The organism is Flavobacterium sp. ZB4R12, assembly GCF_048276375.1.
Taxonomy (GTDB): domain Bacteria; phylum Bacteroidota; class Bacteroidia; order Flavobacteriales; family Flavobacteriaceae; genus Flavobacterium; species Flavobacterium gawalongense.
The window spans coordinates 173,015-230,685 of record NZ_JBLNKS010000001.1; the positions used below are offsets into that span (position 1 = coordinate 173,015).

Sequence of the window (57,671 nt, forward strand, 5' to 3'; positions counted from 1 at the left end):
GAGTTAGCTACTGAAGGACATCGTTGGGGTGATTTAAAACGTTGGGGGGTATTGGATTCTCAAACAGGTGTTGACGAATTGAAGAATAGAGATTCAGATTTTAATAATTTTGTTATTGGAAAACATAATTGTTTACCAATACCAACAACAGAAAAAGGAAATAATCCGAATCAAGCCCAAAATCCTAATTATTAGTTTTAATAAAGATTATTATCAATAACTGAAACCCTTTTTTGTCAATGATAAGACAAGGAGGGTTTCTAAATATGGATTGCAATAAAGGATTGAACGGAAAATTATTAATAAAACAAATTGAAAAAACAAAGAAATTACAAAATGAAAAAATAATATACAGCTATAAATCTCATTTTAGCAAGTTATCAATTTGATGCTACAAAACAGTTAAATTATAAAAAAATAAATTATGAAAACAAAATCTTTATTTTACGGTATTCTATTTGGTACTTTACTTTTAGTGTCAAATGTTTTTGGTCAAAACAATAAGCAGGCAAATACTGTTTGGACGAAAGAAAAAGCTTCCAATTGGCAGGCTCAATATCCTTGGCTTAGAGGGTGTAATTTTCAACCAAGTACAGCGGTTAATCAAATTGAAATGTGGTCAGGAGACACTTTTGATGCTGCGACCATCGACAAAGAACTCGGATGGGCAGAAGAACTCGGTTTTAATCTTATGCGAGTGTATTTAAGTAGTGAAGTTTATAAAAAAGATCCTCAAGGATTTAAAAAACGCATGAATGAATATCTTGCAATTTCTACTAAACACGGTATCTATACTTTGTTTGTGTTTTTTGACGATTGTTGGGGAAAGGAAACCCAAGCAGGCAAACAACCTGCTCCAAGACCAGGAGTACATAACTCAGGTTGGGTACAAGATCCCGCAGTAAGCTTGCGTGCCGATACGGTTAAATTATTCCCAGTACTCGAAAAATATGTTAAAGACATATTAACGACTTTTAAGGATGACAAACGCGTGATTCTTTGGGATTTGTATAATGAACCAGGAAACGAAAAGCATGGTTTGGAGTCTTTACCATTGTTAGAAAATGTGTTTAAGTGGGCTCGAACAGTAAATCCATCTCAACCACTTAGTTCTGGAATATGGAATTTTGAAAGCTCGTTTATTAAGTTAAATACTTTTCAAATAAGCCATTCAGATGTTATTACTTATCACAACTATTCAAATAAGGATCAGCATCAAACAATGATTAATATGTTGAAATTCTATGAACGCCCTTTAGTGTGTACGGAGTATATGGCGCGTAGAAACAAAAGTACATTTGAGGAGATAATGCCTTTACTTAAGGATAGTAACGTTGGAGCTATTAATTGGGGGTTTGTGTCAGGTAAAACGAATACCATTTTTGCATGGGACGAGCCAAAGCCTACTGAAAAAGAACCAGTTTTATGGTTTCATGATATTCTTAGGCAAGACAAAACACCTTTTGATGTAAAAGAAATTGAATTGATTAAAAGGTTAACCGGAAAATAACTAAGGATAAGGAGTTTAATTTTTTTTAAAAAGTATGAAATGAAAAATAAATATAAAGTATTTCTTTTCTTTCCACTGCTTGCTTTATCAAGTTGCGGAAATAATTCGAGTACGCCTTCAGTAACACCTCCAGTTGTTTCAGGGGATACTTATTCTAATCCTGTTTACTCTTCAAGCATGCCAGACCCTTCGGTAATTAAAGCGGAAGATGGTTATTTTTATTTATATGCAACAGAGGATAAGCGAAATCTTCCGATACTAAGATCAAAAAATCTGTTGGATTGGTCGTTAGTGGGGACAGCTTTTACAGATAAAACGCGACCTGATTTTGAACCCAATGGCGGGTTATGGGCACCCGATATTAATAAAATTGAGGACAAATATGTGTTGTATTATTCTATGTCGGTTTGGGGTGGCGAGCAAACTTGTGGTATTGGTGTTGCAATAGCTGATAGACCTGAGGGTCCTTTTACGGACAAAGGGAAGCTATTTAGGAGTAATGAAATAGGGGTAACAAACTCGATTGATCCTTTTTATATTGAAGAAAATGGCAGAAAATATTTGTTTTGGGGAAGTTTTAGAGGGATTTATGCGATAGAGTTATCGACAGATGGACTTTCAATTAAACCAGATGTAAGCAAAATACAAATTGCTGGAACAGCTTATGAAGGAACTTATATTTACAAGAAGAATGATTTTTATTATTTATTGGCTTCAACAGGAACTTGTTGTGAGGGGATTAACAGTACTTATCAAACGGTCGTAGGCAGGTCGAAAACATTATTAGGGGGCTATGTAGATAAAAAAGGAAAATCGATGTTGGAAAATTCACATGAAATTTTAGTTTCTAAAAGTAACCGCTTTGTAGGAAATGGTCATAACTCAGAAATTATTGAAGATAATGAAGGGAAAACTTGGTTTTTATATCATGGAGTTGATGTAAATAAACCAGATGGAAGAATTTTGTTGTTAGATGAAGTGAATTGGGATGAGAGTGGATGGCCTTATGTTAGAGGAAATAGTCCGTCTTTGACATCTGAAAAACCAACTTTTTAAGGTGCTTATTTATGCAAATTAACAGAAAAATAATATAGAAATCGTTGGGGTTTTTGTATCATTTAAACTCCAACACATTTGAAAATTGTGAGTATAAAAGAGTACTACAAATAGAAATATTAAGAGGGTATTAAAAGAATATCGTGTCGGGAGGCATCATTAGTGATATAGCAAAATTAGAAATTCCTTCCAAATGTTTTTTTTATTAAACGATATAGAATTTAAAATTATGAAAAAAATCCAAATTTACACTGCTATTATCCTTACTGTATTTCAAGTTTCATGTAAAGAAAGCAAAGACAAAAATTTAGATAAAAAAGGAATAAACCAAGAAAGAACTGAGAATTTGACACAAAATATTTTGGAAGCTAAAAATTTTGAAGCAGTAATAGACAATAAGAACACTCACTTATACTGGATAGAAAATAATGGTTTAAAAGCTGCATTCACAAATTACGGAGGAAGATTAGTCGGATTATGGGTGGCCGATAAAAACGGAAAACTAACCGATGTTGTAGTCGGAATGAATAGTGTTACCGGATTCCAAAAATCGACAGAGCCCTATTTTGGAGCTACTATTGGAAGGGTTGGAAATCGAATTGCAAAGGGAAAATTTACTTTGGAAGGAAAAAAATACAATGTCCCTTTGAATAACGGCGAAAATGCCTTGCATGGGGGTAAAAAAGGCTTTCAGGATGTGGTGTGGAATGCAGAAAAAAAAGATGCCCATACTTTAGTTTTGACTTATACTTCTCCCGACATGGAACAAGGATTTCCTGGGAAATTAGAAGTAAAAGTAACCTACTCCATTATGACTGACAAGACCTTGAAAATAGAATATGAAGCCTCCACAGATAAAACTACTATCGTCAATTTGACAAATCATGCCTTTTTTAATTTAAATGGAGAAGGGAGCGGAAACATTTTGAATCACAAATTACAATTATTTGCCGATAAATACACTCCTGTTGATAGTGGTTTGATTCCAACAGGGGAGCTAAAGGATATTGCAAAAACTCCATTTGATTTTCTTGAAGAACACACCATCGGAGAACGTATAGAGTCTAATGATGAGCAATTAAATTTCGGAAAAGGATACGATCATAATTATGTACTTAACAAGACCATTAAAAAAGGAATGAACCATGCCGCAATCATTAACGGCGACCAATCGGGAATTTTGATGGATATTTATACTACCGAACCTGGGATTCAGTTTTATAGTGGGAATTTTATGCAGGGCAAAAACACATTCAAATCAGGAGCAAAAGATGATTTTAGAACTGCTTTCGCTTTAGAAACACAACACTTCCCGGATTCCCCTAATCAACCCAACTTTCCGTCTATTATTTTGAAACCAGGAAAAAAATATCAAACCGTTTCTTATTACCAATTTTCAGTTCGTAAATAAAACGAATGCTAAATCAACTCAAATTCAAAAAAATATAATTCTATTTACGTTAACAATTTCAAAACAATAATAATTTTAAAGTAATGAACGATTTATTAATTAACAAAACGACCGCTTTTTTTCAGGAGACCTTTGGCAGAGCTCCCGAAAAAATTGTTCTTTCTCCGGGAAGAATTAACATCATTGGTGAACATGTCGATTATAACGACGGTTATGTTTTGCCTGCAGCGATTGACAAAATCATTTGTTTTGCTTTCGAAAAAAACTATACCAATAAATCAAAAATAATCGCTATAGATTTGGATGATTCTTTTGAAGTTGATCTTACCACTGACATGGAGTTAACCGATAATGTTTGGACAAACTATTTACGCGGTGTCATCAACCAATTGAAAAGTAAGGGTTTTAAATTTGACGGATTCAATTGTGTTTTCAGCAGTAATATTCCTGTTGGTTCCGGATTGTCTTCCTCGGCAGCATTGGAATGTGGATTTTTGTTCGGAATCAATGAGCTTTTTGACCTGAAAATAAAACCGGTTGATATTGCCTTAATGGGTCAAAGCGCCGAACATTGGGTAGGAATCAATTGCGGAATTATGGATCAGTTTTCGAGCGTTATGGGTTTAGAAAATAAAGTTATAAAAATTGATTGTAAAACGTTGGAATTCGAATACCATGATGCTAATTTCAGTGATTATTCTTTGATTTTATTTGATTCTAATGTAAAACATTCTTTGATGACATCGGCCTATAATGAAAGAAGACAACAATGTGAAGAAGGTATCGCCATTATAAAAAATAATTTTCCTGAGATAACTAGTTTTAGAGATTGTAATGAACAACAGGTTTTAGGATTGCAAAATTTAATGAGTGCCAATGTTTTCAAAAGGTGTCTTTTTGTAGTAAAAGAAATCAATCGCGTAAAACAGGCATGTGAGGCCTTAGATAGTGGGAAGATTGAAGTTTTAGGGCAATTAATGTTCGAAACCCACGAAGGGTTGTCCAAGGATTATGAAGTAAGTTGCGCTGAATTAGACATGATAGTTGACACTCTTAAAAAAGAAGAAGCCGTAGTTGGTTCTCGATTGATGGGTGGTGGTTTTGGAGGTTGTACAATCAACTTAATAAAAAAAGGGCATGAAGAGGCTATTAAAAAGAAACTTTCGGCACTTTATTTTGATACTTTTGGAATAGAATTAAAAATTTATGATGTTAAAATCGGAAACGGAACATCACTTTATAAAAATAACTAAAATGAAAAATTTCGATATCAACGAAGATCCGCACAGACGGTATAATCCGTTAATCAACGAATGGGTTTTGGTTTCTCCACATCGTTCAAAAAGACCTTGGCAGGGACAAAATGAAACAGTTACATCAGACGCATTGCCAGAATATGACCCGACTTGTTATTTATGTCCGGGCAATGTTCGAGCGAATGGTGAGGTAAATCCAGCGTATGAAAACGCTTTTGTTTTTGAAAATGATTTTGCCGCTTTAAAGCAAGAAGAAATTGCATTTGAAGAGAATAAAAATGAAACTTTTTTCAAAGCACAACCAGAAAGAGGAATTTCAAGAGTGGTTTGTTTTTCACCAAAACACAATTTGACGTTGCCGGAAATGGCTGTAGCCGCTATTGAAAACATCATTCATACTTGGCAAAAAGAATATACGGATTTGGGCAAAATAGATTACATCAATCACGTTCAGATTTTTGAAAACAAAGGAAGTGTTATGGGATGTAGTAATCCGCATCCGCACGGGCAAATCTGGGCACAATCGTCTTTGCCAACAGAAGTGGAGAAAACACAAAACAATCTGAAATCCTATTATGATAAACATCAAAGCAATCTTTTGCAGGATTATTTGCAAGAAGAGTTGAAGTTGCAAGAAAGAATTGTCATAGAAAATGAACATTTTGTGGCGCTTGTTCCTTTTTGGGCAATTTGGCCTTATGAAACCATGATAATCAGCAAGCGTCATTTTGGAAAAATTACTGATTTTACGGAAGCGGAAACAACTGCTTTTGCGACGATTTTAAAACAATTGACTACAAAATATGATAATCTTTTTGAAACGTCATTTCCGTATTCGTCAGGAATTCATCAGTCGCCAACTGATGGAGAATCGCATCCGGAATGGCAATTTCACATGCATTTTTATCCGCCATTGTTGCGCTCTGCAACTGTGAAGAAATTTATGGTAGGATACGAAATGATGGGCGAATCACAAAGAGATATTACTCCTGAAAAAAGTGCTGAAATTTTAAAAAACTTGTCAGAACTTCATTATAAGCATTCCCTGTAATTAAAATAAAGATGATGACATTTAGAACAAGAATTATGAAAGAAAAACTAGAATCCTATTTTAATAAAAAATATATGTTCACTTTATATTTTATGATTAGTGTCATCAATTTATCGGCACAAACAGTAACCATTCCTATTGCTACTTCAAACAATGTGTTATTGTTGCAAACCGACAGTAGCAACAGGTTGAGAACTGTTTATTTTGGAAAGCCTCTTGAAAACGAAAGTGAATATGCGGCTGTTTCGGCAGGATTTAATTATGATGAAGCTAATGCAGGTATTTATAATTCGTCCTATACGCCTTCGGGGACCTGGAATCTTTCTGAACCCGCCATTCAGGTCAAACATGCAGATGGGAATCCTTCTTTGGAACTGAAATATGTGAGCCATAAAATCGAAAAAATTGATGCTGATACTTCCATTACAAGCATCCTTCTGAAAGATCCCATTTATCCGTTTGAGGTTACTTTGTTTTATAAAGTTTGGGCAAAAGAAAATATAATCGAGCAATGGACAGAAATAAAACACAGGGAGAAAAAGCCTGTTTTATTGCAAAAGTACGCTTCTGCTAATTTATATTTTTCCAATAAAGATTTTTATCTTACGAGTTTCCAGGGAGAATATTTAAAGGAGATGCAACCTGTAGAAACTAAGCTTTTACAAGGTATAAGAACAGTAGATTCTAAACTGGGAACAAGAGCGATGCTTTTACAAACGCCTAATTTTATGGTGTCTTTTGGCAAGCCTGCTTCAGAAAATGAAGGAACTGTTATGATAGGTCAGTTGGCTTGGAGTAGCAATTTCAAACTTGATTTTGAAATCGACTCTCATAAAAATCTTCGACTAATTGCAGGAATCAATCCGTTTGCTTCGGAATATTCATTGGCTCCAAATGAAATTTTCAAAACACCTTCTTTAATCTATGCTTTATCAAATCATGGTACAGGCGAAGCCAGTAGAAATTTACACGATTGGGCAAGAAAATACAGACTTCTTGATGGTCAAGGCGAACGACTTACTTTGTTGAACAATTGGGAAGCTACTTTTTTTGATTTTGATGAAAACAAAATAAAAGGATTGTTTAAAGATGCAAAAGATTTGGGTGTTGATCTATTTTTATTGGACGATGGTTGGTTTGGTAATAAATACCCAAGAAATAATGATGATGCAGGGCTTGGCGACTGGCAGGAGAATAAAAAGAAACTCCCAAGCGGCTTGGGTTATTTGGTAAAAGAAGCCAAAAAAGAAGGCGTAAAATTTGGTATTTGGATAGAGCCTGAAATGGTAAACCCAAAGAGTGAGTTGTACGAAAAACACCTTGATTGGGTTATAAAACAACCGGAAAGACCTGAAATTTATTATAGAAATCAACTGGTATTGGACTTGTCGAATCCCGAAGTACAAGATTTTGTTTTTGGAATTGTAGATAACTTATTTGTAAAAAATCCGGAATTGGCGTTTATAAAATGGGATTGTAATGCGGTTATTTATAACGCTTATTCTGCTTATCTTAACAAAAAAGGATTGCCACAATCTAATTTGTATATAGATTATACGAAAGGATTGTATAAAGTGCTGCAACGAATTCGCGCCAAATATCCAAAAGTCCCAATGATGCTGTGTTCTGGTGGTGGGGGTCGTGGCGATTATGAATTGCTGAAATATTTTACAGAATTTTGGCCAACTGATGACACCGAACCTTTGGAAAGAATTTTTGTACAATGGGATTACTCTTATTTCTTCCCTTCTATTGCTACTGACAACCATGTTACTGACTGGGGGAAACAACCACTGAAATTTAGAGTTGATGTGGCTAGTATGGGCAAATTGGGTTTTGATATTGTAGCAGGAAAGCTAAACGCTGATGACAAATTATTTTGCAAACAAGCCATAACAAATTACAACTCATTTAAAGAGATAGTGTGGCATGGCGATATGTTTCGTTTAGTCAATCCCCATGAAAATGATATTGCCGCATTGATGTATGTAAATCCAGACAAGAGCAAAGCGATTGTTTTTAACTACTTAGTGAATAATAGATTTAATATAACTGCAACGGAGCGACCAGTTGTATTAAACGGATTAAATCCAAAGAAAAAATATACCGTAAAAGAAATTAACTTGTATCCGGGTGTTACTTCATCAATTGCTTCTGACAAAGTTTACACAGGTGATTTCTTGATGAAAGCAGGAATTAATCCAAATGTTACTTTGAAAAGAACGAGTGTGTTACTGGAAATAAATGAAGTGAAATAAGACAGCAAAAACACAAAAGATAAAAATATTTATACTAAATATCTTAGAATTTTTAAACTAATAGATTTTAAAAATTAGTTCATAATAACTAAGATTGGAAGTTCAAATGTATTATAAAAAATAAATTATGAAAATACTAGTTACGGGCGGTTTAGGTTTTATTGGTTCGCATACTGTAGTCGAATTGCAAAATGAAGGTTTTGAAGTTGTAATTATCGATGATCTTTCAAATTCATCTGAAGAAGTTTTAAAAGGAATAGTTGCTATAACAGGTAAAATGCCTGTTTTTGAAAAGTTGGATTTGAGAGAGAAAGTTTCGGTGCAGGATTTTTTCAAAAGACATTCTGATGTTGCTGGCGTAATCCATTTTGCAGCTTCTAAAGCAGTTGGTGAAAGTGTGGGGAATCCGCTATTGTATTATGAAAACAATATTAATACTTTAATCTATTTGCTTCAGGAATTGCAACAAAAACAAGAAGCTCATTTTATTTTTAGTTCGTCTTGTACCGTTTATGGTCAAGCCGAAACAATGCCTATTAACGAAAATGCATCGGTTAAACCAGCCATGTCACCTTATGGGAATACCAAACAAATTGGCGAAGAAATCATTGCCGATGTTACAAAAGTAAGTGGTATAAACGCTATTTTGTTGCGTTATTTTAATCCTATTGGTGCTCATCCATCGACAGAAATAGGGGAATTACCTATTGGAGTGCCACAAAATTTAGTGCCGTTTATTACCCAAACTGGAATGGGTTTGCGAAAAGAATTATCCGTTTACGGGGATGATTACCCAACACCTGATGGGACTTGTGTGCGGGATTATATTCATGTTGTAGACTTAGCAAGAGCGCATGTTATTGCTTTGCAACGATTAGTAAATAAAAAGAATTTAGATAAGATAGAAACTTTTAATTTGGGAACCGGTACGGGAAGTTCTGTTTTGGAAGTGATTACAGCTTTCGAAAAAGCCAGTGGGCAAAAATTACCATACAAAATTGTTGATAGAAGAGAAGGTGACGTTATTTCGGCTTATGCCAATACAGAGAAAGCGAATGATATTCTTGGTTGGAAAACAGAGTCAACTTTGGAAGAAGGGATAGTAAGTGCTTGGAAATGGGAGCAGAAAGTTAGAGGGAAATAACAAAAAGTAGGTGATTTAAAGTGGATTAGTGAATCAGAAAGGGATATTATTTCCTGATAAAGTGTTTTGATAGTAAAATAACGCCCTACATCTTAAATCTTAAGATAAATAAAGAGTATTGGCTGATCATTGCATTTTCTGTAATAATTAGTCCCGTTTTTCGAGATGAGATGAACTATATTTAAATTAAGCAATGGAATGTAAAGAAAAACATATAGCAATTGAAACTGCTTTTTTTATAGCATTCATTAAAATAATGAACAATAAAAAATAATCTAATAAAATAATTGTCAATTTAACAAATAATAATATATTTGAAAAAAATTAAAGATTAATCAAGTATTATTAATGTATAATAATTGATTCTGTAATTAGAATCTTTTTACTTCATAAATAATATATACCAATGCAATCTATTTTTAATACTATTAATAAACTATTTACTCATGAACCAGAACCTTGCTTTCGCAGATTACGCAGTATTTATTATCTATTTTATCGTGGTGTCCACTTATGGATATACCGTTTATCGCAAACGCGAAAAAAACGAACACGATGCCAAAGCTTATTTTCTGGCAGAAGGAACACTGACATGGTGGGCTATTGGCGCCTCATTGATTGCCTCTAATATTTCTGCAGAACAGTTTATTGGAATGAGTGGAGAAGGATTCTTTTTAGGAATTGCAGTTGCTGCTTATGAGTGGATTGCTGCCATTGCTTTGATTATTGTAGCCGTTTGGTTTATTCCTGTTTATTTAAAAAACAAGATTTACACGATGCCTCAATTTTTGAAAACAAGGTATAACGAATCAACTGCTTTAATTATGGCCGTTTTCTGGTTGTTCTTATATGTATTTGTTAACCTGACTTCTATTTTATATTTAGGTGCTGTAGCCATTAATGGATTGGCTGGTGGTGAATACTTACATGCTATTATGATCGGGCTTGCCGTTTTTGCTTTAGTGATCTCTTTAGGAGGTATGAAAGTGGTTGCTTATACGGATGTAATTCAGGTTGCTGTTTTAATAATTGGTGGACTGGTTACGTCTTACATTGCTTTGACTACTGTTGGACAATATTTTGGTGTTGGCGAAAATGCTATAGCAGGTTTCAAAGTATTGATGAGAGAAGCTCCGGAGCATTTCAAAATGATTATCCCGGAACCCACTGCGACTTCTTCTCAAAATGATATTAATAAGTATCTTACTTTTCCAGGAATGATGTCTTACTTGGCTGGTATTTGGATTATTAATCTTAATTATTGGGGTTGTAACCAATACATTACCCAAAGAGCATTAGGAGCGGATTTACAAACTGCCCGTACCGGTATTTTGTTTGCGGGGATTTTAAAATTATTAATGCCACTTATTGTTATGTTACCTGGTATTGCTGCTTATGTTTTATATGAGAATGGGCATTTACCTCAATTGGTAGGTGGTAAAGATGGTGCTTATTCTGCAGTGTTAACTTTCCTTCCAACAGGTTTAAAAGGATTGTCAGTTGCAGCTTTAACTGCTGCGATTGTTGCATCGTTAGCGGGTAAAGTAAATAGTATTTCTACTATTTATACTCTGGATGTGCACAAAAAATACATCCAAAAAGACGCTACTGATAGAGGTCAGGTGAACATAGGAAGATATGCTGTTTTTGCAGCCATGCTCCTTGCTGTTTTATTTACTTGGAATGATGTACTTGGAATTGGTGGTGTGGGTGGTTTTACCTATATTCAAAAATATACAGGTTTTATTAGTCCGGGTGTATTTGCCATGTTTTTCCTTGGAATGTTCTGGAAAAGAACTACAGGAACTGCTGCAATAATAGGGGTAATCTCCGGTTTCTTATTGTCGGTTTTGTTTAACGAATTTGCACCAGCACTATTTGGAAATGAAACATTATTATACACAGCTTATACGAATGGAAAAGGCGGATATGAAATACCATTTCACATCTGTATGGGGTTGTCATTTATGTTTACCATGCTTATTATGATTGCAGTGAGTTTTGCTGGGCCAAAAGTGAATCCAAAAGCCTTTGAGTTAGATACTGAAATGTTCAAGGTAAAACCTCAAACAACAGTATTGATAGTAATAACACTACTGATTATTTTTGCTTTGTATGCTAAATTTTGGTAGCATTATTTTTTAACATCAAGTTTTGGAGACCTTAAAATAATCTGAATCAATGCCGTTTAGTTAGAAGTAGTCAGCAATTATTTAGCTGGAAAAACTTAACTAAAGGGCATTTGATTTTAATACACCTTTCGTAAGTATGTCGCATTATTCTCAACAAAAACGATTTTTATTTGCAGTCGATTGTATCATCTTTGGATATGATGGACAAGAGTTAAAATTGTTGGTTATAAAAAGAAATTTTGAATCTTTTAAAGGAAATTGGAGTTTAGTAGGAGGGTTTGTAAGTGATGACGAAAGTGCTGACGATGCTGCGGTTCGAGTTCTTAAAGATCTTACAGGTCTGGATGGGGTGTATATGGAACAGTTGCATTGTTTTACAGAGCCAAATAGAGATAGCGTTGAAAGAACCATATCCATTGCCTATTTTGCATTAATAGATATTCATAAATACAATCAGCAGATTAGTGAGGATTATCATCCGGCTTGGTTTCCTATTAATCAGTTACCCGAATTAATTTTTGACCATTCTGCTATTGTTGAATTAGCCAAAGAAAAGCTACGGTACAGAGCGGCGCTACATCCGCTTTTATTCGAATTGTTGCCGGATAAGTTTACCATGCCGCAATTGCAAAGCCTTTATGAGGCTGTTTATAATATGGAATTTGACAAAGGGAATTTCAACCGAAAGTTGTTGTCTACTAAATTGTTAGAAAAGTTGGAAGATAAGGACAAGCTCAGTTCAAAAAAAGGAGCCTTTTATTACACCGTAAATTTAAAAAAATATAGCGCTGGTTTTAAAACCTTTTTGAATTTTGTTCCCAGTCAATATATTAACGAATAATGTCTTGTGCTATTTGTAATTATGAAATAAATGACTGTCTATTTTACAACTGGTTTTATGGCTGCTTTGCCTGTAACCGGTTTTGTAATTTGGGATGGTTGAAAAAACAAAAAGGACTATAATAAAAAAAGCTTTCGTTTTAGGCGAAAGCTTTTTAATATTAATGGATTAATCCTTAGTCTCTGTCGACCAATGCGTCTTGTTTCCAGTTTTTAATGGAAGCTATTCTATTATTGGAATAATCAACTTCACTTAGATTATTAATGCCAGTGTCATTGTTTTGAGACCAAAAAAACCATTTTCCGGTTTTAAGACCATTTTCATATTCACCGGACGAAGTTTTGTTTCCTTTCTCATCAAAAGAAACCCAAACTCCTTCTAATTTTCCATTTTCAAAAAAACCTTCTTGCTGCACTTGACCGTTTTCAAAAAAGTAAGTCGCTTTAATCTTTTTGCCAAAAGGTTCTAATACTGGTTTTGCTTCTTGTGCAAAAATCATCCCTGAGAACAGTATTGCTACTAAAATCATACACTTTTTCATATCTTGAGTTGTTAATGTTTTGTATTTATATGTCAAATTTACTTATTAATTTACATTAAAAAAACTTTTACATAACAATTTAGTAACATTAGGCAAAAGCTTAACATTGGAAAATAAATTGAGATAAAAAACAATAGTGTAAAAATTCACTATTCTCAATTCATTATTCATAATTAGTCCTAAATTTGCACCCGAGCCCAAAGGGCGAAATAATCTAAAATTTGGATCATGTATAGAAGTCATAATTGTGGCGAATTGAACGCCTCACATATTAATACTGAAGTTACACTTGCTGGTTGGGTTCAGAAATCAAGGGATAAAGGATTTATGAATTGGGTTGATTTACGTGATCGTTATGGAATTACGCAATTGATTTTTGACGAAGGTCGTTCTCAAAAAGAAGTATTTGAAGCGGCTAAAACTTTGGGTCGTGAATTCGTAATTCAAATAAAAGGAACTGTTATCGAGCGGGAAGCAAAAAATAAAAATATTCCTACAGGCGAAATAGAAATTTTAGTTTCAGAATTGAATATTCTTAATGCTTCGCTTACACCTCCTTTCACTATTGAAGATGAAACAGATGGAGGAGAAGACATCCGAATGAAATATCGTTACCTTGACATTAGAAGAAATCCTGTGAAAAACAGTTTGCTTTTTCGTCATAAAGTAGCCATGGAAGTGCGCAAGTATCTTTCAGATTTAGATTTTTGCGAGGTAGAAACACCTTATTTGATTAAGTCTACTCCAGAAGGAGCCAGAGATTTTGTTGTTCCTTCTCGAATGAATGAAGGACAGTTTTACGCTTTGCCACAATCGCCTCAGACTTTTAAACAGTTGTTGATGGTGGGTGGAATGGATAAATATTTCCAAATTGTGAAATGTTTCCGTGATGAAGATTTACGTGCAGACAGACAGCCGGAATTTACACAAATAGATTGCGAAATGGCTTTCGTGGAGCAGGAGGATATTTTGAATGTTTTCGAAGGATTGACAAGACATTTATTGAAAGAAATAAAAGGTATCGAAGTAGAGAAATTTCCAAGAATGACCTACGAGCATGCTATGAAAACATACGGAAATGACAAACCGGACATTCGTTTTGGGATGGAATTCGGCGAGTTAAACGAAGTAGCTAAAAGCAAAGAATTTCCGGTTTTTAATGCTGCGGAATTAGTAGTGGGTATTGCTGCTCCCGGAGTTGGAAATTATACTCGTAAAGAAATTGACGCTTTGATTGATTGGGTAAAACGGCCTCAGGTTGGTGCGTCGGGAATGGTGTATGTAAAATGCAACGAAGATGGAACCTATAAATCATCCGTAGATAAATTCTATGATCAAAATGATTTGCGCCATTGGGCAAAAACTACAGGAGCGCAGCCGGGTGATATGATTTTTGTGCTTTCTGGACCTGCGGATAAAACGCGCGGACAGTTAAGCGCTTTGCGTATGGAATTGGCAAGTCGTTTGGGATTAAGAAAACCAACAGAATTTGCACCACTTTGGGTTGTTGATTTTCCATTATTGGAATTTGATGAAGAAAGCGGTCGTTACCATGCGATGCATCATCCTTTTACGTCTCCTAAGCCGGAAGATATGCATTTATTGGAGACAAATCCAGGGAAAGTTCGTGCCAATGCCTATGATATGGTTTTGAATGGTAATGAAATTGGCGGTGGATCGATCCGTATTCACGATAAAGCTACGCAACAATTGATGTTTAAATATTTAGGTTTCACTGAGGAGGAAGCTAAAGCACAATTCGGATTTCTGATGGATGCTTTCCAGTTTGGTGCGCCGCCACACGGAGGTTTAGCTTTTGGATTGGATCGATTAGTGGCGATTCTTGGTGGGCAGGAAACGATTCGGGACTTCATTGCTTTTCCCAAAAATAATTCAGGTAGAGATGTTATGATTGACGCACCATCTACAATTGATGAATCGCAATTAAAAGAGTTGCATATTAAAATTGACTAAATGCAGTTTGTCGTTTAAATTTGTTTGAAAACGTTGAATATCAATATTTTTACAAAATAAAAACAGAAGATAGTATTTCGTATTATATTAAATATTACATTTGCTCCATTATAAATTATTATTACTATTACAATGCGTACAGGTACAGTTAAATTTTTCAATGAATCTAAAGGTTACGGATTCATTACAGACGAAGAAACAGGAAAAGACATTTTTGTTCATGCATCAGGAATCAACGCGGAAGAATTGCGCGAAGGTGACAGAGTTAGCTATGAAGAAGAAGAAGGAAGAAAAGGAAAAGTTGCTGCGAAAGTAGCAGTGATCTAAGCATAAAAATTTATTTTTTTGCCTACGAATGTTTAAAACGTTCCGATACATGTCGGAACGTTTTTTTTTGCAGTATAATGAAAAAACGACGTCTTAAATACGAAATTATTTATAATCGTTAAAAATAACAAGAAAATCGTATTTTCATAGAAACTAAATTTTGCTTTAAACTTGTGTTTTAAATCCTTGAAACCTATCTTTGTGGCTTATTTTTATTCAAAAACAACGATAATATGCAATCCGATCAATTAAATTATATCCCAATTTTAATGCAGTTCATTTTGGCTGTAGGATTTGTTGTAGGTACTATATTGGTTTCAGGAAAATTAGGTCCTAAAAGATCATCTGAAATCAAAGATAAAAATTTCGAATGCGGTATCGAATCTGTGGGTAACGCAAGAATTCCATTTTCAGTAAAATATTTTCTTGTAGCTATACTATTTGTTTTGTTTGATGTTGAGGTAATTTTTCTTTACCCATGGGCAATCAATTTCAAAGAATTGGGAATGGAAGGTATGGTTAAGATGGTGATTTTTATGTTTTTACTTTTGGTAGGTTTTTTCTACATTATCAAAAAGAAAGCGCTAGAGTGGGAATAAAAATTAATTACGAATTAGAAATTACGAATTACAAGAATTCCGGTTTCTAAAGTGTTTATAAGAATATTTTTAAATTTAAATTATGAACTCATAATTCATAATTCGTAATTCATAATTTTACAAAGATGAGCGATTCTAAAATAAATATGGTTGAGCCACCAGAAGGTGTTGTTGGTGAAGGTTTCTTCGCCACAAAACTGAATGATGTTGTGGGATTGGCTCGTGCTAATTCATTGTGGCCTTTACCTTTTGCAACGTCTTGTTGCGGAATTGAATTTATGGCAACGATGGCTTCGCATTATGATTTAGCGCGTTTTGGTTCTGAGCGGGTGAGTTTTTCTCCTCGTCAAGCGGATATGCTAATGGTAATGGGGACAATTTCAAAAAAAATGGCACCAATCTTACGTCAGGTTTACGAACAAATGTCTGAGCCTCGTTGGGTTATTGCTGTTGGTGCTTGTGCTTGTTCAGGTGGGATTTTTGACACCTATTCTGTTTTGCAAGGGATTGACAAAGTAATTCCGGTAGATGTTTATGTTCCAGGTTGCCCACCAAGACCAGAGCAAATTGTTGATGGTGTTATGAAATTGCAAGAATTAGTAAGAAATGAATCTGTAAGAAGAAGAAGTTCTCCGGAATACCAAGAATTATTAGCTTCTTATAATATCAAATAAAATAATGGCGCTAGAAACGATACAAATCCAAGAAAAATTAGTCGAAACATTTGATTCGGCTGTTTTTGAATTCAAGCAGGAAAAAGATATATTTTCATTTGAAGTCGCTGCTGATAAAATTACGGCGGTGATTCTTTTTTTGAAAAATGATCCAACATTACGGTTTCATTTTTTAACTGATTTGTGTGGGATTCACTATCCTGACAATGATGTTGATCATCAATTTGCGGTAGTCTATCATTTGCACAATTGGTACGAAAACAAAAGAATTAAAATCAAGGCATTTATCAACGGTGAAAACCCGGAAATAAAAACGATATCTAATATTTTCTTAAGTTCAAATTGGATGGAAAGAGAAACATTTGATTTTTATGGGATAAACTTCATTGGTCATCCACAATTGAAACGTATTTTGAATATGGATGAAATGATTTCTTTTCCAATGCGAAAAGAATTTCCAATGGAAGATAGCGGAAGAACGGATAAAGATGACCGTTTCTTTGGAAGAACGACAGACAATTATTAAAAATACTCACTATTATAATTTTTCACATTAACTAAATGTCAGAACTATTATTACCACCAGAGCATCGCTATGCTAAAAGAATACAAGAGCAACTAAACGAAGACGGAAGCGAGCTTTCGATTCTGAATTTAGGGCCTACTCACCCAGCGACACACGGTATTTTTCAAAATATTTTGTTGATGGATGGGGAGAGAATTTTGGAAGCAGAACCAACTATTGGTTATATTCACAGAGCTTTCGAAAAAATTGCTGAAAACCGTCCTTTTTACCAAATCACACCTCTTACTGATAGATTGAACTATTGTTCCTCACCTATAAACAATATGGGTTGGTGGATGACATTAGAGAAATTATTAGATATTGAAGTTCCTAAAAGAGCACAATATTTAAGGGTAATTGTAATGGAGTTGGCAAGAATCACGGATCATATTATCTGTAATTCCATTCTTGGTGTCGATACAGGAGCTTATACCGGATTTTTGTATGTTTTCCAATTTAGAGAAAAAGTATATGAAATCTACGAAGAAATTTGCGGGGCTCGTTTGACTACAAATATGGGGAGAATTGGTGGTTTCGAAAGAGATTGGTCACCAGAAGCTTTTAGAAAATTAGATGTGTTTTTAGAAGAATTTCCAGCAGCTTGGAAAGAATTTGAAAACTTATTCGAAAGAAATAGAATTTTTATTGACAGAACTGTAAATGTTGGAGCTATAACAGCTGAACAAGCTATGGCTTACGGATTTACAGGTCCAAATTTACGTGCTGCAGGTGTTGATTATGATGTTCGTGTAGCGCAACCATATTCTTCTTACGAAGATTTCGATTTTATTATTCCTGTTGGAAAATCTGGAGATACTTACGATCGTTTTTGTGTTCGTAATGCCGAAGTTTGGGAAAGTTTGAGTATTATTCGTCAAGCTTTAGCCAAAATGCCTGAAGGAAATGAATTCCATGCCGATGTTCCGGATTATTATCTTCCTCCGAAAGAAGCTGTTTACACGAATATGGAATCGTTGATTTATCATTTCAAAATTGTAATGGGAGAAGTTCCTGTTCCAGTTGCTGAGATTTATCATGCTGTAGAAGGAGGGAACGGGGAGTTAGGATTTTATTTAGTTACTGACGGAAGCAGAACGCCTTATAGATTGCATTTCCGTAGGCCTTGTTTTATTTACTATCAAGCGTATCCAGAAATGATTAAAGGTTCATTACTGTCGGATGCAATTGTTATTTTGTCAAGTTTAAATGTTATTGCCGGAGAATTAGACGCATAATGATTTCAGATTATTGATTAACGATTTCAGATTTTAAAATAAAACTTTGTGACTTTGTGCCTTCGTGGCAAAAAAAATAAAAATGGAAAGAACGTATCACAAACAAGAAATAAATATGACCGAAGCATTGATGAATCGCATCAATGAATTGATAAGTCATTATCCTGAAGATAAAAGAAAATCGGCATTATTGCCTGTTTTGCATGAAGTTCAAGATGCTCACGAGAATTGGTTGAGTATTGAATTAATGAATAAAGTAGCTGAAATCCTTTTGATTAAACCAATCGAAGTTTATGAAGTAGTTTCGTTTTATACGATGTACAACCAAAGACCAATTGGAAAATACATGTTCGAATTTTGCCAAACTTCTCCTTGTTGTTTGAATGGGGTGGAGGATTTAATGGATTATACCTGCGAGAAATTAGGAGTGAAAGTGGGTGAGCCAACACCAGACGGTCTATTTGAAGTTAGAGGTGTTGAATGTTTAGGCGCTTGTGGTTATGCTCCAATGATGCAATTAGGCGATTTTTACAGAGAACATTTGAACGAAGAGAAAATCGACCAATTAATTGCTGATTGCAAAAACGATAAAATAATAGTACACGATAAATAATATGTCACAAAAAATATTATTAGACAAAATAAACGTTCCAGGAATTAAAACTTACGAAGTGTACCGTCAAAACGGGGGTTATGCTTCAGTAGAAAAAGCCTTAAAAACATTAACACCAGACGAAGTTGTCGAAGAAGTAAAAACTTCTGGATTGCGTGGTCGTGGCGGAGCAGGATTTCCGGCAGGAATGAAATGGAGTTTTATTGATAAAAAATCAGGAAAACCAAGGCATTTAGTTTGTAATGCGGATGAATCGGAGCCAGGAACTTTCAAGGATCGTTATTTGATGGAATTTATTCCTCATTTATTGATTGAGGGAATGATTACTTCAAGTTATGCTTTGGGTGCAAACCTATCTTATATCTACATTCGTGGAGAATATATGTGGGTTTATAAAATATTGGAAAAAGCCATCAATGAAGCAAAAGCTGCTGGATTTTTGGGTAAAAATATATTGGGCTCGGGATACGATTTAGAACTTTATGTTCATTGTGGTGCCGGAGCTTACATTTGTGGTGAAGAAACTGCATTGATTGAATCCTTGGAAGGAAAAAGAGGGAATCCTCGTATCAAACCGCCATTTCCTGCTATTTCAGGACTTTGGGCAAACCCAACGGTTGTAAATAACGTAGAAACTATAGCCGCAGTGCCGTGGATTGTGAACAATTCGGGTGCGGAATATGCCAAAATTGGTATTGGACGTTCTACTGGAACCAAATTAATTTCGGCTTCAGGACATATTAAAAACCCTGGTGTTTATGAAATTGAATTGGGTCTAAGTGTTTACGAATTCATGAATTCTAATGAATATTTAGGCGGAATGAGTTCTGACAGACCTCTAAAAGCTTTTGTGCCGGGAGGAAGTTCTGTTCCCGTTTTACCAGCGCATTTAATTTACAAAACTGCAAACGGTGAAGATCGTTTGATGTCCTACGAATCGTTAAGTGACGGTGGATTTGCTACAGGATCAATGTTGGGATCAGGTGGATTTATCGTTTACAATGATACGTCATGTATTGTTCGTAATACTTGGAATTTCTCTCGTTTTTACCACCATGAAAGCTGTGGGCAATGTTCGCCTTGTCGTGAAGGTACAGGCTGGATGGAAAAAGTTTTGCATAGAATAGAAAACGGTCACGGCCGTGAAGAAGATATCGATTTGCTTTTGAGCATTCAAAGTAAAATTGAAGGAAATACAATTTGTCCATTAGGTGATGCGGCAGCTTGGCCAGTGGCAGCAGCAATTCGTCACTTTAGAGATGAATTTGAATACCATATTCGTTTCCCCGAAAAAATTAAAAATAGGGATCATTTTGTCGCTGAACCTTTTGAAAAAGTAAAGCATTTAGTTTCTAAAGTAATCGTATAAAGCCAAGAATTTCAGAAAATGAAAGTAACCATAGACGGTCAAAGCATAGAAGTAGAACCAGGAACAACAATCCTGCAGGCGGCACGTATGATAGGTGGGGAAGTAGTTCCGCCAGCGATGTGTTATTATTCTAAACTAAAAGGAAGCGGTGGAAAATGCCGTTGTTGTTTAGTGGAAGTTGCTAAAGGAAGTGAAGCCGATCCAAGACCAATGCCAAAATTAATGGCCTCTTGTGTAACCGGTTGTATGGACGGAATGGAAGTGAACAGCAAATCTTCTGATAGAGTAACCGAAGCAAGAAAATCGGTGACAGAGTTTTTATTGATTAATCACCCATTAGATTGTCCAGTTTGTGATCAGGCAGGAGAATGTGATTTGCAAAATTTAAGCTTTGAACACGGTAAATCAGAAACTCGTTTTATTGAAGAAAAGAGAACTTTTGAGCCAGAAAATATTGGTCCACATATTCAATTACACATGAATCGTTGTATTCTTTGCTACCGTTGTGTAATGGTTGCGGATCAATTGACAGACAATCGTGTTCACGGTGTGATGGATCGGGGGGATCACTCTAATATATCGACTTGTATTTCTAAAGCGATTGACAATGAGTTCTCAGGGAATATGATTGATGTTTGTCCAGTAGGAGCATTGACTGATAAAACGTTCCGATTCAAATCAAGAGTTTGGTTTAACAAACCGTACAATGCACACAGAGATTGTGATAAATGTTGTGGAAAAACTACGCTTTGGATGTTTGGTGACGAAATCCAACGTGTTACCGGAAGAAAAGATGAATACCATGAAGTAGAAGAATTTATTTGTAATGGTTGTCGTTTTGATCACAAAGACATAAAAGATTGGATTATTGAAGGACCGAGAGCATTTGAAAAAGATTCGGTTATCAATCAAAATAAATACTATAGAAAATTGCATAAAGTGGAAATCGCTACCGAAGAGAACATTCTTTTAGGTAGAGAAGAAGATCGCAAGAAAATAAGCATGGTCGAAATTCCATTGACTGAAGAAGACATTATGAATCAAAAAAGCTTGGGTAATAATGGATAGTACTATTATCATAGAAAAAAGTGTCATTATTGTTGCAGTTTTTGCTTTGACAATGTTGATGGCAATGTATTCCACATGGGCTGAACGAAAAGTTGCCGCTTGGCTTCAGGATCGTGTTGGGCCAAACAGAGCAGGACCTTTTGGATTATTTCAACCGCTTGCCGATGGTTTAAAATTATTCTCGAAAGAAGAATTTGAGCCAAATACACCGAACAGATTTTTGTTTTTTGTAGGTCCGGCAATTGCTATGAGTACTGCTTTAATGACGAGCGCCGTAATTCCTTGGGGAGATAAGTTGCATTTGTTTGGAAGAGATATTTTATTGCAGGCGACTGATTTAAACATTGGGCTGTTATACTTTATTGGAGTTGTTTCAGTGGGTGTTTACGGAATCATGATTGGTGGTTGGGCATCCAACAATAAGTTCTCTTTGATGGGTGCCGTTCGTGCTGCATCGCAAATGGTATCTTATGAAGTTGCCATGGGACTTTCGCTGATTGCTTTGTTGATGATGACTGGAACGTTGAGTTTAAGAGAGATTTCGGCACAACAAGCAGGAATGAATTGGAATGTGTTTTATCAACCGTTATCTTTTATTATATTCTTAATTTGTGCTTTTGCAGAAACGAACAGAACTCCTTTTGATTTAGCGGAATGCGAAACGGAATTAATTGGAGGATATCACACGGAATATTCATCGATGAAAATGGGATTCTATTTATTTGCTGAATATGCGAATATGTTTATTTCTTCCACGATTTTAGCTGTTTTATTCTTTGGAGGATATAATTATCCTGGAATGAGTTGGGCTGTAGAAAATTGGGGTGTGAATATTGCCAATATTTTAGGATTTGGTGCTTTGTTTATCAAATTATGTGGATTCATCTTTTTCTATATGTGGGTTCGTTGGACTATTCCAAGATTCAGATACGATCAATTGATGCATTTGGGTTGGAGAATTTTGATTCCATTATCCATTATCAATATTATGATTACCGGAATTGTAATTTTGAGAAGTGAAATTGCAACTTATTTAGGATTTTAGAATTCAAGATAATATAAAATAAGGAAAACCTTAAGGTGTCGCAAATTGCGACACCTTAATAAGTAGAGATGGTTGCAATTTATGACCAGTTAGAAATAAATGATATATAATTATAATTGTAATCCATTTCCGAAGGGGTTGCAATTTGCAACTCCTTCGGAAATGGATTTTATAAGAATAGTAAGTTTTAAAGCTATGTATTAAAAATATTAAATATTGGATTGCTTCACTTTGTGCCATTTTATCAAAAGCAAAGATATAGGTGTAACAAAATGTGACACCTTAACAAAAAAGGTTAATGTATGGACAAAATTATTATTCCAGACGAAATAATAACTAATAAAATTTATTTTATTAGATGCGCAAAAGTGATGTTAGATAGGGATTTAGCTGATTTGTATGATGTGGATCCAAGAGCCTTGAGACAACAAGTTAAAAGAAACATCGATAAATTCCCTGAACATTTTATGTTTAGGCTTAATGAAATTGAGGTTGATTTAATGGTGTCGCAAAATGCGATACCTTCAAAACAAGCTCTTGGCGGTTCACTTCCGTATGTATTTACGGAACATGGAATATTGCAGTTGTCTAATGTTGTGAAAAGCGAAAGAGCAACTCAAATGAGTATCAAAATAATAGAGATATTTGTAAGTTTGAGAGAATTTCTAACCGATAATTTAAATGCAAAACTAGACATCGAAGAAATAAAGAAGAAATTGGTAAATCACGATAAAAATATTGAATTGGTTTTTACTTATTTGGATGAGTTGATGGAAAAACAAGACAATAAAGTAGAAAGGAATAAAATTGGTTACAAAAATTAGAGTCTAAAAAAAGGAACATTATTAGTACCGAAAAGCCCTAGCCCTGATAGCAGTGGAAATCCTGTCATTGCGAGAGGAACGAAGCAATCTAATCGAAAGATTGCTTCGTTCCTCGCAAAGACAGATTGAAACGGATAGCAGGATTAAGCTTCAAATAAAAATAAAAAATGTCAATAGAAACCATATCCTTATCGGGAAGAAAAAAGCAAGTCTCTAACAAGGAGATGACTTTTTGGGAAAGAATGTATCTTGTTGCGATTGTCAAAGGTTTGATAATTACGATTCAGCATTTGTTTAAAAGAAAAGTAACGATTCAATATCCGGAACAAGTACGTGAAAGAAGTTCAGTTTATCGCGGTCAGCACATGTTGAAGCGTGATGAGGAAGGGCGTGAGAATTGTACGGCTTGTGGTTTATGTGCCTTGTCTTGTCCTGCAGAAGCGATTACGATGAAGGCTGAAGAACGCAGAGCAGACGAAAAACATTTGTACAGAGAAGAAAAATATGCATCGATATATGAAATCAATATGTTACGTTGTATTTTTTGTGGATTGTGTGAAGAGGCTTGTCCTAAAGACGCAATTTACCTGACGACTTCTAAAGTTTTAGTTCCTTCTAGCTATGAGAGAGAAGATTTCATCTTTGGAAAAGACAAATTGGTCATGCCTCTGGAAATGGCAATGAAAAACGCTCAACTTAAAAACGCTAACTAATGTCTACGATACTTATAATTTTTTGTGTATTGGCTGCTATCACATTAGCAACCGCATTTTTGACAATTTTTAGCAAAAATCCGATTCACAGCGCTATTTATTTAGTGATTTGTTTCTTTTCGATTGCGGGTCATTATCTATTATTGAATTCTCAATTTTTAGCGATAGTCCACATTATTGTGTATTCTGGAGCGATTATGATTTTGTTTTTATTCACCATCATGTTGATGAATTTAAATGAGGAAAGAGAAGTGCACCGACCTAGAATTACGAGATTAGGAGCTATTGTTTCTTTCTGTTTGATTTGTTTGGTTTTGATTGCCATTTTTATCAATTCAAAACCTATTGTTGGAGAATATGTAACTACCGGTGAAGATTATCAGTCTATAAAAGTATTGGGTAAAATACTGCTGAATGAATATATGGTTCCGTTTGAATTTGCCTCTATATTACTTTTGGTTGCTATGATTGGAACTGTGTTATTGTCTAAAAAAGAAAAATTGCAAAAATAAGATGAACAATATTTTAAACCACATTGGTATTGAAAATTATATATTCCTAAGCGTAATACTTTTTTGTATTGGAGTTTTCGGAGTGTTGTACAGACGAAATGCCATTATCGTATTTATGTCAATTGAAATTATGCTGAATGCAGTAAACTTATTGTTTGTAGCATTTTCGACCTATCATCAAGATGCGCAAGGACAAGTTTTTGTGTTCTTTTCGATGGCTGTTGCTGCGGCAGAAGTTGCGGTAGGATTGGCAATTTTGGTTTCTATTTTTAGAAATTTAGGTTCAATTACTATCGATAATTTAAAAAACTTAAAAGGATAAATGGAAATGAATACCAATATAGCTTTAGTTTTAGTTCTTGCTCCTTTTTTAGGATTTTTAATCAATGTTTTCTTTGGCAAAAGCCTGGGAAAATCGCTTTCAGGAATAATTGGAACCCTATCAGTTGTGGTTTCTTTTATTGCGACTGTTTATTTCTTCAGTGGAATAGCTGCTCAACCGGAAGGCATTCGTATTGCTCTTTTTGACTGGATTCAAATCAGTAATTTCAAAGTTGATTTTGGATTTCAATTGGACCAATTGTCCATTTTATGGTTGCTTTTTGTAACCGGAATTGGATCTTTGATTCATTTGTATTCGATCAGTTACATGCATGATGATGAAAATATGCACCAATTTTTTGCGTATTTGAATTTGTTTATATTCTTCATGATCACTTTAGTGATAGGAAGCAACTTATTAGTAATGTTCATTGGATGGGAAGGCGTTGGTCTTTGTTCGTATTTGTTAATTGGATTCTGGCATAAAAACCAAGAGTACAATGATGCAGCTAAGAAAGCATTCATCATGAACCGAATTGGAGATTTAGGGTTGTTAGTTGGAATTTTCATTCTTGGGAATTTATTTTCAACCGTAGATTTTACAACATTAAAAACAGCTATAACTACTGCGCCAGACTATAATGATTTTTGGGTTGCGGTTGCTGCGTTAGCCCTGTTTATTGGAGCTTGTGGTAAATCGGCTCAAATTCCATTGTATACTTGGTTACCAGATGCGATGGCGGGTCCAACACCGGTATCTGCATTGATTCACGCTGCAACGATGGTTACTGCGGGTATTTTTATGATTACCAGATTAAATTTCTTATTTGATTTGACTCCAAGCGTTCAATCTATAATCGCAGTTGTTGGAGCTGTGACTGCTTTAGTAGCCGCTACAATAGGATTGGTTCAAAATGATATTAAGAAAGTATTGGCTTATTCCACTGTTTCTCAATTGGGATTAATGTTCTTAGCTTTGGGTTTAGGTGCTTATGAAGTAGCCGTTTTCCATGTAATCACTCATGCTTTCTTCAAAGCTTGTTTGTTCTTGGGTTCAGGTTCTGTTATTCACGCTTTGCACGGAGAACAAGATATGCGTAAAATGGGTGGCTTGAAAAAAGCGATGCCAATTACGTTTGTAACGATGTTGATTGCTTCTTTAGCTATTTCCGGAGTTCCATTATTTTCAGGTTTTTTCTCGAAAGACGAAATTTTATTAGTGGCTTTCCATCATAATATTCCATTGTGGATTGTTGCTTCGATTGCTTCTATAATGACTGCTTTCTATATGTTTAGATTGATGTTTTTAACTTTCTTCCAAGAATTCAGAGGAACTTCAGCGCAAAAACACCATTTGCACGAAAGCCCGTCTTTGATTATCATTCCTTTGATTGTTTTAGCATTTTTGGCTACTATAGGTGGTTTGATCAGTTTACCTGGAAACAGTTGGTTGAATGGATATTTGACTCCTATTTTACCAAAATTAGCGACCGCGGAACACCATTTAGGAACTACTGAATATATCTTGATGGCTATTGCCGTTGTGGGCGGATTAGTAGGAATTGGTATTGCTTACGCCAAATACATCAAACAAAATACAGTTCCTACAGAAGATGCTGCCATTACAGGATTTTCTAAAGTGCTTTACAATAAATATTATGTTGATGAATGCTATGATGCTATTTTTGTTAAACCAATTAATGTTTTGTCTCGTTTTTTCAGAGACACTATAGAAACAGGTTTGTCAGCTTTAGTTTTTGGATTCGGAAAAGTTACCAACGAAATAAGTTACCAAGGAAAGAAAATACAAAATGGAAGTATCGGACTTTATCTTTTTGTTTTCGTATTAGGGCTTTGTGCCATTGTTTCTTATTTATTTTTAGCTCAATAATCTTATACTATGAAATAGACTTTTTACGCCAAATTTCAATTATTAAATAAATTACATTTTAAAAGTCTATTACATTTGACATTTAAAAAATAATAAAAAATTACAAATGAATGTATCTCTAATATTAATTATACTTTTGGTTGGTGCGTTTGCAACTTATCTTGCAGGCGATAAATTGGCTTCAAAAGTAGCTTTGTTCTTTGGGTTGGCTGCTGCAGGCGCTTCTATTGTATTATTAAATCACTATAAATTAGGTGAAAACATCAGTTTTATCAACCAGTGGATCACACAACCTAATATTTCTTTTGCTCTAAAAGCTGACGGATTATCCATGGCGATGCTTTTATTGACTACGGCTTTGACTCCAATAATTATTTTTTCTTCTTTTGGAAATCAATATAAAAATTCAAAATCATTTTATGCGTTAATCTTGTTTATGTCGTTTGCAATGGCAGGAACATTCTTGGCATCAGACGGTTTGTTATATTATATTTTTTGGGAATTGTCATTGATTCCAATTTACTTTATCGCTTTAATTTGGGGTAACGGAGACGCAGAAGAACGCAAAAAAGCAGTAGTTAAATTCTTTATCTACACATTGGCAGGTTCTTTATTTATGTTGGTGGCATTTGTTTATATGTATCAACAAGCGGGAAGTCTTTTATTGGAAGATTTATATAAATTAAACTTATCAGCGACTGAACAGTTGTGGATATTCTTGGCTTTCTTCTTGGCGTATGCCATTAAGATCCCATTAATTCCTTTCCATACTTGGCAAGCAAATGTGTACCAAAAAGCACCAACCGTTGGGACAATGCTTTTATCTGGGATCATGCTAAAAATGGGATTGTACAGTGTTATTCGTTGGCAATTGCCATTGGCGCCACTTGCCGCCAAAGAATACATGTATATTTTCATTGGACTTGGAATAGCGGGTGTGATTTACGGATCTATTGTAGCACTGAGACAAAAAGATTTAAAAAAATTATTGGCCTATTCTTCTTTGGCTCACGTTGGATTAATAGCAGCGGGAACATACACATTGACATTAGATGGATTGCGTGGAGCAGTTTTACAAATGATTGCACATGGATTTGTGGTTGTTGGATTGTTTTACGTCGCTGAGATTATTTTCAGAAGATATGAAACCAGAGCAATTGCCGAAATGGGAGGCATTCGTCCCCAATCACCAAAATTCACCTCAATGTTTTTGATATTGGTTTTGGCATCTGTTGCTTTGCCATCTACTTTTAACTTTGTTGGAGAATTTACCGTTTTATACAGCCTTTCTCAAATTAATATTTGGTTTGCTGTTTTAGGAGGAACAACTATAATTTTAGGGGCCTATTATATGTTGAAAATGTTCCAACACGCCATGTTAGGTGAAACCAATTCAAAAATCTTCGCTGATGTTACTTTCAATGAAGGATTAACTTTAGTATTAATAATAGGTGTTTTATTCTTTTTTGGGATGTATCCAAAACCAATTACCGATTTGATTACCCCAAGCCTTGAAGAAATTTTAACTCAAATAAACCGAATTAACTAAGTCAAATAAAAGATGAATACATTAATAGCTATAATAGGATTAGGTGTTTTATGCCTTTTATTTGAAATTTTTAATTTAAGAAAAGCCATAGTTCCAATAATAATTATTGGATTGTTGGGTGTTCTTGGTTTAACCATATCGGAATTTAATTCGACAGAGAGCTACTATAACAACATGATTGTTGTCAGTAAATTTTCAAGTACTTTTTCATCTTTGTTTATTGTGCTTACCATTTTCTTGGTCGCTTTAGGACATAATTTTTACGAAAATCACCAATCTAAAATCTCAGATTTCATTGCCATAAAAGTATTTTTATTGGCAGGAGCAGTAGCGATGGTTTCTTTTGGAAACTTAGCGATGTTCTTTTTAGGAATCGAAGTATTATCAATATCACTTTATATTCTTGCGGCAAGTAACCGTATGAATTTAAAAAGTAACGAAGCGGGAATGAAGTATTTCCTAATGGGCTCTTTTGCTTCCGGAATCATTCTGTTTGGGATCTGTTTAATTTACGGAGCGATGGGAAGTTTTGACGTTACTGAAATCAGTGAATTGTCGCAATCGGCTGAATTGCCAATTTGGTTTCCAATCGGAATTGTATTGGTAACAATCGGAATGTTGTTTAAAGTGGCGGCAGTCCCATTTCATTTCTGGGCACCGGACGTTTACGAAGGTTCTCCTGCATTGACAACTGCATTGATGAGCACTTTGGCGAAAGTAGTTGCCACGGCGACATTATACAAGTTGTTATCGGTTATGAATGCGGATATTTCTGAGTCATTTAAAATTATTGTGGTTGTTATTTCTATGGCTTCGATGACGGTTGGGAATATTATGGCATTGAGACAAACAAACGTAAAACGTATGTTGGCTTTTTCAGGAATTTCCCATGCTGGTTTTATGTTGATGACTTTATTGAGTTTGTCCACTTCAGCGGGTAGTTTGTTGTATTATGCTTCGGCTTATTCTTTATCTGGAATCGCTGCTTTTAGTGTGATTTTATACGTTTGTAAAAATAGAGATAACGAAGATATTGTGAATTTTCACGGTTTAGGAAAAACGAATCCATTGTTAGCCGCTATTCTTACCGCTTCTTTGCTTTCTATGGCTGGTATTCCAATTTTCGCTGGATTCTTTGCTAAGTTGGTTTTGTTCAATCAAACGATTCAAGCAGGTTATTTGGCTTTAGTAATCGTAGCAGTTGTGAATTCAATTATAAGCGTTGGGTATTACTTCAAATTGATTTTGGCGATGTACACTAAAGAACCAAACGAGGAAAGAAAAGGAACTCCGGTTATTATTTATGCCGTTGCCGTTATAGCGATTGTTTTGAATATTGCTTTAGGTCTGTTTCCATCTTTTGTTTTGGATTTATTGGGATAAGGCAAAGTTTTTAAAATATAGAAAAACCATCAAGAGCAATTTTGATGGTTTTTTTGGTTTCAAGAGTTTCCTGTTTCCTTGATTGTAATAAATATTTACTATTCGGGTATCTATAATAAAATTCCAAAACTTAAAAAGCTCAAAAACGAATTGATTAATTTTGCCTTATAAAATCAATTTTGAATTTCAAATAAAATGAAGATAGAAAATAAATTAAAAATACAAATCTGGTCGGATATCATGTGTCCGTTTTGTTATATAGGAAAAAGAAGAATAGAAGAAGCTTTACAGAATTTCGAGCATAAAGAAGCGGTTGAAATTGAATGGAAAAGTTTTCAGTTAGACGCTAATTTTATTGCCTCGCCTGAGGACAATATGGTAGAGCATTTGGCAGAAAAATACAGAAAAGACAATGATTGGGCTCAAAATATGCTCGATAACATGACTCAAAACGCAAAAACGGCAGGATTGGATTTTCATTTTGAAAAAGCAGTTCTGGCCAATTCCTTGAATGCACATCGGTTATTGCATTTGGCCAAAAAGCACAATCTGGCTGATGATTTGGAAGAATTGTTGTTTAAAGCCTATTTGACCGATGGCAAGAACGTTAACGATTTAGATACATTAAAAGAGTTGGGACTTGAAGTAGGACTTGAAGCTGAATCTATTGAACAGGTTTTACATTCTAATGCGTATGCAAATGAAGTAAAGCAAGACATTAAAGAAGCAAATTCAATTGGCGTTCAAGGTGTTCCCTTTTTTGTTTTCGATACTAAATATGCGATTTCCGGAGCGCAACCCGCAACTGCTTTTCTACAAACTTTGGAGAAAGTATGGGAAGAAGGAAAATTTGATTCGAATGTGACTTTGCTGAATACGATAACCGAAAATAGTTGTGACATCAATGGTTGTGACTAAAATGGAAAATAGTTTAACTATTATATAATAACTCAGTTGTGTCAAAGGTATATTATTTACGCAGCGGTTAGCTAGAAATAGCTTCAAACAAAAGTCCCGTTGATACGAATACCAACGGGACTTTTTAAACTAACCATTATAACAAACGAACTATCTTTTATCTATTCTAATATCTAAACTTCCTACTACTTTAGTGTCTTCGACTTTGGCTTTTGTACCGTTGTTTTTATAATAGTATTGATCCTGATCATTTGAATTTTGGTTATAATCATAATCATAATCGTTATTACCATTGTCATTTTGGTTATTTCCATAATCACAATCATGATCGTAGTTGTCATTGTTATTTTGGCTGTATTCATTCGCTCTACGTCCTTTTACACTTCCAATAATATCAACAATTTGACCACGACGGTTGTAGATAATTTGCAATCCACCTACTTGTTCCAAGGCATAACGGTTGTAAGTCATGTATACAGAACCAACTCGTTTAATTCTATCATTCGAATCATAGTTGATAAACACATTTCCAATACGTCTTATTCTGCCCATATTATCGTGTTCCACTTTTACACCGTAATTTTTGTTTCGAAAATTTGTGGGTACACCATACGTTTTATTTACAGCATTTCTTTTACTTGATTTATAATACATATTGCCGGTTGAAGGACGTGTATTGAAATCAAATTGTCCGTCAGGAAACACAAAAAATTCAATTCCTCTTTCTGTGAACACAATTGGTTCCGCATTTCTAAAATCAACAGGTAATCTTCTCTCATGAGAAAAATTGTTTTTTTCTGTTGCATTCGCTACACCACCTCCAATAAGGAAGATACTAGCTACTAAAAGGGTAATTTTTTTCATAATCAATATAATTTGGGTTTTGCCTACTCTTGAGCTTTTCGGCTTTCGCTTTTTTACTTATTTGATTAGGTATATCCAAGTAGCGTGCCAAAAATTATAATCTTGGATTAGTGTTTTGGACTCTCGAGGGATTTTTTAAGTGTAAAATACTTAAAATCAATGATTTATTGTTTTTAAAATAAGCAATAATAATTTATGATGGAGCAAAGATTTAGGTGTTTTTTAATGCAATTTTTTGTTTCACGATATTCTTTTCTCACCATTTTACGGAATACAACAATCAAGAACAGTTGCATATTAATAGTTGAGACTAAAACGAAAAGTTATTTTATTTCCATGCTAAATAAACTTGTTGAAAGCTGTGTCTTTGCCAATAAATAATTAAATTTACTTTAACCTTAACGGGGTGTTTTATTTACGAATAGGGTATAGGTGATATGAAAATTGGCTTGATAAAAAGTAATAAACTAATGCTATAAGTTGCATTATTTCAAAATTATGGAAATGATTAATAGAAGTGAAAGTACAAAAATAATTCGTTGGGGAATATTAGGATGTGGGGATGTTACTGAAGTAAAAAGTGGTCCCGCATACCAGAAAACAGATGGTTTTGAAGTCGTAGCAGTGATGCGAAGAGATGCTGAAAAAGCGGCTGATTATGCCAAAAGACATGGAATTAGTAAATATTACACTGATGCGGATGACTTGATTAATGATCCTGATATTGATGCGATTTACATTGCCACACCTCCAGATGTTCATAAATATTATGGACTCAAAGTGGCTGTAGCTGGAAAAATCTGCTGTATCGAAAAGCCTTTGGCACCAAGTTACCAAGATAGTCTCGCAATTTATGAAGCTTTTGAAGAAAAAAATATTCCTTTGTTTGTTGCGTATTATAGACGTGCACTACCTCGTTTTGAACAGATAAAAAGATGGCTTGATTCTAATAGTATTGGCGATGTCAGACACATCAAATGGCATTTGAGTAAACCCGCAACGGCTCAAGATTTATCAGGAGAATACAACTGGCGGACCGACGTTGACATCGCTACTGGTGGTTATTTTGATGACTTGGCCAGTCATGGGTTGGATTTGTTTATTCATCTTTTAGGAAATATTAAAGAGGTATCTGGTTTTAGTCTTAACCAGCAGGGATTGTATTCTGCTAAAGATGCTGCTGTGGCTTGTTGGCTTCATGAATCCGGAATTACGGGTACTGGAAGTTGGAACTTTGGTTGCTATGAGCGAGAAGATAAAGTCGAGATTTTTGGAAGTAAAGGAAAAATAGCATTTTCTGTATTTGAAAATGAGCCTTTAGTACTTTCTAATGAACAAGGACAAGCCGAGCTTTTTATTGAGCATCCAGAAAATATTCAGTTGTATCATGTAAACCAAATGCGAGAACACCTTCTGGGAAACAGTGAACATCCTTCTACAGGTTTGACTGGTGCTCATACGAGCTGGGTTATGGACAAGATTATAGGAAACCTTTAGCATTTTTAAAATAGTTCAAAACAAAAAAAGAGGCTACCCTAAAAAGACAGCCTCCTCAATTACTACAATTTTTTTAATCACTATTTGGTTTCAACTGTTTCGACAAAAGTTTTCCCGTTAGAAGTTATCACAAAAGTGCATCTGTCTCCTTCCATGTTACTTACATCAAATATTTTACCCATATTTAATTCAGAAGGTAAGGTTTCATTATATACCTCTGTATCATTTGAGTTGTAAATTTTAACAGTAACTGGAGTTTGATAAACGTTTAACATGTTAAGTGTTACTATTCCGTTTTTAGTTGTTAAAGAAGGCTTATAAACCTCAGAAACAGCATCAGCAGATAATTTGGCTACTTTACCAACAACCTCAATTTTATACTTTGAGATTTTAAGGTCACTTTCAGCTTGTAAGTAATATACTCCGTCAGGGAAAGCCGTCAAATCGTATGTTCTGTTAATATCGTCGTCAGAAGTAACATTTTCTTGATAAATTAAATTGTCACTGGTGTCATAAATCGACAAGTCGACTTTCTTGATCTCTCTTAAAGTAAAACTTACAGTCTTTCCTTCTTCTTTTTTTAAATCTAATGAGAAATCAGTGTTCCCTGCATGTGCTTCTACGGCAGTTAATGCCACTGCGGCTAACACTAAACTAAATTTTAAAATCTTTTTCATAATAGTAATTTTTAGATTTATATTTATTTAGGGCTAAATTACTTTAACAAATTCATTAAGAATAATGCAGAATTTTCAAGTTTGTATACTATTTTACCTTTTACGAAATCGATAAAGGTTAAAAATATCAATGATATTGGTATTTTAGATATTTTTACATTAATTCTAAATTCTGGAATATGAGACCTATACTACCAAACTTAGAAATCATAACACCTTCTTTTGGAAGTTCATTTTCTTTCTCGAAATATGATGAAAATGCTAACAATAATGCAAACCACTGGCATTATCATCCTGAAATTGAACTGGTTTTTGTAAATGGGGGATCTGGGAAACGACAAATAGGGAGCCATATATCCTATTATACTGATGGAGACCTAATACTGATAGGGAGTAACCTGCCACATTGCGGGTTTACCAATGAACAAACAGGAAACAAACAGGAAACGGTCATACAGATGAAACCGGACTTCCTGGGGAATGATTTTTTTGATATTTCCGAAATGACAAATATTAGAAACTTATTCAACCAAGCTAAATCAGGAATTTCATTTTTAGGAGAAACAAAGAAAGATATAGGGACTAAAATAGAAGCAATGGAGGAACAGTCTCAATTGGAGAGGCTATTGAGCATGCTATCAATCCTAAATGAACTCGAACTATCCAAAGAAAGCATAGTTTTGAATGCAAAGGGTTTCTCCATGGAAATGGAAATGCAGGACAATGACCGTGTAAATGTTATTTTCAATTATGTAAAAGACAATTTTCAGGAACATATTACTCTCGAAGAGGTTGCTGTATTGGTAAGCATGACTGTACCTTCTTTTTGCCGGTATTTTAAAAAGATTACCAATAAAACATTCACTCGTTTTGTAAATGATTACCGACTTGTTCACGCATCCAAGTTGTTAGCCGAAAAACCCATAAGCATTACTGAAATCTGCTTTGAAAGCGGTTTCAATAACTTCAGCTATTTTAATAAATCCTTCAAAGAATTCACGGGAAAAAGTGCTTCGCAATATCGTCAGGAACTTCGATCTATTCTTAAGTAAGGCGACATTTTTTTAGATGTCAATGTATTATTTTTAGCTTATAACACCTGTTTTAGAATCAGCTACCCAAGTGTCTTTCTTTACAAACTCAACGCAACAGGGTAATCGCATACCTCCAACCTCTACTAGAGCAGTCAGAAAATTAACTCCTTTTACAGACCTGCCAAAGCTATGATCATAATGCCAAGAATTAAGTTCGCTTTCATCTGTGTATCGTTTTTCTTCTATCGAATCATCAAAACTTAAGGTTATAATGTCTTTAGATTTTGTCAGTTCTTGAATGTACGGCTTTACTCGTTTCCATAAATATTTACTATCATAATTCTCATTCGATAATTCACGAGTAATTTTGTCATGTTTAATAGATAACAAACTAGCCATGCCAGTTGCAGTAGTATAAGATGTAGAACATATCAAGTAATCACTGTATAAATCTCCAAAATTATCCATAAATGTAGCCCCTAAATGTTATCAACTTCTCAAATGTTAAAACTATGAATTTTTATTATATTTTTGCGTAAGGGGAGTTATTAACAATCCCTAAAATTAACTTTTGTTACTTACCCGCATAAAAGCATATTGAGTAATTTTGTACGATGTATGCTTTAGTCGACTGTAACAATTTTTACGCTTCTTGCGAAAGGGTTTTTCAACCTCAATTCGCAGGGAAACCTATTGCAATATTGTCAAATAACGATGGTTGTGTAATTTCCAGAAGCAGTGAGGCTAAAGCAGCTGGAATTCCAATGGGTGTGCCGGCATTTAAAATCAAGGAGCTGGTAAAAGAGAAAGGGGTAAAGCTATTTTCTTCGAATTATGCCCTTTATGGTGATTTGAGTAATCGGGTGATGTCAATTTTAGGTCAATTTACGCCTAATGTCGAAATTTACAGCATTGACGAAGCCTTTCTAAATTTTGATGGTTTAAACATTTTGGACTATCATGATTATGGCATTCAAATGAAAACCCGCGTACAAAAATGGGTTGGAATTCCTGTTTGTATTGGTTTTGCGCCAACCAAAGCATTATCAAAAGTAGCCAATAAAATTGCCAAGAAATTCCAAGACAGAACGCATGGTGTTTATGTAATTGATAGTGATGAAAAACGTATCAAAGCTTTAAAATGGACCAAAATTGAAGACGTTTGGGGTATTGGCTATCGCATGAATAAAAAGATGAAAGCTCGAAATATTACCACTGCTTTAGACTTTATAGCACCACAACACGAAGCTTGGATTAAGAAAGAAATGGGAGTAACTGGTCTTCGGTTAAAATATGAATTAGAAGGAAAATCAGTTTTAGACTTAGAACCTCTTGCGGACCAAAAGAAAAGTATCGCGATTACCAGAAGTTTTCCAAAACAAATCTCTGATTTTGATTTATTGCGCGAACGCATTGCCACTTTTGCATCGGTTTGTGCAGAGAAATTGCGGAAACAAAACTCCTGCTGTCATACGATTATAGTAATGTTAGTCATTGATAAACATACAGTGCAAACCTCCAAATATTATTTTAATATGGCGGTTACCTTGCCTTTTGCAACTAATTCTACTTTGACAATTTCGAATACGGCAATTGATATCTTTAAGAAATTGTACATAGGAAATGAAACTATAAAATTCAAGAAAGCCGGCGTTATTGTTACGGAACTTATTGATGAAAATAGAAAACAATTGCAGTTATTTGATGAGGAAAATCCAAAACATTTGGCTTTGATGAAAGTAATGGATCGCCTCAATAACAAAATTGGAGACAAAAAAATAAAGTTGGCTACTCAAAATTTAAGCCTGACGTGGAATATGAATCAGAATCATTTGTCTCCAAAATATACCACTAATTTTAAAGATATTCTCGAAATAAAATGTCACTAAACAAAGAACAAAGACTAACATTCTTTTTGCCTGATTTTGAAAGTGACCTAAAAATTCCTTTCATGTCCGAAGGTGTTTCGGCGGGATTTCCATCTCCAGCCGCTGATTTTATGGAAACGAATATCGATTTAAACAAAGAACTAAGTGAAAATCCTTTGGCCACTTTTTATATCAAAGTCAAAGGAAATTCGATGATTGATGCGGGTATAAATGACAAAGATGTGCTTGTGGTGGATCGAAGTCTGGAACCTCAAAACAATAAAATTGCCATTTGTTTTATTGATGGAGAATTTACCGTAAAACGCATTCAGCTCGAGAAAGATTGCCTGTATCTCATGCCTGAAAATCCTAATTATTCTCCAATAAAAGTCACCGAAGAAAACCAGTTAATCATTTGGGGTATTGTGACTTATGTTATAAAGAAGATTTAAAATAGTTTATGTATTGTCTTGAAGAAGGGAATTCTTAAGGAAATGTTTTTCAAAAACAAAAACCCGCCCCAGATGATTGGGGCGGGTTTTTATTTAATAACGGACTCTTAAATCGTTTCCGATGGTTTATTTTTTTTTCGGTCTCTTAACCAATATTTGGTTCTTTTTACCAAATAGAACATCACCGGAACCATCACCAATGTTAAGACAGTGGCATAAGTCAATCCGAAGATAATGGTCCAAGCCAACGGTCCCCAGAAAACTACGTTGTCTCCACCCATAAAGAAGTGTGGATTGAAATCGGTAACCAGAGAGAAGAAGTCAAAGTTCAATCCGATAGCCAGTGGAATCAATCCCAATACTGCCGTCAATGCGGTCAATAATACCGGACGTAATCTTGATTTCCCGGATTCGATGATTACTTCTTTTATTTCCTCCAATGATAAATCGTCATGACTTTCCACTTGTTTTTCGGCTACTTTTTGGTCTAATAACAAAACGAAAAAGTCCATCAATACAATTCCGTTTTTCACCACGATTCCGGCAAGAGAAATAATTCCCATCATCGTCATTAAGATGATGAAATCCATATTGGCAATGACATAACCATAGAAAACACCACTAAAACTTAACAATACGGTAAATAAAATAACCATCGATTTGGAAACCGAATTGAACTGTAAAACAATAATTAAAGTAATACCGGCCAAGGCAAGAAACAAGGCAAACATTAAGAAATTCTGATTTTTTCCTTGCTCTTCCTGAACTCCTGAAAAGGAATACGATATTGTTTTTGGCAATTGATAACTCTTTAAATCAGATGCAATCTGTTTGGTAATCTCATCTCCATTGTAACCCGTCAAGACATTAGAATACACCGTCATGATGCGTTTGTGATTCTTTCTTTTAATCTGGTTGTAGGTCGTGGTTTTTTCTGTTTCAGATATTGCCGAAACAGGAATCTGCACGATTTGACCATTATTCTGATTTCTGAAAGTCAACGATTGATTGAACAATACATTTTCATTTTTGCGTTGGTCTTCTTGCATACGCATGGTGATATTGTAATCATCGTCGCCTTCTTTATAAGTGGAAATTTCCTGCCCATAAACCGAACGGCGTAAGGTAAAACCAAGCTGTCCTGTAGATACTCCCATACTTCCCGCATTGACACGGTCAACAGTTACTTCCAGTTCCGGACTTTCTTTATTGACATCGACACTCAATCGCTCAATACCCGGAATGTTTTTCGAATTGATGTAAGCGATTATCTTGTCAGCTTCTTTAAGCATCACATCATAATCTGTTCCTGTCAATTGGATACTGATCGGGTAACCGGCCGGTGGCCCGTTAGCATCTTTTTCTACGGTAACGGTCGCACCTGCGATACCGGTAACTTTTTGGCGAATTTCTTCTAAGATATCAGCGGTATTAATGCCTTTACGGAATTTAAACTCCGAAAAACTTACCGTTACCTTTCCTTTGAAAGGCGTTTCCGAAGCAGAGCCGGCATCCACATTCGGATTTCCGGCACCAACACCTACTTGTGATATGATAGATTCTGCCAGGAAATTTTCATTCGTTTTCGGATCTACATATTTGTTTAAAATCGAAATGATTTGTTTCTCCACAAATAGGGTGGCTTTGTTTGTTTTCTGGATATCGGTACCTTGAGGGTATTCGATATAAGCAATTACCTGATTCGGAATATTGTCCGGGAAGAACAACACTTTTCTAGGAAAAATTCCCAAGAGCACAAAGGAGAAAAACAACAATCCTATAATCCCTGCCAAGGCATACCAAGATCTTCTTTTAGTCAGGATTTTTGCTAAAAAGTTTTTGTACCTGTCTTCCATTTTTGGAAAAAAGTTATGCTGAAAATCCTGGGTCCACTGGTATATTTTTAGTTTATACAACCACATTAATACAAGTGAAATAATAGATAAGTGACCAATGGCTTTGGCCAGTTTAGCATCATAGATATTACCCAGAAGGACAAAAATAAATGCAATCGCCGTAAATATAATGGTGTAGGTTTTTGCAGATTTTTTAGATACATTTTTATCTTCAATGGCCATAGAACCTCCTGTCATGGCGGCATTAACAACCATAGCGACAAACAAAGAAGCTGTTAAGGTTACGGTTAATGTAATTGGGAAATATTTCATGAATTTCCCCATGGTTCCCGGCCATAAGGCAAAAGGTAAAAAGGCCATCAGGGTGGTGGCTGTTGAAGAAATCACCGGCCAGGCAATTTCGCCAATACCAATTTTAGACGCCTGTACACGGTTCATGCCTTTTTTCATATTGGCAAATACATTGTCGACAACCACAATACCATCATCAACCAGCATTCCCAGTCCCATTACCAATCCGAAAAGAACCATGGTGTTCAATGTTAATCCAAAAGCCGAAAGTATCGCAAATGCCATCAACATAGATAACGGAATCGCCGCTCCTACGAATAAGGAGTTGCGCAATCCCATGGTAAACATCAAAACAATCATTACTAAAATGATTCCGAAGATGATATGATTAGATAATTCATCTACCTGGTGTTCTACCCGTGAAGATTGATCGTTGGTCAATTCCAGGTGTAAATTTTTAGGCAAATAACTGGCTTTGGCTTTTTCTATTTTCTCTTTTACCTGTTCAATGGCAGAAATCATGTTTTGCCCCGAACGTTTTTTTACGGTGAGCATCACCACTTCTTTTCCTTTTTCACGGGCATAGGTTGTTTTCTCTTTTTCTTTGAAAGCAATGGTTGCGATATCTTTTAGATAAACTGCTCCACCGTAGAATTTAACGATGATGTTTTCTAATTCCTGTGGGTTTTTAATTTCCCCCACAATTCGGATATTGTTTCTGGAACCTTGGGAAATCAAATTTCCTCCGGAAAGGGTCATGTTCTCGTTCTTAACCGCATTCTGGATTTCGTCGAATGTAACTTGGGCAGCGGTCATTTTGAAAATGTCAACCGCAATTTCCACCTCTTTGTCATCAACGCCTAAAATGTCCACTTTCTTAACTTCGGCAATTTCTTCGATATCGTCCTGAAGTAATTCACCGTATTTTTTAAGTTGTTGGGTAGTGTAATTTCCTTGTAGGTTAATGTTTAAGATAGGAACTTCTTCGGATATGTTTAATTCAAAAACATTCGGTTCTACCTTGCTGCCGTTGTCTAAGTTAGGCCAATCGGTGTCGGCTTTGGCATTGTCTACTTTGTCTTTGATTCTGGTTTTGGCTTCTTCAACAGTAACGTCATCCGAAAATTCGGCGATAATCATTCCGTAATCCTGAAAAGAACTTGAAGTCACTTTTTCGACCCCACTGATGTTTTTAATTTCTTTTTCTAAAGGTTTTATAACCAGTTTTTCGACATCCTCGGCTGAATTTCCAGGGAAAACAGAAGATATGTATATTTTGTTTTCGATGATTTCAGGAAAATCCTCTCTTGGCATGGTGATATAGGCGGTTAGACCTAAAATTACGATGAGCAGGGTTACAATGTAAACGGTAACCCGGTTGTCTACCGCCCAACTCGATATTCCGAATTCTTTATTTTGATGTGACATAATGTATAGATTATAGATTTTGTTTTTAGAAACGGACCATGTCCTTCTCCAATCCTTCAATCAATTATTAGAAATTTAATTTCATTCCGTCTGAAATCGTATTTACTCCTTCGGTAACGATGATATCATCCGCTGATAATCCGCTTAGAATTTCTGTTACATTGTTAGAGGATTGTCCCAATTCTACCAATACTTTTTTGGCAATGCCTGTGGTGCCTTTTGTATTCGTCACAATAAAAACAAATTTGTTTTTTCCTCCATCTTCCTGAACCACATTGGTTGGGACAACGATAGCGTTTTTAGCAGTATAATCTACGATTCTAAGTTTGGCCACTTGATTCGGTCTCAATAAATTCTCTTTGTTTGGAACAGAAACCTCAATCGTGAACGTTCTGTTGTTTGGATTGATGTTATTGGCCACTTGACGAATTTTACCGGGGTAGTTTTTGTCCAATGAAGTCAAATAAACATCAACTGAGGTCCCCACTTTTAGTTTTCCGATGTAGGTTTCCGGTACCGATGTAGAAACATACATGTTGTTTAGGTTTACGATTCGCATCAATCCCTGACCCGGAGCGACCACTTGGCCTCTTTCGATCAATGTTTCATCAATTACACCTGAAAATGGAGCGACAATTCTGGTTTTGGCCAGTTGCGCTTTAATTTGTGAAACCATTTTTTGTTGGCTAACCATATTGGTTTGTGCTTGCAGGTATTGTATTTCTGAACCAATTTTTTGATCCCATAAACGTTTTTGTCTTTCAAAAGTTGTTTTTGCCAAAGTCAGTTGTGATTGTGCCTGTGCCAATTGTTGGCTTAATCCGCCGTCATCAATCATTCCCAGTAATTGTCCTTTGCTAACTTTTTGACCGGCCACCACGTTCAGAGAAGTCAGGATTCCGGAAAATTGTGGATAGATAATCAGGTTTTCTTTCGTTTCCACATTTCCCTGTACTTCAAGATAGTGGCTAAAAACAGTGTCTTTTACGGTCGTTACTGATACTAAGGCTTCTTCCACTTTGGTGTCTAAACTCGCTATAGCTTCGTCCAGTTTGGTGATTTGAGTTTGCAATTCGGCTCTTTTGGCTTTGATGGAAGCCAGGTTTTTAGACGCGATTAAAGTGTCGGTATCTGTATTGTTTTCTTTATTGGAACAGGAAAATAAGAAAATCGACAGGGCTGTAAATAATAGTATTCGTTTACTCATATTGGTCTTATTTATTTTTGGGAATTCGTATACAATTGATCTCATTGCTAAATAGTTATAGTGTTATTATATTTTGTTAATTACCTTTTCCAGACTGGCTTTTTTGTTTATTATTTCAACCATAGACTGTAAGTATTTTTGTTGCGCATCATAGAGTTGTCTTTGTGCGTCATTAAAATCAAAACTGGTTGATAAACCTTCCGTAAATTTTGTTTGTTGTTTTTTCTCAATTCGTTCGGCCAGTTTCAAATTTTCTTTGGCTGTTTCGTATTCTTCAATGCTGAATTCGTAGTCGCTTTTGGCACTTGCATACTGTAATTTGAGTTTTTGCTCGGTTTCCGTTAGTTGCGTTTTGGCCTGTTCCAAAGCTATTTTAGCTTGTTGTGTGCGGGATGTTCGGGCTAAACCGCTAAAAATAGGAACGTTAAGCGTCATGCCCAGGTTGGAATAATTCAGCCATTTTTGGTTTCTGGTAAAAAATTCAAATTGGTTTCCAAAGGCGTTATACCCAAAATTCATATTGGCAGTTAAAGTGGGAAGCGCTTTGCTTTTTTGTAATTTTAATTCCAATTCTCTTTGTTCCTCAAAGTTCAGGGCCATTTGATAATTGATGTTGTTGTTTACATTAAATCCATCCTGATTGAAAGAAAGGTCTAAATTGCTGAGGGTTAAATTGTCCAGTTTGTCCGTCAGTTTCAAATCGTCATTGATGTCGATTCCTAAGGTGATTTTCAGCATTTTATAGGAAATGTCCAAAAGTCTTTTGTTGTAATTTAAGTTGCTGACGATAGAAGTCAGCGTGATTTGAAGTTGCTCTACATTTTCCTCTTCAATCAAACCGCTTTTGAAAGTTTCTTTGGTGTCAAATAAGGTTTTTTCCAGGGTTGCTTTATTCTTTTCCAGAATGGCAATTCCTTCCTCGGCCAATAATACGTTCCCGTAGGCGTTGATGACCATTTCCTTGGTTTCAACCTGCGTTTTTTGTTTCGCGTTTTCGTAAAATTTCAGGTAGGTTTTTGAGGCTTGAAGCGCTACAATATATGAACCGTCAAAAATCAACTGACTCAGGGTGGCTCTTGCGGTCATATTGTGTTTGGTTCCAAAAGCCACTTCGGCGAATTCCCCTTTATTTCCTCCGAAAAATTCAGCGGGAATCAGGGATTTTTGCAGTTCAAAATTGTTTGTGTAATCTAAACTGGTGTTGATTTGTGGCAATCCCATGGCGGTGGTTTCCCATTTTTTCTTCTTCGCCGCATTAATATCCCTGCTGGCGTTTATGGCGGTATAATTATTGACTAAAGCATGATTTATGGCTTCTTCTAAGCTAAATGCATAATACTGCTTCGTCTTTTCAACAGTATTCGATTCTTGCGCATTTGCGGCAATCGCAAAAATCAAGAAAGTGATTGAAATTATTTTCTTCATATATGTAAAATTTAATTGTTAGTTGTCATACCTGTCTGCCGACAGGCAGGTATGGTATCGCCTTTTTATTTATTGGTGTTTGCTTGCGCAAACTTGTTGTTAATGGCGATTTCATATGTGGATAATTAATAAGTGGTGAATTTTTTAAGTTGTTTTTCTAATTCCAGTATTCCTGCGGGGGTAGCCATGGCTCGCGTGTGGTATTCCAGTGCTTCCAGTTCTATTTTTTGAGCTTCCCTCTCTGAACTTGTATTTTCGTTGATATGAAAAATCAAGGTGTAATAAAACTTCACGTAAATTTCAATATCCAAATCTTCACGATAGAGTTTTTCACGAATCCCTTTTTCTATATTATCTCTAAAGCATTGGGAACATTGATCAATTTCTCTTGACATTACATTGTGATAAATCTCCGGATAATATTTTTTCAACTGATAAATAGGGGAAGCATCTGAACTCTTAAACATATCCTTAAACATTTTTCTGATTTCAAAATTTTCCTCAATGGCATTGTGGTTTTTAGCGATGATGCTATCAATGATCTCATGAACTTCTTTGTGGATTACCGCGGTACTTTCTTCAATGAGAATTTCTTTATTGCGGAAGTATTTGTATATCGTTTTTTTAGAAATACACATTTCGCAGGCAATATCATCCATAGTGATGCTCTTAAAACCTAATTTTAAAAATAGTTCACTGGCTTTTTTAATTATTTTCTCTTTCATTTTCTTTATTCTTAACCTGTTGCAATTTCTTTAAAAGAATTAATTTTCGATGCAAATGTAATGCGGAAACTTTTAACACTAAAATAGTTTCCGCTATATTTGCAATTATTTAACATTTATATAACTAGTTTTTTTAAACCGTAAATTCTAGATTAGCTATAAGTTTGATGTCTTGTCCTATTGCTAAACCACTAGTTTGATTAAATGAATTGGATATTAATCCGAAATCCTTACGGTTAATTTCTCCCGTTATTTCAAAAGCGGCTTTTTGATCGCCATTATAAGCGTTGATTCCAATGAACTCTGCATCAAGCTCAACAACTTTCGTAATGTTTTTGATAGTTAAGTTTCCTTTCAAAAAATTAATATTCTTGTTCACTTTTTGAAATGACGTAGACTTAAAACTTATAATTGGATATTCATTTATATCAAAAAAATCATTCAATCTTAAATGGGTATCCATTTGTTCCAGTTTTGTATCGGTGTTGTTTACATCCAATGAAAATTCGATTGAAGCGTCTTCAATTTCATTATCCTGAATGTCTATATGACCTTTGAATTTGTTGATTGTTCCTGCTAAATAGGCAATTATAGAGTGTCTTATTTTAATCAGAACATCAGATTGGGTTGAATCAATTGTCCACGTTGTTGTCATAATCTGTTAAGTGTATTTAGGTTTGATTCTCATTTCACAATGGTTTGAAATGATTTATAAATTGAAATGTTAAGTTTTGATGCAAATGTAAAATGGAAACTTTGAATACCAAAATAGTTTCCAGTGTATTTTTTATTATTTAACATTTCCTTAAGGAACGTAGTTTGTAATAAAGAGTGAATACTGTAAATTAGCCAAAAATTAATTTATGCATACCATTTATCAGTATCAGGAGTTTATTTCGGAATATTTGCAATCGCAATATGAAGCCAAAGAGCCCAAAAATTTGTATGAACCCATACATTATATTTTAGATCTTGGAGGAAAACGAATACGTCCGGTACTTACACTTATGAGCGCTGAAGTTTTTGATGCAGATTATAAAAAAGCGTTGCCAGCGGCTTTAGCTGTTGAGGTTTTTCATAATTTTTCATTGGTCCATGATGATATTATGGATGATGCTCCCTTGCGAAGAGGGAAGCAAACAGTGCATGAGAGATGGAATATAAATACCGGAATTTTATCTGGTGATGCGATGCTAATTTTGGCGTATCAATATTTTGAGAAATACCAACCTAAAATATTTCGTAAATTGGCTAAATTGTTCAGCAAAACCGCTCTCGAAGTTTGCGAAGGACAGCAATGGGATGTGGATTTTGAAGTTAGAGATGACGTTACCATTCCGGAATATCTTAAAATGATTGAATATAAAACTGCCGTTTTAGTCGCTGCAGCGATGAAAATGGGAGCAATTATTGCCGAAGCTTCTAAGGAAAATGCGAATTTAATTTATGATTTTGGTCTAAATTTAGGCTTAGCGTTTCAGTTGCAGGATGATTATCTGGATGCTTTTGGTGATCCGGAAACATTTGGAAAACAAGTAGGCGGGGATATTATTGAAAACAAAAAAACGTATTTATATCTAAAAGCAGTTGCCTTTTCAGAAAAAGAACAGCAACAACAATTGATGGATTTGTTTTCTGCTCAACCAGAAGATAATTCAGATAAAATCAAGGCGGTGAAAGAGATTTTTAATAGCTCGGGTGCTTCAAAAGCAACACAAGATGCTATTCAGGATTTTACATTTAAAGCGTTCCAAACATTAGACAAAATGAATATTAGTGCTGATAAAAAAGCAATGTTAAGAGCTTTTGGTGAAAATTTAATGGGGAGAGCAGTGTAGTGTTCAGTCCCGACGCTTCGGGATTAGTGTTCGGCCTCAGTGTTCAGTTGTCACCTCGAGCGCAGTCGAGAGGCAATGTTTGTTATCATTGCTATTGAATTTGTTTCTTAAAATCAAAAATCGTTAATCAACAATCTGAAATCAAATGTTTATAGCTCCAAAAAATACTGATTTACTACTTATCGAAGCGGAAGGAGAAAACTTATATTTGAAATTAATAGAACAGATTAATAAGGATTTTAATCTCGCAAACGAAGGGATTGATTTTCCGTTGAGTGTTTCTCCTAATGAATTGAAGATACAATTACATGAAAAAATCTATCGACTAATTCAATATAAATTTGCCGAATATCTTAATCTACTTTACATAATTGATGTTTCTGAAGAACAAATAAAAAAGCTGGATGGTTCAGATTTAGTAATTCTTGCCGAACAAGTAGCTTTCTTAATTTTAAAACGAGAATGGCAAAAAGTTTGGTTTAGAAATAAGTATCGTTAATCGCTTTTTCTACGGTTTTGGCATGAGTTAAAACTGCAATTGCATGAAAAAATCTACAGACTGATTCAGTATAAATTTGCGGAATACCTCAAGTTACTCTATATCATTGATGTTGCTGAGGAGAAAGTAAAAGAGTTGGATGGTTCAGACTTAGTAGTTCTTGCGGAACAAGTAGCTTTCTTAATCCTCAAAAGAGAATGGCAAAAAGTTTGGTTTAGGAATAAATATCGTTAATCGCTTTTTCTACGGTTTTGGCTCCCTCTCCTTTGGAGAGTCCCGAAACTTCGGGAGGGGTGAGGATTAAAAATAAACCCTTACGAAGGGCATGAAGGCGTTACCATAAATATTGTTAGTGTCATTTAATACATTGTAACGAGCGCCAACAGTCACATTCCCGGATCTATAGCCAGCACCAAGAAACAAACCAGTGTTCCAATAATCTTGTGAATTGCTATTGGAACCATCTAAATCTACATTGACTCTTAATTGTTCTAATTCTGCCGAAAGTTGAATTTCTTTTATAGGATTAAATAATCCTATAATACTGACGCCATATAAATGGGAAGCATAATAATTTTTTTGTTTTACATAAGTGTATTGCACACCAAGGCCTAAAGCTACATATTCATTGAAATTGTAAATGGCACTTGGAGCCAGTGATATATCAGTATAACCAGAACCAAAGCTTAATCCAATACCGCCTCCAAATTGTACTTTTTGCCAAAAATCACTTTGTGATTTATACGTAATCGTTTGCTGTTGTGCCAATAAAAAACTGGAAGAAAATAAGGTTGTCAAAATAAAAAAAGATCTTAAAATGGCTAAATGATGATTTTTTTTCATGTTTTAAGGGTTTTTTTAACAAATTTTTACGTAAAAGTACGTAAAAAATTAATTTAGATATACTGGATTATTGTACTTTTGTCAAACTATTTAACAAAAAGTACATTCACTAACATTATGGATAGGTTTTCATTTTTAAACGCAGCACATACCGAATTTTTCGCACAATTATACGATCAATATTTAGAAAATCCAGACAGCGTTGAGCCAAGTTGGAGAAGTTTTTTTCAAGGTTTCGACTTTGGGATGGCTAGCTACAACGGTGAAAGTAAAGTGGAGCAGATGGCAGATTTTGCCGTTAATAACTCTGATTGTAATATCGTTTCGGATAAACTTCAAAAAGAATTCAACGTACTAAAATTGATTGATGGGTATCGTTCCCGTGGACATTTGTTTACAAAAACAAATCCCGTGAGAGACAGAAGAACTTCGTCACCTACATTAGATATCGTAAATTTTGGACTTTCTGCAACAGATTTAAATACTGTTTTTGATGCGGCAAAGGTTATTGGTATTCAACCTTGTACGCTTCAGGAGATTATAATGCATCTGGATGCTATTTATTGTCAGCATATTGGGGTCGAGTACATGTATATTCGTAAACCTGAAGTGGTGGAATGGATTCAGAAAAAACTTGGGATAAATGATAATCAGCCTAGTTTTTCTGCTGATGAAAAGAAATCGATTCTTAATAAATTAAATGAAGCAGTTTCTTTTGAGAATTTTCTACATACAAAATACGTTGGTCAAAAACGATTTTCACTTGAAGGAGGGGAATCTGTAATTCCTGCTTTGGATGCCTTGATTGAAAAAGCTGCTGAAAAAGGAGTGGAACAATTTGTAATGGGAATGGCACATAGAGGTCGTTTGAATGTTTTGGCAAATATTTTTGGCAAATCTACCCAAGACATTTTTGGAGAATTTGACGGTAAGGATTATGATCAGGAATATTTTGACGGAGATGTAAAATACCATTTAGGTCTTACAGCTGATAAAATTACCAGTACTGGAAAAAATATAAATATTAATTTGGCTCCAAATCCTTCTCACCTTGAAACAGTAGGTGCAGTAATTGAAGGAATTACAAGAGCAAAACAAGATAAATATTTCCCTAATGATTTTTCTAAAGTATTACCAATTGCCGTTCACGGTGATGCCGCAATTGCTGGTCAGGGAATTCTTTATGAAATTGTGCAAATGGCACAATTGGATGGGTATAAAACTGGGGGTACAATTCACATTGTAATCAACAATCAGGTAGGTTTTACAACTAATTATCTTGATGCCCGTTCATCAACCTATTGTACAGATGTTGCCAAAGTAACGCTTTCGCCGGTATTACACGTAAATGCAGATGACGCAGAAGCGGTAGTGCACGCCATGGCATTCGCTTTGGATTTCAGAATGCAATTTGGTCGTGATGTATTTATCGATTTATTAGGATATAGAAAATACGGACATAATGAAGGAGATGAACCTCGTTTCACGCAGCCGGTATTATATAAAATTATTGCAAAACATCAAAATCCAAGAGATATTTATGCTGAAAAGCTATTGTCTGAAGGGGTTATTGATGCTACTTATGTGAACGGATTAGAAAAAGAGTACAAATCTGATCTTGAAGTAAATCTTGAAGCGTCTCGTAAAAAAGACTTGACAATTATTACTCCATTTATGAAAAATGAATGGAAAGGCTTTGAGCAAGTAACGGATACACAAATGCTTGAAAAAGTGGATACTGCTTATTCAAAAGAAGGACTTACAGAAGTTGCAAACGCTATTTGTAATTTACCTTCGGATAAAAAGTTTATCAGTAAAATCCAAAAATTAATAAACGACAGAAAAACAATGTTTTTCGAAACCAATAAGTTGGATTGGGCTATGGCCGAACATTTAGCTTATGGATCATTATTAAAAGAAGGATATGACATACGTATTTCTGGACAAGATGTAGAGCGAGGTACTTTTTCGCATCGTCACGCTGTTGTAAAAGTGGAGGATTCAGAAGAAGAAGTGGTTTTGATAAACAACTTAGAAGGTAAAAAAGGAAAATTCAATATTTTCAATTCTCTTTTATCTGAATATGGTGTTTTAGGTTTTGATTATGGCTACGCTTTAGCAAACCCGAATACATTAACAATTTGGGAAGCGCAGTTTGGGGATTTCAGTAATGGAGCCCAAATTATGATTGACCAATACATTTCTTGTGGAGAAGATAAATGGAACAATCAAAACGGAATTGTTTTATTGTTGCCTCACGGATATGAAGGACAAGGAGCGGAGCATTCCTCAGCCAGAATGGAACGTTATTTACAACTTTGCGCCAGACATAATATGTATGTTGCCGATTGTACAACACCTGCCAACTTTTTCCACTTGTTGAGAAGACAAATGAAAACGACTTTCCGTAAACCACTTATTGTGTTTACACCAAAGAGTTTATTGCGTGATCCAAGAGTTTTGTCACCGATAGAAGATTTTGCATCAGGAAGTTTCCAAGAAACATTTGATGATGAAACAGTGAATAAAACCGATGTTAAAACATTAGTTTTCTGTACTGGGAAATTCTATTACGACATCACTGCCGAAAGAGAGAACAACGGACGTAATGATGTGGCTGTAGTGAGAATTGAACAATTATTCCCATTACCAGTCGAACAATTAAGCGCCATTATCGCTAAATATCCAAACGCGGATGATTATGTTTGGGCACAAGAAGAACCAAAAAACATGGGAGCTTACAGCTATATGTTGATGAATTTCGATTTAGTAAAATGGAGATTGGCTTCGCTAAAAGCGTATGCTGCACCAGCGGCAGGAAGTTATACAAGAGCAAAACGTCGTCAGGCCGATGCGATACGAATGGTATTTGATAAAAATTTATTTAGATAGAAAAAAGTTTAAAGTTTAAGGTTTAAAGTCTCATTTATAGAACCTTAATCCTTAAACTTTAAATTATTTAACTTTAAACTTTAAACTAAAAGAAAGATGATTTTAGAAATGAAAGTCCCATCACCAGGGGAATCTATAAAAGAAGTTGAAATTGCAACTTGGTTGGTAAAAGACGGAGACTATGTAGAGAAAGACCAGGCAATTGCTGAGGTTGATTCTGATAAAGCAACATTAGAATTACCTGCAGAAGCAAGCGGAATCATTACATTAAAAGCAGAAGAAGGCGATGCAGTAGCAGTAGGAGCAGTGGTTTGTTTAATAGATACCAGTGCTGTAAAACCATCTGGTGCCGCACCAGCTGTAGAAGTTGCAAAAGCAGTTGAAGCTCCAAAGGCTGAAGTTAAAGCAGAAGCGCTAAAAGCAGCTCCGGTAGCAACAGCAACGTATGCTTCAGGAACGCCATCTCCAGCAGCAAGAAAAATATTAGACGAAAAAAATATAGCACCAGCTGCAGTAACTGGAACTGGAAAAGCCGGAAGAATCACTAAAGAGGATGCAGTAAATGCAGTTCCATCTATGGGAACACCTACAGGCGGATCTCGTGGAACGGAGCGTACTAAATTATCTATGTTGCGTAGAAAAGTGGCTGAAAGATTGGTTGCTGCCAAAAACGAAACAGCGATGTTAACTACATTCAATGAAGTAAACATGACGCCAATCAACTTGATCCGAAATGAATACAAAGATGCGTTTAAAGCAAAACATGGTGGAATTGGTTTAGGATATATGTCTTTCTTTACTAAAGCAGTAACCAGAGCATTAAAATTATTCCCGGATGTAAATTCAATGATGGATGGTGATCATAAGATTGCTTTCGATTTTTGCGACATTTCAATTGCAGTTTCAGGACCAAAAGGTTTAATGGTTCCTGTAGTTCGTAATGCTGAAAACTTAACTTTCCGTGGAGTTGAAGCGGATATTAAAAGATTAGCATTAAAAGCACGTGACGGACAAATCACAGTTGATGATATGACTGGTGGAACGTTCACAATTACTAACGGTGGTGTTTTTGGAAGTATGTTGAGTACACCAATTATCAATCCTCCACAATCTGGAATCCTTGGAATGCACAACATTATCGAGCGTCCAATTGCAGTAAACGGGAAAGTGGAAATTCATCCAATGATGTATGTAGCTTTATCGTATGACCACAGAATTATTGATGGACGTGAGTCTGTTGGTTTCTTGGTAGCAGTAAAAGAAGCTTTAGAAAATCCATTAGAATTATTGATGGACAACAATCCTAAAAAAGCATTAGAATTGTAGTCATTCTGCTTTTAGCATATGTAAAAAATCCCATTTGACTTTTCAAATGGGATTTTTTTTTAAATTCCTTTAAATTCCACAGTATCAAAAAGAGCATAATTTTGGCTTTGCGGAATGTGGTCGCCTATAAATTGTAAATTCTCGACACTGCAATAGATGTTGAATTTGGTATTTTTACCATAATTAAGTCGTACAGTTGCCATAATCGCATCATTGATTTTCCAACTTACATTGTAACGTCCATTTGAGGTTAGTGTTAATTCTAGAGAGAGACCATACCATTGTCCTCTTTTGATTTTATTTTGAACAGATTGGAACGGATAGCCCTGTGAGGTCATGTATACAATAAGATCGTCCGGTTCTGCCACTAATTGATCTCGAATGGCTTGTGTTCCGTAACCGATCTCAAAATCAAGTTCGTGTGTGTTATTGTTATATAAAAAAGCTCCAATGCTTGCCATGTCGCCAACACCCATTTCGGGGATATAAACATTCCAACGGTATGTTCCTGCGGCAAAACTTGAAATCGTTTTTACTTTTGATCTTTCCCAAGTGTTTGGATTGGTGAAAATGCGTAAATTTCCATTTTCAATCCAGTAATTTGGATTACCAACTTGGGTAGCGTCTTCCCATTCGGTTAAAGCATCGAAATTCCAAATTTTCGAATAAGTGATGTTTGAAATTTTTGAATAGCTGACCTTCGAAATACTGGGATTGTTGGAATCTGGATTGGTTATTGTTTCATTTTCGGTAGTTAAGTTGTCTGGAGAACAAGAAAATAAAAGCAGTCCCATAAATATCAATAGTTTTTTGAAAATATTTTTCATGTTTCTTTGAGGTTTTAAGGTCGTTTTTCTATTGTAAATATAAGCAATAATTGAAATAGTCTACAATCGCTTTTCCTTTCATTAAAATATCAGCACCTATGATTCCATGAACAGGTTTTGCTTTATGTTGCGTTAAAGCTTCGTTTACATGGGATAAATCAAAAATTACGACATTAAAAGCAATGTCCTTCCAAGTGCCTAGTTGCAATTGGTTTTTTATGGCTATTTGAGTCAACATTCCGGTAGCTCCAGCTCCTGAAGCTTTAGTTTTTGATTTTTTTGCTTCCAATAAAAATAAATCGACACTTTCAAATCCTACACAACTAGTTGAAGCACCCGTGTCTAAAATGAAATTTCCTTTGACACCATTGATTTTTGCTTTGATCAAAAGGTGTTGTGTTTTAGTAATCTTAAATTTTACTTTTTTGTAATTTTCCTTTTTAAGGATATCGTGAAGGTTTTTCATTTTCGAGAGCGATTGAAAACCAAAAATAAACCAATTAGAATCAAAAACCCAATACTATAAAATATATAATTTACAGTATTTTTTTTGGTTTCTAATTCCCCATAATACACAAAAGCACTCCAATAATAAGGCGATTTTTTGGCATTTGGAATGCTTTTGTTCTTTAAAAAATCAAGTTTTGTATTGGCATTAGCTTCAAAATAAGATTGACTCTTTTTGTAGTTTTTATAAAAATTATCCATAAAAACGGATGTTGTATAATCATTCACCTTCCACAATGAAAATAATAAATTTTGTGCTCCGGCAAATTGAAAACCTCTGGCAATACTCATCGCTCCTTCGGATTTGTAGAGTTTTCCTATTCCAGTTTCGCAGGCGCTCAATACCACTAATTCCGGATTGATTTTCAAATTATATAACTCCGAATACAAGATTTCCTGATCGTAGAATTTAATGCTGGCTGGCGTTTCAATATCGCCTGCGGAAGCATGCGTAGACAAATGCAAAATAGAATAGTTACTGGCATTTCTTTTAAAATTATCGAATGTTGCCGTTGCATTTTCAAAAAACCGACCCTCAAAATTCTTTTTTATGGATTGCAATTCGGTCTTCGAAAAAGTCAATGCATAATCAGTTTTTTCAAAAACAGGGAAAATACCTAAAACCGTTTGCTGCTCTGCCGAAAGTGGCTTTGCGTTCAAATAAAATGTAGCCGAATTGTTGTAGGCAATCCTAAAATCATTCAGTAAATAATGCATTTTGGCAAAATTAGTTGTTTTGGATTTTTTACTGATTAATGCTTCAAACGGAAGAAAATTTAATATTCCATCAGGGATAATGAGGAGGTTTTTATGAATTGTGTTTTTGGGCAATTTGAGTAAATCAAAAGCAATTTTTCCATATTGATTGTAGCCTTTTATATCATTTGTAATGGTATTTGCATCACTAAAATAGTCCAAGAATTGCCAGATTTTAGCAATGGAATGTGCTTCGTTACTAAAAGAGTTTAGTTTTATTTGTTGGTTTTCCAAAGTAAAATAATACATCTTTTCAAACCCCGAGAAATAATAAACCATAATGGCTTTGTCTTTTTCGAGCTTTGAAAATAAAGCGTTTAGATCTAAATTTTCCGGAATAAATTTGGGATTTTTTAAACGAATTTTTTTAAGCGAAAGCATTAGTTCATTTTGCTTTTTGATGGCTTCGTTTATTTTTGAAATATCGGCTAAAGCGCCTTTTTGTTGTTCTTTTATGATTTCAGTATTCCGGTTTTGAAGCTGTTCTAAATGGATTTTTTCTTTTCTTGAAATGATTTTATTTTGGGTAAGATAACTTTTTAAAACCCCTGATTTTGTTCGTTCTGATAATTGGAAGGCATTTTCCAGATAACTGATTTTCTTCTCTTTTTGGTAAAGAAAGTCATAGATGGAGATGCATTTTTCGGTGCGGTTTCTAACTCGGGTTTGGTTGATGATTTTGGAGTTTTCATAAACCAAAAGATTGGCAAATAAATCTTCGATGTGGAATGAAAGTTTGTATGTTTCTAATGCTTTTTTGGGTTGGTTTTGTTTTTGAAAAATTTCGGCTTGTAAGTCTAATGCATCCAATAAAACAGTCTCAGCGTAAAGTAAATTTTGGTTTGGCAGGATGCTTTTTTTATTGGAGTAATTGTGTATTAAAATTTTAAAAACCGCCGAGATTGAAGTACTTGATTCAGCGAGTTTTTGTTGTTGAAAAAGCAGTAAAGCTTCTTCATATTTGAATTTGGCAATTTTTCGAGGTGTTACATTGAGAGTTTCAAAGAAATATTTTTTTGCTTTTTCAAAATAAGAATTGGCTAATTCAAAATTATGCCATTGGGCATTAAGAGCAGATAAATTTCGGTAACAATTCGCCAGTGTTTCGGTTTGGGTTTTATCTGATTTCAATAATTGAATAGCGTCAAGATAAGATTTTTCAAGATTTTTAAAAAAATTAGGCCTAATGGGCTTAGTAATGTCTGTATTTTTATAACTCAATACATAGTTGTTTCCTAAATTATTCAATAAATTCCCTTTTTGAGTATTAGATAATTTTTCCGTTCGGATGGTTTTTTCTAAAAGGTCTATCGCTAAGTCCGCTTTTCCCGCACTTTGGTACACATTCGATAAATTGAGAATGGCAGCTACTTTTTGCAGTTGGTTTTTTTCTTTTTCTGCAATGAAATAATACTGTTTAATGGTGTTTTCAGCATTGTCGTAATCACCTAAAACGGTGTATAAATTCCCCAATGGCTTCAAACAATATTCGATAATGTCATAATCCTGAAGTTTGTTCTTTTGATGAATTTGCCATGCTTTTTCGTAGCTTGAAATCGCTTGATGCGTTTGATTAAATTGGTTTTGATAGTAAGCAATATTGCAATTTAAAACCACCATTGCCAGCAGTTCATTTTTGGATTTTGGCTTTGGATTCTTGTAAAAATCCTTTTCGATTTTGGTGAGATTTTGTAAGCCGTCAATAGATGGATGCGCTACAAAAGCATCGACGGCATTGTATATTTTATCTTCTTGGGTAAGCGGTTTCTGCCCGAAAACAATCAGAGTTGAAAAGAGTAAAAGGAAGAAAAAGATTCTTGTCATTAAAAATGGTTTTAAACACAAAAGTCACAAAAGAGTAAAGATTCAGGATTGTTTATAAGCACAAAAGTTGCAAAAGTTTGAATTACTCTAACTTGCAAAAATATTAATCATCTAAAAGGTTAAAGTATTCATTTACGAATGTTTTTTGTCCTTCATTATATAAGTTGATACAATGAAAATTATAGAGTATTCCTTTTGGTTTTTTTAAGAGCTTCATATCTGTTAATATTTGTGCTTGATGAATTGGAGGGAGATTATCTTGTGCTTTTAATTCTACTATAATACAATCTTCTACTAATAAATCACATCTGTAATCAGTTTCAAGTTCATTTCCTTTGAAGTTTATTCTCACTTTCAATTCTGATTTGAATGAAATTCCTCTTAATGTTAATTCTGTTTTTATGCATTTATGATAAACACTTTCTAACAATCCGGGGCCTTGTTCTTTATGGACTTCTATTGCAGCTCCATTTATTTTGTATGTTAAATCCTTCAAATAGGTTTTCGTTATGTGCATAATTTTTTCTTTTGTGACTTTTGCTTTTCTTTTATGACTTTTGTGTTTAAACTAAAACTTCCATATCCCATAAAACTGAAAATAATTAAAATTATCCTTAAAATTCATTATATATCTCGCTCCCAAACTTGGACCAATTCTAGCAAATCCTCCCGTAAAATCTAAAACAAATCCAGTTTTGACATCAGTAAACGTATTGGAAGCGGTATTGGTAAAATATTCTGTTCTGAGTAAAAACTTGTCAGATGTTCCTTCAAAAGTTTCGGTTTTTAGGGTCAGTTCCTTACTTTCAGACACATTCATGTTGACTTGTATTCCGGCTCCAATTCCAAAATAATTATTAAGGTTGTACCGAAAAAGTACTGGAACTTCCCAGTTGATGTTTTTGTTGTCTACTGTGGTAGTCATTCTTTGTAATTGTACGTTACCAGTTGATTGATTGATTTCGTCCCTAACCGTAACTTTATCGTCATAAGTATGCACACTGTTTAAAAACTCGGCTTGACCATAATAACGATAGGATTTGAAAGGAGAAAGTGTAGCGCCAACGAAATAACTTTTGGAATTTTCTAAGCTGGGATACACATTATAGCCAGCTTTGACACCAATTGAAATTCCCGGTAAAAATCGAGTAGTGGCATAATTAGTAAGAATGGGTTCGTTTTTATCGAAAATAATTGCGGTTCTACTTTTTGTTTTGATTTTGTGAAAGTCTTCATTGAATTTCATGGAGTATTTTACAAATCCTTTAGTACTGTCAATTTCTTTTACATTTTTTTGGTTACTTCCCGGTAAATAGATATTTCTGAAAATGAAAAATATTTGACTTTCCCTGACAATGGTGTCCAAACAGCTTGTTGTGGGAATTTCGCCTTTTGGACAAATTGGGCATTGGGGATACATGTCTTCTATTTGAAATGTTTTTTTGTCGAACATTTCCGGTATATCTGTTTCCAGACGAATCATTCTGGCTGGGCCTTCACCATTGTTCTGGAAACGTGTTTTGAATTTTACTCTTTTGAAACGCACCAATCTATAATTCATGAAACTTCCATTAGAACCCATTTTGTTTGGGTCGTGTGAAGTAACGATTTCCATTTCCAAATTTTTTATCTTGTGATTTTTGAAATTTCGATTGGGAACAAATATACCACGCATGGTTACAATTGCACTCGTGTCTTTGATCATTTCAGGAGTGGTTTTGAACGTGTAAAAAATAGTACGGGTTTCTCCTGGATTACTGTCGTCAAATTCCAGAATGGAAACGTTGTTGTATGTTTTATTTGCTTCTAAAAGCGTGGCATCCAAATCTTCTTCGGTGGTTGTGATTTTGTGTTTTTTGGCTGGAGCCAAATTCTCGCTGGAAGCCAAATACGAATTGGAATTATCCAAGTCATTTATGGATACAATGTTATTTTCTTTGATTTCGCGTTCTCCTGCATGGGTTCTTAAATCCATCAATTCGAAGTTGTTATTTTTGAATTGTTTCTCGTTGTAAAAAAGATATAATTTTCCGTTACTTACATAATTTTCCATGTTTTGGTAACTTAGAATAACAACCATTTCCTGTTCAGGAATAGGATCACAATTTTTTTGAATTGAAAATCCATTTTGGTCTTCTATGGAAGCGATATCTTTGTAAATTTCCTCGGAAATCTCGTTTACGGCTACTTTTTTTGGTCGCGTGGCGGGTGGTTTTCCGTTGTCGTAATTATTGGTTACGGTAAGTCGGGCAGTA

General features: G+C 34.8%; 51 protein-coding genes and 1 pseudogene (2 of these 52 running past the window's edge). 37 read left to right on the forward strand and 15 right to left on the reverse strand.

Annotated elements, in window-relative coordinates:
- The 10 genes from ACNO7W_RS00680 to ACNO7W_RS00725 form a co-directional block, all read left to right on the forward strand.
- On the forward strand, positions 1 to 195 hold the 3' portion of the coding sequence (locus ACNO7W_RS00680; protein WP_417936630.1) for a RagB/SusD family nutrient uptake outer membrane protein. The gene continues 1,368 nt to the left of window position 1, outside the view; only the last 195 of its 1,563 coding nucleotides appear in the window; the start codon falls outside the window, past its left edge; its stop codon occupies positions 193 to 195.
- Between the two features lie 229 nt (positions 196 to 424).
- Positions 425 to 1,510 (forward strand): cellulase family glycosylhydrolase, encoded by a 1,086-nt coding sequence (locus ACNO7W_RS00685; RefSeq protein ID WP_417936631.1) that lies wholly within the window; start codon positions 425 to 427, stop codon positions 1,508 to 1,510.
- A 39-nt stretch (positions 1,511 to 1,549) separates the two neighbouring features.
- Positions 1,550 to 2,566: a family 43 glycosylhydrolase gene (locus ACNO7W_RS00690; protein ID WP_417936632.1), complete on the forward strand. Its 1,017-nt coding sequence runs from the start codon at positions 1,550 to 1,552 to the stop codon at positions 2,564 to 2,566.
- A 229-nt stretch (positions 2,567 to 2,795) separates the two neighbouring features.
- Positions 2,796 to 3,977 carry an aldose epimerase family protein gene (locus tag ACNO7W_RS00695; RefSeq protein ID WP_417936633.1) on the forward strand — a complete coding sequence of 394 codons (1,182 nt, stop codon included), beginning with the start codon at positions 2,796 to 2,798 and terminating at the stop codon, positions 3,975 to 3,977.
- Between the two features lie 83 nt (positions 3,978 to 4,060).
- A complete protein-coding gene (galK, locus tag ACNO7W_RS00700; protein ID WP_417936634.1) occupies positions 4,061 to 5,230 on the forward strand; it encodes a galactokinase in 1,170 nt (389 codons plus the stop codon).
- Between the two features lies 1 nt (position 5,231).
- Positions 5,232 to 6,284: a UDP-glucose--hexose-1-phosphate uridylyltransferase gene (locus ACNO7W_RS00705; RefSeq protein WP_417936635.1), complete on the forward strand. Its 1,053-nt coding sequence runs from the start codon at positions 5,232 to 5,234 to the stop codon at positions 6,282 to 6,284.
- A 35-nt stretch (positions 6,285 to 6,319) separates the two neighbouring features.
- Positions 6,320 to 8,542, forward strand: coding sequence for an alpha-galactosidase (locus tag ACNO7W_RS00710; RefSeq protein ID WP_417936636.1), 2,223 nt, complete (start codon positions 6,320 to 6,322; stop codon positions 8,540 to 8,542).
- 127 nt (positions 8,543 to 8,669) lie between these two features.
- Positions 8,670 to 9,686, forward strand: coding sequence for a UDP-glucose 4-epimerase GalE (gene galE / locus ACNO7W_RS00715; RefSeq protein ID WP_417936637.1), 1,017 nt, complete (start codon positions 8,670 to 8,672; stop codon positions 9,684 to 9,686).
- A gap of 446 nt (positions 9,687 to 10,132) precedes the next feature.
- Positions 10,133 to 11,818 (forward strand): sodium/sugar symporter, encoded by a 1,686-nt coding sequence (locus ACNO7W_RS00720; RefSeq protein WP_143387190.1) that lies wholly within the window; start codon positions 10,133 to 10,135, stop codon positions 11,816 to 11,818.
- Positions 11,819 to 11,954: 136 nt separating this feature from the next.
- The gene (locus tag ACNO7W_RS00725) at positions 11,955 to 12,659 is read left to right on the forward strand and encodes an NUDIX hydrolase (RefSeq protein WP_143387189.1); all 705 of its coding nucleotides are present in this window, start codon (positions 11,955 to 11,957) and stop codon (positions 12,657 to 12,659) included.
- 175 nt (positions 12,660 to 12,834) lie between these two features.
- On the opposite strand, the gene ACNO7W_RS00730 is transcribed toward ACNO7W_RS00725, so the two are convergent.
- Positions 12,835 to 13,200, reverse strand: a complete 366-nt coding sequence (locus ACNO7W_RS00730; RefSeq protein WP_417936638.1) for a toxin-antitoxin system YwqK family antitoxin — start codon at positions 13,198 to 13,200, stop codon at positions 12,835 to 12,837.
- A 228-nt stretch (positions 13,201 to 13,428) separates the two neighbouring features.
- Between ACNO7W_RS00730 and aspS the strand changes: the two genes are divergently transcribed.
- From aspS to ACNO7W_RS00820, 18 genes are all read left to right on the forward strand, one after another.
- Positions 13,429 to 15,174 (forward strand): aspartate--tRNA ligase, encoded by a 1,746-nt coding sequence (gene aspS, locus ACNO7W_RS00735; protein ID WP_143387187.1) that lies wholly within the window; start codon positions 13,429 to 13,431, stop codon positions 15,172 to 15,174.
- Between the two features lie 132 nt (positions 15,175 to 15,306).
- A complete protein-coding gene (locus tag ACNO7W_RS00740) occupies positions 15,307 to 15,501 on the forward strand; it encodes a cold-shock protein (protein WP_007137066.1) in 195 nt (64 codons plus the stop codon).
- 233 nt (positions 15,502 to 15,734) lie between these two features.
- Positions 15,735 to 16,100 carry an NADH-quinone oxidoreductase subunit A gene (locus ACNO7W_RS00745; RefSeq protein ID WP_417936639.1) on the forward strand — a complete coding sequence of 122 codons (366 nt, stop codon included), beginning with the start codon at positions 15,735 to 15,737 and terminating at the stop codon, positions 16,098 to 16,100.
- Between the two features lie 125 nt (positions 16,101 to 16,225).
- Positions 16,226 to 16,774 carry an NADH-quinone oxidoreductase subunit B gene (locus tag ACNO7W_RS00750; protein ID WP_417936640.1) on the forward strand — a complete coding sequence of 183 codons (549 nt, stop codon included), beginning with the start codon at positions 16,226 to 16,228 and terminating at the stop codon, positions 16,772 to 16,774.
- Between the two features lie 4 nt (positions 16,775 to 16,778).
- Positions 16,779 to 17,300 (forward strand): NADH-quinone oxidoreductase subunit C, encoded by a 522-nt coding sequence (locus tag ACNO7W_RS00755; protein ID WP_039110431.1) that lies wholly within the window; start codon positions 16,779 to 16,781, stop codon positions 17,298 to 17,300.
- Positions 17,301 to 17,335: 35 nt separating this feature from the next.
- Positions 17,336 to 18,574, forward strand: coding sequence for an NADH-quinone oxidoreductase subunit D (locus tag ACNO7W_RS00760; RefSeq protein WP_143387183.1), 1,239 nt, complete (start codon positions 17,336 to 17,338; stop codon positions 18,572 to 18,574).
- Positions 18,575 to 18,656: 82 nt separating this feature from the next.
- Positions 18,657 to 19,187: a complex I 24 kDa subunit family protein gene (locus ACNO7W_RS00765; protein WP_417936641.1), complete on the forward strand. Its 531-nt coding sequence runs from the start codon at positions 18,657 to 18,659 to the stop codon at positions 19,185 to 19,187.
- Between the two features lies 1 nt (position 19,188).
- Positions 19,189 to 20,556, forward strand: coding sequence for an NADH-quinone oxidoreductase subunit NuoF (gene nuoF / locus ACNO7W_RS00770; RefSeq protein ID WP_417936642.1), 1,368 nt, complete (start codon positions 19,189 to 19,191; stop codon positions 20,554 to 20,556).
- Positions 20,557 to 20,574: 18 nt separating this feature from the next.
- Positions 20,575 to 21,624, forward strand: a complete 1,050-nt coding sequence (locus ACNO7W_RS00775) for a 2Fe-2S iron-sulfur cluster-binding protein (RefSeq protein ID WP_417936643.1) — start codon at positions 20,575 to 20,577, stop codon at positions 21,622 to 21,624.
- Positions 21,617 to 22,669: an NADH-quinone oxidoreductase subunit NuoH gene (nuoH, locus tag ACNO7W_RS00780; protein ID WP_417936644.1), complete on the forward strand. Its 1,053-nt coding sequence runs from the start codon at positions 21,617 to 21,619 to the stop codon at positions 22,667 to 22,669. The genes ACNO7W_RS00775 and nuoH overlap by 8 nt, the downstream gene beginning before the upstream one ends.
- A gap of 302 nt (positions 22,670 to 22,971) precedes the next feature.
- Complete coding sequence (locus tag ACNO7W_RS00785; protein ID WP_417936645.1) at positions 22,972 to 23,493, forward strand: ORF6N domain-containing protein; 522 nt, start codon at positions 22,972 to 22,974, stop codon at positions 23,491 to 23,493.
- Between the two features lie 167 nt (positions 23,494 to 23,660).
- Positions 23,661 to 24,206, forward strand: coding sequence for a NuoI/complex I 23 kDa subunit family protein (locus tag ACNO7W_RS00790; protein ID WP_417936646.1), 546 nt, complete (start codon positions 23,661 to 23,663; stop codon positions 24,204 to 24,206).
- Positions 24,206 to 24,718 carry an NADH-quinone oxidoreductase subunit J gene (locus ACNO7W_RS00795; RefSeq protein WP_091172454.1) on the forward strand — a complete coding sequence of 171 codons (513 nt, stop codon included), beginning with the start codon at positions 24,206 to 24,208 and terminating at the stop codon, positions 24,716 to 24,718. The genes ACNO7W_RS00790 and ACNO7W_RS00795 overlap by 1 nt, the downstream gene beginning before the upstream one ends.
- Before the next feature lies 1 nt (position 24,719).
- Complete coding sequence (gene nuoK / locus ACNO7W_RS00800) at positions 24,720 to 25,040, forward strand: NADH-quinone oxidoreductase subunit NuoK (protein ID WP_066079401.1); 321 nt, start codon at positions 24,720 to 24,722, stop codon at positions 25,038 to 25,040.
- Positions 25,041 to 25,046: 6 nt separating this feature from the next.
- Positions 25,047 to 26,930 (forward strand): NADH-quinone oxidoreductase subunit L, encoded by a 1,884-nt coding sequence (gene nuoL / locus ACNO7W_RS00805; protein ID WP_417936647.1) that lies wholly within the window; start codon positions 25,047 to 25,049, stop codon positions 26,928 to 26,930.
- A gap of 106 nt (positions 26,931 to 27,036) precedes the next feature.
- A complete protein-coding gene (locus ACNO7W_RS00810; RefSeq protein ID WP_417936648.1) occupies positions 27,037 to 28,479 on the forward strand; it encodes a complex I subunit 4 family protein in 1,443 nt (480 codons plus the stop codon).
- A 12-nt stretch (positions 28,480 to 28,491) separates the two neighbouring features.
- A complete protein-coding gene (locus ACNO7W_RS00815) occupies positions 28,492 to 29,862 on the forward strand; it encodes an NADH-quinone oxidoreductase subunit N (protein ID WP_417936649.1) in 1,371 nt (456 codons plus the stop codon).
- A gap of 195 nt (positions 29,863 to 30,057) precedes the next feature.
- Complete coding sequence (locus tag ACNO7W_RS00820; RefSeq protein WP_417936650.1) at positions 30,058 to 30,780, forward strand: DsbA family oxidoreductase; 723 nt, start codon at positions 30,058 to 30,060, stop codon at positions 30,778 to 30,780.
- 150 nt (positions 30,781 to 30,930) lie between these two features.
- Here ACNO7W_RS00820 and ACNO7W_RS00825 read toward each other — a convergent pair whose 3' ends face one another.
- Complete coding sequence (locus ACNO7W_RS00825; RefSeq protein ID WP_417936651.1) at positions 30,931 to 31,644, reverse strand: hypothetical protein; 714 nt, start codon at positions 31,642 to 31,644, stop codon at positions 30,931 to 30,933.
- 504 nt (positions 31,645 to 32,148) lie between these two features.
- Here ACNO7W_RS00825 and ACNO7W_RS00830 point away from each other — a divergent pair.
- Complete coding sequence (locus ACNO7W_RS00830; RefSeq protein ID WP_417936652.1) at positions 32,149 to 33,141, forward strand: Gfo/Idh/MocA family protein; 993 nt, start codon at positions 32,149 to 32,151, stop codon at positions 33,139 to 33,141.
- 80 nt (positions 33,142 to 33,221) lie between these two features.
- Here ACNO7W_RS00830 and ACNO7W_RS00835 read toward each other — a convergent pair whose 3' ends face one another.
- Positions 33,222 to 33,818 carry a hypothetical protein gene (locus ACNO7W_RS00835; protein ID WP_417936653.1) on the reverse strand — a complete coding sequence of 199 codons (597 nt, stop codon included), beginning with the start codon at positions 33,816 to 33,818 and terminating at the stop codon, positions 33,222 to 33,224.
- A gap of 179 nt (positions 33,819 to 33,997) precedes the next feature.
- Between ACNO7W_RS00835 and ACNO7W_RS00840 the strand changes: the two genes are divergently transcribed.
- On the forward strand, positions 33,998 to 34,870 hold the full coding sequence (locus ACNO7W_RS00840; RefSeq protein ID WP_417936654.1) for an AraC family transcriptional regulator: 873 nt from the start codon (positions 33,998 to 34,000) through the stop codon (positions 34,868 to 34,870).
- 33 nt (positions 34,871 to 34,903) lie between these two features.
- Here ACNO7W_RS00840 and ACNO7W_RS00845 read toward each other — a convergent pair whose 3' ends face one another.
- Positions 34,904 to 35,287 carry a hypothetical protein gene (locus ACNO7W_RS00845; protein ID WP_417936655.1) on the reverse strand — a complete coding sequence of 128 codons (384 nt, stop codon included), beginning with the start codon at positions 35,285 to 35,287 and terminating at the stop codon, positions 34,904 to 34,906.
- 179 nt (positions 35,288 to 35,466) lie between these two features.
- On the opposite strand from ACNO7W_RS00845, the gene ACNO7W_RS00850 reads away from it, so the two are divergent.
- Positions 35,467 to 36,741, forward strand: coding sequence for a Y-family DNA polymerase (locus ACNO7W_RS00850; RefSeq protein WP_417936656.1), 1,275 nt, complete (start codon positions 35,467 to 35,469; stop codon positions 36,739 to 36,741).
- On the forward strand, positions 36,732 to 37,172 hold the full coding sequence (locus ACNO7W_RS00855; RefSeq protein ID WP_143389010.1) for a LexA family protein: 441 nt from the start codon (positions 36,732 to 36,734) through the stop codon (positions 37,170 to 37,172). The genes ACNO7W_RS00850 and ACNO7W_RS00855 overlap by 10 nt, the downstream gene beginning before the upstream one ends.
- Before the next feature lie 107 nt (positions 37,173 to 37,279).
- Here the strand turns inward: ACNO7W_RS00855 and ACNO7W_RS00860 are convergent, their stop codons facing one another.
- From ACNO7W_RS00860 to ACNO7W_RS00880, 5 genes are all read right to left on the reverse strand, one after another.
- Entirely contained in the window at positions 37,280 to 40,747 is a 3,468-nt protein-coding gene (locus ACNO7W_RS00860; protein ID WP_417936657.1) for an efflux RND transporter permease subunit, read from the reverse strand.
- Between the two features lie 67 nt (positions 40,748 to 40,814).
- Entirely contained in the window at positions 40,815 to 41,999 is a 1,185-nt protein-coding gene (locus tag ACNO7W_RS00865; protein WP_417936658.1) for an efflux RND transporter periplasmic adaptor subunit, read from the reverse strand.
- A 21-nt stretch (positions 42,000 to 42,020) separates the two neighbouring features.
- Positions 42,021 to 43,379, reverse strand: a complete 1,359-nt coding sequence (locus tag ACNO7W_RS00870) for a TolC family protein (RefSeq protein ID WP_417936659.1) — start codon at positions 43,377 to 43,379, stop codon at positions 42,021 to 42,023.
- 125 nt (positions 43,380 to 43,504) lie between these two features.
- A complete protein-coding gene (locus tag ACNO7W_RS00875) occupies positions 43,505 to 44,104 on the reverse strand; it encodes a TetR/AcrR family transcriptional regulator (protein ID WP_417936660.1) in 600 nt (199 codons plus the stop codon).
- Between the two features lie 133 nt (positions 44,105 to 44,237).
- Entirely contained in the window at positions 44,238 to 44,759 is a 522-nt protein-coding gene (locus ACNO7W_RS00880) for a YceI family protein (protein ID WP_143387438.1), read from the reverse strand.
- A gap of 208 nt (positions 44,760 to 44,967) precedes the next feature.
- On the opposite strand from ACNO7W_RS00880, the gene ACNO7W_RS00885 reads away from it, so the two are divergent.
- The 3 genes and pseudogenes from ACNO7W_RS00885 to ACNO7W_RS00895 all read left to right on the forward strand — a co-directional run.
- A complete protein-coding gene (locus ACNO7W_RS00885) occupies positions 44,968 to 45,942 on the forward strand; it encodes a polyprenyl synthetase family protein (RefSeq protein ID WP_417936661.1) in 975 nt (324 codons plus the stop codon).
- Between the two features lie 145 nt (positions 45,943 to 46,087).
- Positions 46,088 to 46,441 (forward strand): hypothetical protein, encoded by a 354-nt coding sequence (locus tag ACNO7W_RS00890; RefSeq protein ID WP_417936662.1) that lies wholly within the window; start codon positions 46,088 to 46,090, stop codon positions 46,439 to 46,441.
- A 24-nt stretch (positions 46,442 to 46,465) separates the two neighbouring features.
- Positions 46,466 to 46,675: pseudogene (locus ACNO7W_RS00895) on the forward strand (hypothetical protein); the annotation flags it as partial.
- 66 nt (positions 46,676 to 46,741) lie between these two features.
- Here ACNO7W_RS00895 and ACNO7W_RS00900 read toward each other — a convergent pair.
- A complete protein-coding gene (locus tag ACNO7W_RS00900) occupies positions 46,742 to 47,284 on the reverse strand; it encodes a hypothetical protein (RefSeq protein WP_417936663.1) in 543 nt (180 codons plus the stop codon).
- Between the two features lie 117 nt (positions 47,285 to 47,401).
- Between ACNO7W_RS00900 and ACNO7W_RS00905 the strand changes: the two genes are divergently transcribed.
- On the forward strand, positions 47,402 to 50,176 hold the full coding sequence (locus ACNO7W_RS00905; protein ID WP_417936664.1) for a 2-oxoglutarate dehydrogenase E1 component: 2,775 nt from the start codon (positions 47,402 to 47,404) through the stop codon (positions 50,174 to 50,176).
- Between the two features lie 96 nt (positions 50,177 to 50,272).
- Positions 50,273 to 51,502 carry a 2-oxoglutarate dehydrogenase complex dihydrolipoyllysine-residue succinyltransferase gene (gene odhB / locus ACNO7W_RS00910; RefSeq protein WP_143387447.1) on the forward strand — a complete coding sequence of 410 codons (1,230 nt, stop codon included), beginning with the start codon at positions 50,273 to 50,275 and terminating at the stop codon, positions 51,500 to 51,502.
- A 59-nt stretch (positions 51,503 to 51,561) separates the two neighbouring features.
- Here odhB and ACNO7W_RS00915 read toward each other — a convergent pair whose 3' ends face one another.
- The 5 genes from ACNO7W_RS00915 to ACNO7W_RS00935 form a co-directional block, all read right to left on the reverse strand.
- Positions 51,562 to 52,329, reverse strand: a complete 768-nt coding sequence (locus ACNO7W_RS00915; protein WP_417936665.1) for a hypothetical protein — start codon at positions 52,327 to 52,329, stop codon at positions 51,562 to 51,564.
- 28 nt (positions 52,330 to 52,357) lie between these two features.
- Positions 52,358 to 52,795 carry a retropepsin-like aspartic protease gene (locus ACNO7W_RS00920; RefSeq protein ID WP_417936666.1) on the reverse strand — a complete coding sequence of 146 codons (438 nt, stop codon included), beginning with the start codon at positions 52,793 to 52,795 and terminating at the stop codon, positions 52,358 to 52,360.
- Complete coding sequence (locus tag ACNO7W_RS00925) at positions 52,792 to 55,416, reverse strand: CHAT domain-containing protein (RefSeq protein WP_417936667.1); 2,625 nt, start codon at positions 55,414 to 55,416, stop codon at positions 52,792 to 52,794. The genes ACNO7W_RS00920 and ACNO7W_RS00925 overlap by 4 nt, the downstream gene beginning before the upstream one ends.
- A 103-nt stretch (positions 55,417 to 55,519) precedes the next feature.
- Positions 55,520 to 55,933, reverse strand: a complete 414-nt coding sequence (locus ACNO7W_RS00930; protein ID WP_417936668.1) for a GxxExxY protein — start codon at positions 55,931 to 55,933, stop codon at positions 55,520 to 55,522.
- 51 nt (positions 55,934 to 55,984) lie between these two features.
- Positions 55,985 to 57,671 carry the 3' portion of a PKD domain-containing protein gene (locus ACNO7W_RS00935; RefSeq protein ID WP_417936669.1) on the reverse strand. The gene runs 263 nt beyond the window's last position, so 1,687 of the gene's 1,950 nt are visible here — the last part of the coding sequence; the start codon falls outside the window, past its right edge; its stop codon occupies positions 55,985 to 55,987.

What these genes read in the sequence shown, in the direction of transcription:
- ACNO7W_RS00685 (WP_417936631.1), top strand. Translation starts at nt 425, where the DNA reads ATGAAAACAAAATCTTTATTTTACGGTATTCTATTTGGTACTTTACTT.
- ACNO7W_RS00690 (WP_417936632.1), top strand. Translation starts at nt 1,550, where the DNA reads ATGAAAAATAAATATAAAGTATTTCTTTTCTTTCCACTGCTTGCTTTA.
- ACNO7W_RS00695 (WP_417936633.1), top strand. Translation starts at nt 2,796, where the DNA reads ATGAAAAAAATCCAAATTTACACTGCTATTATCCTTACTGTATTTCAA.
- galK (WP_417936634.1), top strand. Translation starts at nt 4,061, where the DNA reads ATGAACGATTTATTAATTAACAAAACGACCGCTTTTTTTCAGGAGACC.
- ACNO7W_RS00705 (WP_417936635.1), top strand. Translation starts at nt 5,232, where the DNA reads ATGAAAAATTTCGATATCAACGAAGATCCGCACAGACGGTATAATCCG.
- ACNO7W_RS00710 (WP_417936636.1), top strand. Translation starts at nt 6,320, where the DNA reads ATGAAAGAAAAACTAGAATCCTATTTTAATAAAAAATATATGTTCACT.
- galE (WP_417936637.1), top strand. Translation starts at nt 8,670, where the DNA reads ATGAAAATACTAGTTACGGGCGGTTTAGGTTTTATTGGTTCGCATACT.
- ACNO7W_RS00720 (WP_143387190.1), top strand. Translation starts at nt 10,133, where the DNA reads ATGAACCAGAACCTTGCTTTCGCAGATTACGCAGTATTTATTATCTAT.
- ACNO7W_RS00725 (WP_143387189.1), top strand. Translation starts at nt 11,955, where the DNA reads ATGTCGCATTATTCTCAACAAAAACGATTTTTATTTGCAGTCGATTGT.
- ACNO7W_RS00730 (WP_417936638.1), bottom strand. Translation starts at nt 13,200, where the DNA reads ATGAAAAAGTGTATGATTTTAGTAGCAATACTGTTCTCAGGGATGATT.
- aspS (WP_143387187.1), top strand. Translation starts at nt 13,429, where the DNA reads ATGTATAGAAGTCATAATTGTGGCGAATTGAACGCCTCACATATTAAT.
- ACNO7W_RS00740 (WP_007137066.1), top strand. Translation starts at nt 15,307, where the DNA reads ATGCGTACAGGTACAGTTAAATTTTTCAATGAATCTAAAGGTTACGGA.
- ACNO7W_RS00745 (WP_417936639.1), top strand. Translation starts at nt 15,735, where the DNA reads ATGCAATCCGATCAATTAAATTATATCCCAATTTTAATGCAGTTCATT.
- ACNO7W_RS00750 (WP_417936640.1), top strand. Translation starts at nt 16,226, where the DNA reads ATGAGCGATTCTAAAATAAATATGGTTGAGCCACCAGAAGGTGTTGTT.
- ACNO7W_RS00755 (WP_039110431.1), top strand. Translation starts at nt 16,779, where the DNA reads ATGGCGCTAGAAACGATACAAATCCAAGAAAAATTAGTCGAAACATTT.
- ACNO7W_RS00760 (WP_143387183.1), top strand. Translation starts at nt 17,336, where the DNA reads ATGTCAGAACTATTATTACCACCAGAGCATCGCTATGCTAAAAGAATA.
- ACNO7W_RS00765 (WP_417936641.1), top strand. Translation starts at nt 18,657, where the DNA reads ATGGAAAGAACGTATCACAAACAAGAAATAAATATGACCGAAGCATTG.
- nuoF (WP_417936642.1), top strand. Translation starts at nt 19,189, where the DNA reads ATGTCACAAAAAATATTATTAGACAAAATAAACGTTCCAGGAATTAAA.
- ACNO7W_RS00775 (WP_417936643.1), top strand. Translation starts at nt 20,575, where the DNA reads ATGAAAGTAACCATAGACGGTCAAAGCATAGAAGTAGAACCAGGAACA.
- nuoH (WP_417936644.1), top strand. Translation starts at nt 21,617, where the DNA reads ATGGATAGTACTATTATCATAGAAAAAAGTGTCATTATTGTTGCAGTT.
- ACNO7W_RS00785 (WP_417936645.1), top strand. Translation starts at nt 22,972, where the DNA reads ATGGACAAAATTATTATTCCAGACGAAATAATAACTAATAAAATTTAT.
- ACNO7W_RS00790 (WP_417936646.1), top strand. Translation starts at nt 23,661, where the DNA reads ATGTCAATAGAAACCATATCCTTATCGGGAAGAAAAAAGCAAGTCTCT.
- ACNO7W_RS00795 (WP_091172454.1), top strand. Translation starts at nt 24,206, where the DNA reads ATGTCTACGATACTTATAATTTTTTGTGTATTGGCTGCTATCACATTA.
- nuoK (WP_066079401.1), top strand. Translation starts at nt 24,720, where the DNA reads ATGAACAATATTTTAAACCACATTGGTATTGAAAATTATATATTCCTA.
- nuoL (WP_417936647.1), top strand. Translation starts at nt 25,047, where the DNA reads ATGAATACCAATATAGCTTTAGTTTTAGTTCTTGCTCCTTTTTTAGGA.
- ACNO7W_RS00810 (WP_417936648.1), top strand. Translation starts at nt 27,037, where the DNA reads ATGAATGTATCTCTAATATTAATTATACTTTTGGTTGGTGCGTTTGCA.
- ACNO7W_RS00815 (WP_417936649.1), top strand. Translation starts at nt 28,492, where the DNA reads ATGAATACATTAATAGCTATAATAGGATTAGGTGTTTTATGCCTTTTA.
- ACNO7W_RS00820 (WP_417936650.1), top strand. Translation starts at nt 30,058, where the DNA reads ATGAAGATAGAAAATAAATTAAAAATACAAATCTGGTCGGATATCATG.
- ACNO7W_RS00825 (WP_417936651.1), bottom strand. Translation starts at nt 31,644, where the DNA reads ATGAAAAAAATTACCCTTTTAGTAGCTAGTATCTTCCTTATTGGAGGT.
- ACNO7W_RS00830 (WP_417936652.1), top strand. Translation starts at nt 32,149, where the DNA reads ATGATTAATAGAAGTGAAAGTACAAAAATAATTCGTTGGGGAATATTA.
- ACNO7W_RS00835 (WP_417936653.1), bottom strand. Translation starts at nt 33,818, where the DNA reads ATGAAAAAGATTTTAAAATTTAGTTTAGTGTTAGCCGCAGTGGCATTA.
- ACNO7W_RS00840 (WP_417936654.1), top strand. Translation starts at nt 33,998, where the DNA reads ATGAGACCTATACTACCAAACTTAGAAATCATAACACCTTCTTTTGGA.
- ACNO7W_RS00850 (WP_417936656.1), top strand. Translation starts at nt 35,467, where the DNA reads ATGTATGCTTTAGTCGACTGTAACAATTTTTACGCTTCTTGCGAAAGG.
- ACNO7W_RS00855 (WP_143389010.1), top strand. Translation starts at nt 36,732, where the DNA reads ATGTCACTAAACAAAGAACAAAGACTAACATTCTTTTTGCCTGATTTT.
- ACNO7W_RS00860 (WP_417936657.1), bottom strand. Translation starts at nt 40,747, where the DNA reads ATGTCACATCAAAATAAAGAATTCGGAATATCGAGTTGGGCGGTAGAC.
- ACNO7W_RS00865 (WP_417936658.1), bottom strand. Translation starts at nt 41,999, where the DNA reads ATGAGATCAATTGTATACGAATTCCCAAAAATAAATAAGACCAATATG.
- ACNO7W_RS00870 (WP_417936659.1), bottom strand. Translation starts at nt 43,379, where the DNA reads ATGAAGAAAATAATTTCAATCACTTTCTTGATTTTTGCGATTGCCGCA.
- ACNO7W_RS00875 (WP_417936660.1), bottom strand. Translation starts at nt 44,104, where the DNA reads ATGAAAGAGAAAATAATTAAAAAAGCCAGTGAACTATTTTTAAAATTA.
- ACNO7W_RS00880 (WP_143387438.1), bottom strand. Translation starts at nt 44,759, where the DNA reads ATGACAACAACGTGGACAATTGATTCAACCCAATCTGATGTTCTGATT.
- ACNO7W_RS00885 (WP_417936661.1), top strand. Translation starts at nt 44,968, where the DNA reads ATGCATACCATTTATCAGTATCAGGAGTTTATTTCGGAATATTTGCAA.
- ACNO7W_RS00890 (WP_417936662.1), top strand. Translation starts at nt 46,088, where the DNA reads ATGTTTATAGCTCCAAAAAATACTGATTTACTACTTATCGAAGCGGAA.
- ACNO7W_RS00900 (WP_417936663.1), bottom strand. Translation starts at nt 47,284, where the DNA reads ATGAAAAAAAATCATCATTTAGCCATTTTAAGATCTTTTTTTATTTTG.
- ACNO7W_RS00905 (WP_417936664.1), top strand. Translation starts at nt 47,402, where the DNA reads ATGGATAGGTTTTCATTTTTAAACGCAGCACATACCGAATTTTTCGCA.
- odhB (WP_143387447.1), top strand. Translation starts at nt 50,273, where the DNA reads ATGATTTTAGAAATGAAAGTCCCATCACCAGGGGAATCTATAAAAGAA.
- ACNO7W_RS00915 (WP_417936665.1), bottom strand. Translation starts at nt 52,329, where the DNA reads ATGAAAAATATTTTCAAAAAACTATTGATATTTATGGGACTGCTTTTA.
- ACNO7W_RS00920 (WP_417936666.1), bottom strand. Translation starts at nt 52,795, where the DNA reads ATGAAAAACCTTCACGATATCCTTAAAAAGGAAAATTACAAAAAAGTA.
- ACNO7W_RS00925 (WP_417936667.1), bottom strand. Translation starts at nt 55,416, where the DNA reads ATGACAAGAATCTTTTTCTTCCTTTTACTCTTTTCAACTCTGATTGTT.
- ACNO7W_RS00930 (WP_417936668.1), bottom strand. Translation starts at nt 55,933, where the DNA reads ATGCACATAACGAAAACCTATTTGAAGGATTTAACATACAAAATAAAT.